Source organism: Saliphagus sp. LR7 (assembly GCF_003344565.1).
Taxonomy (GTDB): Archaea; Halobacteriota; Halobacteria; order Halobacteriales; family Natrialbaceae; genus Saliphagus; species Saliphagus infecundisoli.
Genome location: NZ_QPND01000020.1, coordinates 1 through 57,671, shown reverse-complemented (window position 1 = coordinate 57,671; position 57,671 = coordinate 1). Strand labels below are relative to the sequence as shown.

Below are 57,671 nucleotides of genomic sequence, written 5' to 3'. Positions count from 1 at the left end.
CGACGTCGGTCGGCCCCGAGGCCACCGACATTCACGGTGCCGACGAATTCGTCACTGTCGACTCCCTCCTAGAAACGTCCAAGACAATCGCGGACACGGTTATCGACTACTGCGGCGTCGCCGAGGAGCCATAAGAGAGGGGCTCCGCAGGTCCGTGAGGGTACTGGTGCCGGTCCCCCTCGATCAAAACTGCACTGTAACGTGGCTTTTGGAAAATGTCCTGCCCGGACCACAGCTATCGATATCTGTTTCTTCACCACTGGAACGAGAAGACCTCGATTGAAGAAACGTTCTCTGCGTTGAAAACAGCCGAAGACGACGTTAAGCCTGTCTGATATACACACGACTCTACGTGTCCGGGCTATAATTCGTTGGCGGCGTGTGAAGCACTCACTCGAGGGCGACCCATTCATCGGTTTCGGCCGATTCGTAGACGGCGTCCAGGAATCGAAGAACAGCCAGTGAATCGTGGATCGTCGCGTTGAGACTGGGATCCGAGTCTCGGCCCTCGACAGTGTTGAGGAAGTTCGCCATGTAATCGAGACCGATGGTTCCCCCGTACCCCATGGAGTCATCATAGTCGTAATCAATCGTCCGTCGGGGGGCGACTGGCCACTTGGTGTAGGAGTCGAGTTCGAGGACGTCTCGGTCGGCGGGCGTGTCGCTCCCTGACCACGCTGCCCGCCCCTCTGAACCGTGGATGCCGATATACGTGTCGTACTCCCGATCATAATAGCCGGCCTGGAGGGTGCCGAGCGCTCCCGACTCGGCCAGTTCGAACTGGACGGTCGCCCCGTCCTCAACCTCGACGCCATCGGCACCGTACTCCACCTGGGCGTTGACTCGCGCGGCCGGTTCGTCTAGCATGAACCGCAGCATATCGATCGTGTGACAACCTAGCCACTGAAGGATGCCGCCGCGACTCGAATCGACCCGATAGGAGTACTGCGAAGCATCTCGAAATCGGCCGAGCTGGGAGGTGATCATGCGGGCCTCGACCGCGCGGAGATCGCCGAAGAATCCCTCGATGACCCGGGAACGCATCTCGCGAGTGACAGCATTAGCGCGGTTCTGGTAGCCCGCGACGACGGTGATCCCGGCGGTCTCGGCCGCGTCTATCGCAGGCTCAAGTTCGGCTGCGGTCCGGGCCAGGGTCTTCTCGGCGTAAACGTCGACGCCGTACTCTGCGGCAAGTTCGATAGCTGGCGGCGTGTCCTGGTTCGGGAGTGACATCCACACTGCGTCGACGGCCTCACTAGTGAACAGTTCCTCGATGTCGTCGTAAATCGGCGCGCCGTCGAGCCCCGGGAAGTCCTCGGCGTTGACGCTCTCATTCAGTTCGCATGCGCAGGTGACCTCGGTGGGGAGTTCTTGGAGACTCTCAAGGTACATCATTGCGTGAGGGTTAGCCAGCCCGATGAATCCAACTGTCGTAGACATGGTCCGTTTAGCGGAGCGGTGGCCAGCGATTAAATCTTTACCCTCGACGGGGGGTCGTGTTTAGTTAAATGTGAAAAGTGTGGCGGACGGATTTCTTGGTGGCCATACCAGAAATCAGCCGTCTCAGTGGGAAGAGAAACTGGCTCGATTTGGGGTTTGAGGAGTGAGAGCGGACACCTAAGCCAGCGATGGCGTTGAGTTTTCAATCGGACGGTTCGGGGCTCTCGCTGTTGAATACTGCCGAATTACTCGAAGACTTGGGTGTTCAATGGTCGCGGAAAGCGATCCATGATTGGATCCAGAAAGCCGATCTACAGCCAGAATCCGGGAACACTCCAAATCAGATCTCGGTTGACGAAACAGTGATTCATATCAATGACCAGTAATTCTAGCTGTACGCCGCCGCTGACCCACAAACGAACCACCTGCTTCACGTTCGTCTCTTTTCGCCCACTACCACCGCTCTCACCGAAATAGTCCTTCGCGAACTGCGAGAAAAGCACGATGTCGAAAACCGCCGTATTTCTTGTTGATGGTGCTCAATACCTTCAATAGCGCTTCAACGAGCTGACTCCGATTTCAGAGACCTGGCCAAGGAAATCGAAACATTGACGAACACATTTTTCGAGAGCTAAAGAGACGAACGTCGTCGTATCGAACTGCTTCAGTCACGTCATCTCACGAACAGCCAAAAACTGGTCACAGGGCTTTGTTTACTGGCCAAACTTTCCAAAATAATCACTATCGACGGGGACGGGACAACGTTTATTACCTGTTTCGGCTGAACTACGAGCGCATGCGACCGATCACTCCGGACAAGACACCCGACATCGACGTACCGCTTTCCCACGGCATCGTCCACGAGGACCTCCTATTCATCTCCGGACAGGTCCCGTTCGACATGCAGACAGGGGATGTCGTCGGTGACGACATCGGCGAGCAGACAGACCAGACGCTTGATAACGTTACGGCAGTCCTCAACTCGGTCGGTGCCTCCCTGGACGACGTACTCAAGACCACTGTCTTCCTGGTCGACATCAATGATTTCGATCGGCTAAACGAGGTGTACCGTAAGCGCATGAGCGAACCGTATCCGGCCCGGAGCGTTATCGAGGTGTCGGACCTGGCGGCGGACATCCTCGTCGAGATTGAGGCAGTCGCCCAAGTGTAGGCGCCCCTTCCAACGCGATCGTTCTTTCTGGAGCCCAGTAGAAGCGTTGAGTCACGCAGGACCGTCTACAACCCCGAGGAGATCACGATGGGAGTACGTCCACGAAGATGCTGGCGAAATTACAGTGTATCATCACTAATTGTCCACTCTGGCTCAGAGCCTACTAACTGACGCGTAATAGCAAAGGAAGTGAATGAATCAGTCACTTGATCCATCCACCGTCCAGATACACATCTGATGAACCTTCCATAACTCAAATAAGTACTCACAGATTTGAACGAGTTCATTACGAACAGTCAACTCAAGATTCTTGCTCTGGAGGTATTTGAGTTGATTCCAATCGGATCTATTGAATCCACAGACTGCGTCGGGATAAGTCGATAGAACGACAGAGATGAAGCGGAAGAAGCCAGTTGTGCAAAAAGTCCTCTTCCGCTTCGTTAAACAGGCTGTCTCGATCGCACGAAAACTTACTGATGCTGCGGTGATGCAGGTCAGTCATCCTGCCGGCAACGGAGTTGTCGGCTGGAAGCACGCCGTCTTGCACTTTTTCCGTGTTCACATGGAAGCGACACATGTCGAGGTTATCGATTGGGCCGAAGAATTGGAGCGGGTACGATCCGCGCTCGAGGACGAGCGCGGCGAGTTCCCTGGCCCATCTGCGCTCTGCAAATCCTTCGACCGGGCGCCGATGTGCATCTGACGAGAGCTGCTCCGACTCTCGTCGGAACTGCTCGACCAGAACGGTCACGCTGCCATCGACGGCACCTACTTCGACCGCCAACAGGCCTCGAGCCACTATCTCAAACGATGTGGTCGGGACGTACAGACCGTACAAACGACATTTCTCCGTCGATACCGCGCAGGGCGCGGTTATCGATGTCCATTGTAGTGCGAAGTGGCTAAACGGTACGAACATCGGCCCGCAGGTCGCCTGCGTTCCGCAGGGCGACCTGCTCAGTCTCGCTGCCGACAAAGGCTACGACGACATGAGCTTCCGCGAAAAGCTACGGCTGAAGACGTCAGACCGCTCATCAAGCACCGCGTCTTCGCGCCGTACGATCACGCTTTCCTCAGTGAAGATTAGGAATGATGGTCAGCGTCTTCGAGAAGGAAGATGATCAGCCATCCCCAATTTTCTTCCCAGCTATCGCTGTAGTTAACCGACCGACATCGATCGCTCATGTACCTTCCGAACACCTGACTACTGGCGGCCCTCAGTCGCCGGGTGAAGCCCTCCGTAAGTGACTGTCCACCACCTCACCAGACAGCACCCCCCATGTAGTCACAAGGTTTAAGCACCCACAATAACATTATTTATCCAGTTATTATGGCAGTGGAATCCACCGGGCAATCTTCAACAAGCCAGGAAACTGACCACATTCTCGAAATTCGCAATGTAGATGTGAAGTTTGGTATGGAGAGAGGAACGTCGAAGGTGTTGGATAATGTGAGCGCCGATATTAACCGAGAAGAAATTTTAGGGGTCGTTGGCGAAAGCGGATCCGGAAAATCGATGTTTGCATCGGCGCTTCTTGACGCCGTCGTTCGGCCGGGGAGAACGTCCGGGGAGATCACGTATTTTTCTGAATCAGGTGATAAGATTGATGTACTCGGACTGGATGACAAAGATCTAAAGAAATTTAGATGGGAAGAAATTTCTATGGTGTTTCAGGGGGCGATGAATTCATTCAACCCGACGATAACTATTGAGAAACACTTCAAAGAAACGCTAAAAGCGCATGATTATAACGTTGAGGAAGGATTAGATCGAGCCCGTGAAATACTATCCGATCTTTATCTCGATCCCGATCGAATATTTCGCTCCTACACACACGAACTGAGCGGTGGCATGAAACAACGAACACTCATCGCTCTAAGCCTAGTTCTCGAACCCCCTGTTCTGGTGCTGGATGAACCGACGGCGGCACTTGATTTACTGATGCAACGATCGATTTTAACTCTTCTACGCGAGTTAAAGGAAAAGTATAACCTCACTCTAATCTTCATTACACACGATTTACCACTCATCGCGGAGCTATCAGATCGAATGGCGATAATGTACGCCTTTGAGTTTGTTGAGCTGGGGACAACCAAGGAAGTACTGGAAAACGCGTCACATCCATACACTCGGTCGTTGTTGAATTCGACACCTAATCTTGAGACGGAAGTTGAGGACATGGAACCGATCGAAGGGTCGAGTCCCGACCCGGTTAATATCCCATCGGGCTGTTCGTACCACCCCAGGTGCCCGTTAGCAGATGGTCTCTGTGAAAGCGAAGACCCGGGGTATGAAGAAATATCTCGATCCCATCGAGCCGCGTGTTTTCACTGGGAACAATCCGCAGATGCGGTACCCTTTAGCTTGCAGTCAGGTGAGAACAGCAATCGAGAACGCAACGGGATGGATGACGTATCCGAGGAAGGATACTCGGACGTCTCCCGAGAAGAGGATGACATCATCATGTCGCTGGACGATGTCGAAGTCCACTTCAAGGAGAGTTCCGGAATTATCGAGCGGATATTTTCAGACCCAAATATAGTGAGAGCTGTCGACGGTGTCGATCTGGAAATCTACGAAGACGAAGTTATCGCACTGGTCGGCGAAAGCGGATGTGGAAAGACAACGCTTGGCAAAACCGCTGTTGGATTACAACGTCCAACAGGTGGAACAGTCAAATACCGCGGAAAGGATATATGGGCGGACAAAGGAGACCTCATGGACGGAAACGTGCGAAAGGCATTACAGATCATACATCAGGATCCGGGCAGCTCATTGAATCCATATCGGAAAATCCAGTCGATCCTGAGTGAAGCACTAATCAAATGGTACCCAGATCTTGGGCCTGAAGATCGACGAGCAAGAATCCTCGCGATGCTTGAGAAAGTCGGAATGACACCGGTAAAAGATTATAGCCGGCGATATCCCCACCAGCTCAGTGGTGGCGAAAAACAGCGGGTCGCCCTAATACAGTCGTTATTGGTGAATCCGGACGTCATCCTCGCCGACGAAGCGGTGAGCGCGCTGGACGTCTCTCTACGGGTCGAGATGATGGACCTTATGCTCAATCTCCAATCAGAGATAAACACCTCATATATATTTATTTCACATGACCTGTCCAATGCCAGGTACATAACTGAAAAATCCAATGGCCGAATCGGGATTATGTACCTCGGAAAGCTGGTCGAAATCGGGTCTCCAGAGCAGATTATCAACAACCCACAACATCCATATACAAAGGCACTCTGCTGGGCTACTCCACAACTGAATTACACACCCCCTGAAGAAGAGCTACCGCTCCGGACGATTGACGTTCCCGACCCGATAAATCCGCCGTCGGGCTGTCAATTCCATACGCGGTGCCCGGAGGCGCGGGAAATATGCACGGAAGTTGAGCCGGATCTATATAGCGAGCATGGCGCACAGAAAGTTGCCTGTTTCAGGACGAAGGAAGATCACGAATACTGGGAGAGCAAGTCGATCGTTGAAACAGACTAAGAACACGATCTAAACGGACCTCTCATCGGAGTTGTTGACGAAAGTACCAATTATGGGTGTCCTCTATGCATCCATGATAGTTATGAAGTAGACGTGCTGCGAGCTTCTACTGACGATGCTATCCTATAGAGTCGGTAACCGCCCGTTTCGAACCAATCTATCGAAACGGGTGGCAACTACGTGTGGTTCACCCTACAATTGAGCGTTGGCCGTAGCCGTTCCAGCCACGGTGAGTATAGTGATTCGACGACAAGAACCAGCATAAATTGGGAGACAGTGAAGAGCACCGGGTCGGGAAAGCTACATCAAACGTCGACAGTGGTATCCTTCGTGAGCTCCGTATTGACTAGGTATCTAGGGGCCTCTCCTTGGAGTACTTTCACGATTTCTTCCGCAGCTTTCCGTTGTAACTCCTCCATCGACTGTTCCGAGTACCAGGCAGCGTGGGGAGTTATGATGATGTTTTGTTGGTCGACCAACGGAGATCCGTCGGGTGGCTCATTCTCCATTACGTCGACACCCGCACAGGCGATTTCATCCTCTTCGAGAGCTTTGTAGAGTGCAGATTCGTCGATAACTTGACCGCGTGACGTATTGACGAAAATAGCGTCATCCTTCATAGTTTTAAACGCATCGATATCAAACATATGGTACGATTCTTCGTTTAGCGGAACGTGCGACGTGATCAAATCAGATCGAGACAGGAGTTCATCGAAACAAACCTTTTCAACTCCGTACTCTGCCATCTTCGATTCGGAAACGTCGGGGTCGTACGAAACTACATCAAAGCTGAATCCGTCCAGTTTCTCTACGAGTCGTCTTGGGATTTTCCCGAAGGCGACGACGCCGAGTGTCTGTCCTCGAAGCCGTCGTAATGGACGTTGTGTTTCCCAGTCCCACCCGCCGTCACCCACTTGCTTGTCGTACTGACTCACTGAACGTGCACAATTCAGTAGTAACGAGATCGCATGGCTCGAAACCTCTTCAATACTGTAGTCGGGAACGTTCGTAACCGGTACACCGTACTTAGTAGCACTGTCAAGATCGATATGATCCACCCCAATTCCGTACGAGGAGACGACCTGAAGACCTTCGATTTGCTCGAACACTTCCTCAGATATTGAGATGTGGGTTGCTGTCAGAATTGCGTCCACGTCGGTCTTCTCAGCTGCGTCCAGGATCTCACCAGTAGAGCCAGCCCCCGTGGCGATCATCTCGATTCCCGCTTCGGCAAAGACCTTACGCTCGGGATTGAAGCTGGGGAATACGATCTCGGTAGCAAGAACTCTTCCTGACATTGTTGACTCCGATGAGTTTTACTACAGGAGCAGTCTTAAATCCCTCGAATTGGGTGTTCAAATAACGAACATTTTATGAAAGGACTGCTCACGGAGACCACGTGACCGGCCGGAATTGTCACAGCGAGGATCTCGATAGCGATCCACTTTGGCATGCGATCGACGAGCTCTCTCCCATCGGAGGTTTACTTGGGAACCATCGCACCGTGGAGTGAAAGCCTGACCCCCTCGACATCGGGCAGGATCTTCCGGATGCCATCAAAAATGGTGCCCACGTGGAACTCGTAGGTTTCCTCCTCGACCGGCCCACTTGACATGGCGGTCTCTGCGACGATGTGGTCGAGATCAATGTCGTCGCGGTCCGCGGCGTTGAGGGACCCCGTCGATCTGCTTCTCGGTGTCACGAGGTGTCATTCAAGGTCCGTCCCAAAGGGTTCCCACCGGTTTTGGAAGCCAGTTCGGTCCGCAACCTGCTCGACGAAGTTGTTCGTCTCGAACCCGAAGGCGTCACAGACGACTGTACCTACGCTCTCACCTCCACCACCTCCGCTCGCGATAATAAGACTTTGTCCAGCGAGACGGTGGAGGGTCGTCGCAGACCGAACCCCCCATGAAGGCAGGTCAGTCCAGCGACATCAACCAGATGTTTGGCGCCTCGTCCTCATCGTAGAACGTGACCAGGGTGTGTCGGCGGTCCTCGCCCGTTTTGGCAAAGGTGACGTAGCCGAAGTCGGCCTCGATATCGGACATCTGTACCGCAAGTTTGCTCACCGGTTCCTCCTCCAGCAACGCCGGATCCTGCCAGGCCATACGGGCACTGGCGTCGATGACGTGGACCGCGTCGTTGGTCCTGTCACCCCAGATAACCGTGAGTTCGTTTGCATTGGTGCGCTTGAACCACGCCGGCGTTGGATCCTCCATGTTGGTCGGGTTGAAGTATACGGGGTCGCCCCACGTCATCCCGCCGTCCTCGCTCTGGATCGCGAACATGTCGGCGGTCGTGTTGTCGCGGCCAAACGTCCAGAGCTTCTTGTCGGTGTATCTGGCCGGAACTGGCTCCGTCAGCACTCGTCCGTCGACATCGGTCGAATCGCCGACGAGGACGTTGTTTCCCCAAGTCTGTCCGCCGTCTGTGCTGAACAGCGCCTCGACGACACCGTAGTTCCCTTCCTCGTCGAAGCCGTACCACTGGGTCATCAGCCCGTTCGAGGTGTGAGTGTAACCCCCGAACGGCGCATTGATCGCTGGCGCCTCAGCGATGTACTCCAGATTGACCTCCATCGGGTCGGACCACCTGCGCCCGCTGTTTTCGCTCGTCCTGTAGAATTCGCCGTGTCCACCGCCGGTGTCGGCGTCGTACAGGCGATAATGGACGATCACGCGGCCACTTTCCTGATCGTAGATCACCGACTGGTTCCGCGTGTCGTAGTCTGCGTCGTCTGCGACGACGATCTCGTCTGACCAAGACTCGCCCCAGTCATTACTAATACGGGCTGCGATGTAGCCGTCGTTGTGCACGTGGCCACCACCGTCGGTCGGGGAACGTCGGTAAATTAACAGGAGTTTATTGTTCTTTAGGACAGTGATGTTGGGCTCATTGTCGTAGGTGTCGGTATCTTCTAGCCGCTGTGGCGGGAGCTGGTAACCCTGCTGTGGCCAGCCTTTTTCGCCCTTCTGTCCGGACTGCTGGCCGCCACTGTTCTGCGGTCCCGAGGTCTTGGCAGTTGCCGACCCGCTAGCGCCCAGTGCTGCTGCTGCACCGATGAACAACCGACGGTTCAGCGGGATCATCAGGTCGCCCTCCGATTTCGTACACCAATACTTGACAATTCGATGTATGGATCGTTGAGGTTGCGGGGTGATTCTTCCGGTTGCTTAGTGTCTAGTGGGCTTTCGCTCATATGACTCACTCGTCACAGTACCCGATTGTACCGTGGCACGTTATACGTTCACATTGGAGTTGAAATAACTATTGGTAGTTATCGAAAACATTGAGGGATAATTTTGGTGAATATCAGTATAATAATATTTTTGGTTTATAACATACATATGGATCGACATGTGGGCGTTGGATTATCCAATACATTCTCCGGCCTTGATGTCAACTATTGATTATCTTGAATTCCGGCGCATATATGATGTTTGTGCTGCGTTTCGGTTCAATCGATTAATCCTGCCTGGAGTTCATGTTGAACAAGTCTCCCCGACTATCGAGATTGAACAGTTACGTCTTCCAGGGGTCGATCAAGAGGAAGATCGATTGCGGAGCCCGTGTAGTTAGATATGAATAGGCCGACAATAATCTCGAGAACATGGGTAGCTGTACGGCCCGGTGAACGGTTTGGCTCGTCGTCGTTCAGAAGATCGACAATATGACTGCCGCCGCCACGGAACATGGCCTCGTAGTCGTTCAAGTCACCGTTCAAATCTGGCAAATCTGTTTCGACGTGTTCTGTCCCATAGCTCCCGTCGTCGCTATCGACTAGCGTCCAATAATCCAACTCGTTTCGTCCCTCGTTGAACTCAATTTTACCACGATCGCCAACGATGAGCCATCCTCCCGATGCAACGGATCTGGCAGTCGTAAAATCGGCGTTTACGTATGTTCCACTCTCAGTAACGATGATCCCACCACCCGCTCGATCATCCCACTCATCGAGGGACATACCACTTCCGGACTGCTCTTTCAGATGTCCGAACACCAGCTGGGCCCTCTCGTCAAGCAGCATTGTAAGCAAATCGATTGAGTGAGTCCCGTTCCGTAGCAACTCTTCAGGATTTTGTATATGGACAGACTGGACCTTGCCAATGAGTCCATCGTCGTTGATGAGTCGTTGAAGTTTCCGGTACGGTTTGTGGAAACGCCTCATGTGATCGATGACGAGTTCGACGCCGGCATCTTCACAGACGTCGACCATCTCATGCGCCTCAGTGACATTAACAGCGATCGGTTTTTCACTCCAGATCACGTCAGGATCGGCGTTCGACTCCACTGTGTCGAGCACGTGTCGGTGATGGAGGAAAGACGGAGTCGCGATAGAGACGACGTCCAAATCTTCCGAAGCGAGTAGTTCGCGATGTTTCTCGTACCGATGTACTTCCGCGATTCCCCACTCATCAGCCCTCGCCTCGAGGAGTCCCGTATCAATGTCAGCAATCGCTACCAGCTCGATCCCGTCGGTGTGTTTGAAAGCGTCATAATGGCGGGTGCCGATACCACTCAGTCCGATCAATCCGGCTGTATAGGCCATTGTCCCGGTAATGATAACCACCCCATGAATATGATTCTTTGGACTATAAACTCAGAGGTGTACTCATAGGAGTGTCGTCTGAAACCCTTCTCACCTGGGAAATGTGAAAGTAGTTCTAATTATTAGAACCTCTACTTCAGTAGATCATATGGATCGAAATATCGAGTAACATTACAAACATATGCTTGTAAAGCCTGCCTTGAGATCAAGGGCCGATCTATTCATATCTATATTCTCACAACGCCTCGAACGAAGGAGTTCTATTATATAGAACACTTCCCATTCATATCGTGAAAGACGAACCGTCCGCTCTCACTATTTCGACGAAGTGGCGAAAAGTGACCCCCAGGGCGCCATCCGTCTTTAGTTAGGAGACGAACCGCGAGACGGCGGCGTCTTATCAAGGGTACTTTCGAGAGAAGTGAAGAGGCAACCGCTGTGCGCACAGAAACCTCCCTGCCTCAGATAATGCATCGCCTCACAGGTCTTTCCCGAGCGGTTCGATCGCATTCAACGTCGGCGAGTATGGTGAGATGAAGACGAAGTCAATACCGAGTTCGTCGGTCCGATCCTGTGTGATAAAGATCATGTTGAGTGCTATAGTTATCCGCCATGAGCAGAGTCCACCCAACCGGATCCTGCTCGTGGATCTCTTCGAGTGCCTATACGGTCGTCTCTTTAACCACCTTCTTTTTGAACGTTGTCTCTCGTCAACACGTAGAAGCCGATCGACCGCCCCGGAACCGTCACTCCATGGTTTAGGATTTCGACCGTCCGGTCGAATGGCCACATCCGTTGGGAGTTCTCAAACGGCTGTGGCCACGCTTCATCGAAAGAATTCCTGCTCACCTCGATCCTCAGTCGTCTTTAATAGATGCAATCGCGGGTTTTGCGGCCTCGATCGTTCGTTCGACGTCTTCCGTCGTATGACGTTCGAGAAGATAATTTCGGCGAAGGGGTTTCGGTACCATGAGAATGCCCTCGTCGATCATCATCTGTCGATAAGCGTGATATTTTTCGTCGTCGTTGCGCAGCACGTCCTGATAAGTCTGAATCGGTGGTTCCATGAAATACGTAAGGAACACCGTTCCGTATCTTTTGACGGTGGCGACCACTCCGTAATCCTCGAAGAGGTCTTCGAACGCGTCGCAGATCCGATCACGCCGTTCAACCCCTACTTTGTGGAAATCACGCTCTTGGAGCGCTTGCATACTCGTCTTTGCGGCAGCCATGGATGCCGCATGTGAGTTGTACGTCCCGCCGAACGAAACGTCGCCACCGTCCTTCGTCTGGAAGCGGTCCATATACTTTTCCTTCCCACAAAGTACCGATAGCGGATACCCGTTCGCAATTCCCTTGCCAAGCGTAGTAAGATCCGGGATAACTCCCTCTAATTGTTGTACTCCCCCCATATCATGTCGAAATCCAGTGATAATCTCATCAAAAATAAGGAGAATTCCGTTCTCGTCGCAGATCCGCCTGAGTCCGTCAAGAAATCCATCGGCCGGGAGTACGCATCCCATATTGTGTGCCACCGGTTCGAGGATAATACCGGCGAGTTCATCACTGTGTTCTTTGACAGTTTCTTGAACTGCGTTGAGGTCGTTAAATGGAAGAATGATCGTCTCCGCTACGGTTTGTTCTAACAAACCCTCTGTAAATACATCGCGAGTACCTAATTTCTCTGGCTCCGATAAGTGATTCATCGCCACCGAATCATACCATCCGTGATACGTCCCTTGGAATTTGATTACCTTTTTTCCGCCCGTCACCGCGCGAGCCAGGGTGATAGCCCGAGCAACTACCTCTGAACCGGTGACGCCAAATAACACTTTTTCGGCAGAGGGAACGTGCTTCACGATTTCTTTGGCTACTTCTACCTCTAACTCCGTCGTTCCGTACCCGTAAAGGTCCTGCTCCGCTAGAGTAGTGGTAACCGCTTCGTTTACTTCCGAATCACAATGACCTAACAGAATCGCACCCCAAGCGTTAAGATAATCCACATATTCGTTGCCGTCCAAGTCGTATATTTTCGATCCTTGTCCGCGGTCGAAATTGATTTCCCTCTCGAATTTCCTCGCATAACTGTTTACACCCCCAGGGATGACGTCTTTTGCGCAGTTTGCCAGTTCGTTAGAGGAGATCCGTCTCTCATTCGGCATAATATATGGCACCTCGTCCTAGATACATAAGTCTATCGCAAAAAACACGTCGCCACCAAGCGAGCTAGTCAAAGTTTCAAATGTTGTCATTACTCGGAGCGGGCTAGGTTTGTTTGTCAAGCGTTTTGATCCCAGTCGCGGATATCTAGTCGCATTGTCTGCCGTTATCCGATCACGGTTATCCTGACAAGATTCGAATATCACGTAGTGGGCGATCCAGCGGGAGTGATACCCGCGATCCGGTGTAGTGTGACAGAAACATCGCAACGATAATTTCCAAAACGTGTGTCGCATCCTCACCCGAAGAAAGGTTCTCCATGTCTCCATCAATGAGGTTAACGATATGACGGGCACCATTGTCGAACTTCGCTTGTCCTGATGTTTTCGTTAACTCGGGAGGAATCGGTGTTTCGACGTGCGAGGTTCCATACGATCCTTCCTCATTCTCTTCCAAACGCCAGTAACTCCACTCGGAGTCACCAGGCATCATGAGCATGCCCTCGGAACCGACGAACTCTTTACGACCCTTAGACACTGGTCTTGGGGTCGTTTGATCGATCGTGACAAATTTTTGGTCTTCTGTCACAATTGTACCCCCTCCTCCAGCGTCGTCGAATGTCACCTCCTCGTCGGTCCCGGACTGACTTCCTAATCCCCGTTCCTCGGTAATATATCCCATTACTTCCGCACCCATCGAATCCAGCAAAAACATGAGTAAATCGACGGTGTGAGTCCCGTTTCGAAGGAGTTCGCGCGGTGAATGGGAGTGTACAGCTTCAATCTCTCCAAGCAGGTTCTCGTCGTGGATTTGTCGTCGAAGCGCTCGATACTCGTCGGCAAATCTGCGCTGGTGGTTGATCACCAGCTCGGTGTCCGTGTCATCGCAGGCGGCGATCATCTCCTCACCTTCAGTGACGCTCAACCCGATTGGTTTTTCACACCAGATAGCGTCTGGATCGGCAGCTGATTGGGTAGCATCGATAACGTGGCCGTGGTGGAGAAACGACGGGGTCGCTACTGATAGGATGTCGAGTGCCTCCTCAGCTAACAGCTCCTCGTGAGTCGAATACGTTCGAGATGACGGGATAGAATGTTTTTCGGCAAACTCGGCCAGTGAACTAGGATCGATATCTGCTACCGCAACCAGATCGATATCCTCCACGTTCTCGTAGGCCTGTGCGTGATTCTCGGCGATGAAGCTCGTTCCGATGACTCCTGTTGCGTATGACATTGGTGAATTTGAACCTCTAATGCTGAAATTATTCGTCAGATGACGGTCGTTCGACGTAGTGTTTAAGTCGTCCGATTCCGTCGATTTCGATTTCTACAGTGTCGCCATCACTCAATCTACCGATGCCATATGTGGTTCCCATCGCGACAACGTCTCCTTCCTCTAGCGTGATGAATTTCGTGATCTCTTCAATGGCCTCCCGCACGGAGAAGATCATCTCGTCATCGGTGGAGTCTTGGCGCTGTTCACCGTTTAACCACAGTCTGATCCGTGGGTCTTCCTCAACGTGCTCTGGCGTTGCAACAACCGGACCGATCGGTGTACTGTTGTCGAACGCCTTTCCCCGGATGTCTAAGCCGAAGACACTCTGATCATCCCGGTTCGAGATGTCGTTCAAACACGTGTAACCGTCGATGACGTTATCGACGCCGTCTTGAGAGACGTTCCGACACTGTTTCCCAATAACCACTCCTAGCTCCGCTTCGTAGTCGACCCGATCTCCGAGTTCGATTCCCCATTCATCTGGTAGATCTTCGGGAGCCGTTCGGGGCTCCGGTAGCGCCACCGTGTCTTCGTGTCCTGCGACCGCATTTGGCCCCTTCAGGAATACGGTGGGTGCGTCCGGAATGTTTACCTCTCCATCTCCCTCTTTCATGTGCTCAATGTAGTTCGCTGCCAGACACACGATTTTGGTCGGTTCGACCGGCGGTAGAACGTCTACTTCTTCCAGTTCGTACGTTCGGTCTCCAAATTCGATCCCGTCGTCTGTCCATTCACCGACTCTAACTGATCCTGCTCGATCCCGGAATCTAGCATATCGCATGGTTAGCTCTTTTCTTACACCCATATATAAATTTGGGTCAACTTTGCTGATCGACGGGATCTCTCTGACGACCCACTACCACTCGATTGCGTCGATGCGGCCGCGGATCCCCAACGACCTCTTCAATTGGTATCCTGGTGGGTGTTACTTCCATCTGGATCCGGTGCTATCCGAGGAGACGCCAATCGATCCGCTTCCCAATCCCATCAATAGGTTATCAGACCAACTCACGGCCGTTGTCTCACCTACCGCCGACCACGGTTTCGCGGTCAAGATCTGGACCTGCTGTTCCACAACTCTCTTCTCGGGGCCACAAAACCCTGCCTAATGTACGCAGGGCAGCTTCGACACACCTCATGAACGCGCATTCTGCCCGTCCCACGAGGCCGTTCAGGCGTACTTCGAGGGGGTGATGCGTAACGTGCCGAGTACGACATGGCCGAGATTGAACTCAAGTTAGTCGGATTTACGAGCTATTTACACCTCCACGACACCACTGCGGGACACTCCAAGCGACAAGTGCTCACGACGCCGACAGAGGAGGGGCTGTTCTCCCAGTGTTTCTGTGGGGTCTACGGAGATCGTGCGAATAGTGTCGACATGAATCACGCTGTATAACTTCAGATTATATCTGGTAGCGCCAAACATTCGGTGAATATATATTCCCAATACGTAGATGCCCAGGACTGGATATACACCCACCAACGGTTCCAGCTGCAGTATCAACCGTTCTCCCCCCGCGAATGCCTGTCCCCAGTAGTTCGAGCGAACCGGCCTCAACTCGGAGGTCAGGTAGCCCCATCCGGAATCGCCCCGACATCATGGAGGTGCGCAATCCGATTTTTATCATACCCCAGTTCGTGGAGGATGGGGAAGATGCTTCATCAAGCACTGATGACTGCGATCAAACCCTGTGACACAGTTGCCGTAGTGAAGTGTATGCTCGATTACGGGAATGTCACCGACAGCTGCATGCTCCACGGTTCCGACGACTCTGTGCGCGCGTCCACCTGCTCGTTGGATAAGCGCCTCCTAGATGTGCTCGTTGGATAAGCGCCTCCTAGATGTCGAAAATGGGTCCGACGGGAAGCCCATGTTCCTCGGTGAGCAGAGTCAACTATTCGTCAGTCGTCCGTTCCTCGAAGATCGGCCCGAGCACCGACTCGAGTTCGTCCATGTGCTCGGCGAGATCCTCATTGGTCTTGAACCGACCGTCGGTCGCGAGGCCAACCGATCGCCTTGTAGCGACCCTCCCAGAGCCACTGGTTGCCACAGGTGACATTGACGTGACCGTTGGCAGTGGATTGTAAAGAGCGACCAAGGCCTTCAGCCCCGGTCTGGTCAAGCGGATAGGGATCGGGTGACTAGTTCATATCTCTTGGACGCGTAGAGGGACTCATGACGACGTGGGGCGGAAAGTTGGATGGTGTTGATGATGAGCAGTTGCGCCAGCAACTGCGCACGGAGACGGATGCGAAAGCGGTCAAACGCCTCACGAGTGCTCTGCTGTATCGACAGGGAAAGTCACCGGCAGAGATCGAACAACCGCTCGGATTCCCCGAACAAACAGTGTACGATTGGCTCGACACCGTCGCCGAGCGCGGTTGTTTCGCGCTCGGCGACCTCCCTCGTCCCGGTCAATCCACTCGTCTCACCGACGACCAATGGACGGAACTGACGGCGACGCCGCCAGCGTCGCCGTCGGATGCTGGCTACGATCAACCGACGTGGACGCCAGCTCTCGTCCGCGAGTACATCGCTGAGACGTTCGGCCTCGAGTACTCGCTGGCACACATGTACCGTGTGATGAAGCGGGCGGGCCTGTCTCAGAGTGATCACTTTAACATCGGAATATCCGAGAGGGGCATGTCGATCTCGCTCACAACGTGGCTCACATGCTTGCTCACTCGACAAACCCTGCTATGAGAAGCGCTCTCTGAAACCCTTTGGAGCGTATTCATCCGTTGCGCTGATCACTCCCAGACAGCCCGCCTGCGTCACTACAAAGCAGATCCCGCTGAACAACGACGCTGGCATGAGGAGTTCAAAAAAAGTGGCCGACGCTGAAGGCAACAGGCCGCCGAATCGTCGTCATCGATCAGCATACGCAGGTGATCAAGACCACGTAAAAACGCGGATGGTTCCCGGTGAACTCCCGCCCGAGACCGGGAGTGGTCTGCGCAACGTTTGAACATCCTCTACGGAGACCGGGGCCCACGGGATGACGAGACGGAATTTGCAGATCTGGAACGGTCAAAGGTTACGCCAACCACTCGCAGTCTCGGGCGGTCAAGCGTCGATCAATCTGTTAGGCGCGGTCACCGACGACGGTGAACCCTTCATCTCATTCGTCGACGGCTCGTTCACTGGAAAAGTAGCCGCGCACTTTCTCCGAGCACTCCAAAAAGAGTTCGGAGAGAGGTTGGTGATCGTCCTAGACAACGCGCCGTATTTTATCGCAAAGTGCCTCAAGAAGCAGGCCGCGAATGCGGGCCTGCTTCTTGAATATCTCCCACCGTATGCACCGGAAATGAATCCACTCGAACAGTGCTGGCGTCAATTGAACAAGAAAAGTGCCAACAAACTCTATCGAACGCTTCCAGAGCTGAAAGCGTATCTCACGAGTCAACTTCCGACTCTCAGCTCACCGACAATCTATGAGTATCTCTGCTAATCCCTATGAGGGTGCTAGAGAAGGGGAACGGTGGTATAGGTGTTTAATTCGGTATTTGAAAATTCCGGCCAGACCTCATGATCGATCGATTTCCGCCATGTTTCACGCTCGTGTTCACAATCGAGCGATGCAAGCAGCCAATCGTACTAGGGACCGCGGTCGGCCCGCACGATCGATATGAAAAATTACATCTATTATAGGCGCGTACTCATCGTAATAAAGAACACATGTCTCATCCTGCGGCTCTTTTTCGTGACCAATCTTTATAAGGGCGATATGCGTATCAAGATCGGTCAACGCGTCGGGATCTCCCAATGGAAGAAATAGGAGATACTGCACCTCATTAACGAAGAATTCGACGTCCAGTCTAGTCTATCTTAGTGAGTTCTTTGAGAACCTGGCCCCCTTCGTGCGCGATTCCTCTCACTAAGCATCCCTCTAGACCTGATAACACCGAAGAAAGTCTCAACGGATGCGTCAGTAAGGTCTATCGCTAGTTCTTGACTATCGGTGCTCGATACATCTGTGAATAATTTACACGAATGTCCAACCATTTCTTTAAATATGTTAGCAATCACCACAAAATAAGGCGCTGACAGACATATGGTTGTAAATGAGTGCTAGTGGATATCAACCATGAACATCTGCCTGAGCGTCAAAAGCTTACACTAGGCCCTAGCAACGTGTTCGTCAAGGGAGATGACCACACCACAACAAAAGGGAGGATGACAACGAGGAAGGCTGGGTCGCCGACGACGAAATCTGTGCAGATGACGGTACTGTCCTCGACTTTTTCGATGAGTCGCATTCCCAACCATAGGACAACTCTCATCGAATATGTCATGTAAACGACCCCACATCACTTGATCGCTGGTTTGAACAGATGAATCAGCAGGCGGCTTCTACACGCTCAACTACGAAAACGTGGTGAGCTTCCGTGAAGATCAGACGAAAGAACGAATTTGCGAGTGTCTCGAACGGATCACGAGTAGAATCCCGCTTGAGTGGTCTACGAAACGCTTGTATACATCGTTGTTGAGACTGGGATCAACGAAACGAGGGAGTTCAGTTTGTAGATTTGATGGGTTCAAAAATTACGCCACTCACTCTTGCGGATTCTGTTCGTCTTAGATAATTGCTTCGCACACATACGAGTAGCAACGCGCAAGCGGGCCCATCAACCCGGCATTGATCTCATCTTCTTACCGGTTTACTCCCTGGATTTCAACCCAATCGAAGGGCTGTTCCATCTCAGATTGGATGCTGATTTCATCGTATCCGCGCCAACCATATGCATAATTATACATAATGGATGATAGAAAAGGCTAAGTATCTGCAGTGATTTTAACAATCATGGCGAATAAGAGCCATAAAAATGCGCTGAAGTACCAACAGTCGAAGCGGCGCGAAATACTCGCATCCATTGGGGCGCTCGGTGGAGTTTCACTGGCTGGGTGTATGGGCAATGATGATGATGGTGGGAACGGAAACGGAAACGGAAACGGAAACGGAAACGGCAACGGAAACGGAAACGGCAACGGAAACGGAAACGGCAACGGAAACGGAAACGGCAACGGAAACGGCAACGGCAACGGAAACGGCAACGGAAACGGCAACGGCAACGACAGCGGCAATGGCAACGGCGACGGGGAGCGAATTGATCGTATAGCCCCCCACTACACGAGCGTGATCATGAATAACCCTCCCCAGGGGCACTGGAACCACCTAGCGGCTGAACTGTCCTATCGGGACTGGTTTATTGGTCTTCCGCTCGCTGAATATGATTCAACCGCCGAGAAGTTTCAGCTCGGAGGGATCGAGGAGCTTGAGATTGGTGATGAAAGTGTCACACTTCACCTCTTCGATAACCACACGTGGCACCCGAGCGGTGAAGAATTCACTGCCGAGGACATCCGGTTGAATTACGAACTGGATCGCTACGTCTACGAAAGCTCGATGTACGAACAGATCGACACGTACAACGTCGTCGACGATAAGACGCTTGAGGTCGTCTTCAGCGATCCAAATATCAAAAAGGAACCCTTCCTGGCGGACTTCCTGACGCACCGTCACACCCTTCCCCGATTCTATGAATATGGAGAATTTCTGGAGCGGCTGGAGGACGCCGAAAACGAAGGCGAGAGGGAGAGCGTACTGGAAGAGCTCCTTACCTTCGAGTGGGATAACGAGAATCTCGAATCCTGCGGCATTTGGGAAGCCCCGGTTGACATCCGCGAGAATTCCATGGTGTATACCGTGCGGTCCGACGGAGGGTTCCCGTACGAGGACGAGTTCAACTACGAGAAGATGCAGGTGCACGTCATTCCGCAGGGCCAAGACGAATGGCAGCTGCTCCAAGACGACAGGTCCGTCTGGAGCTACGCCACCTCCTCAACGACGTCTGATGCGTTCCAAAACACTGCGGATCATATCGAGACAGAAGTTTACCCCCGCTTCACCAATTGGAGGCTCTCGTTCAACATCGGAAGTCAGGCTGCACCAGGTAACGAGTACCGCGAGTTCCGGCAGGCGATTGCCTATGCGATAGACAATAGGCGAGTGGCCGAGGTTAGCGACAGCAATATCCCGATTCCGTACCAGACAGGGACTCATGGTGCGATGGGCCCCGAGGAAAGCGGGGGCATCGGAACCTGGGGAGGCATGGATTACGAGCTATACCCGTTCAGCTACGAGGATCTTATTACGGATCTCTCCCTAGATTCGTTCACCGATTACGGTATCAGCGCGAAGCCCGACGAGGCCGAAGCGGTCCTCGAAAACGCGGACGGGTGGACGAAGGAGGACGGGTTCTGGCACACTCCCGACGGAGAGAGGGCCGAATTCAAACCGATGGCATCGTCGGCGGGGAATGTCTTCATCGAGCTCGCACAGGAGTGGACGAGTTCGGTCGATCAGATTGGCATCTACACCGAGGTCCACGGGGAACCGTACGACCGGTATCTCGAATTGCTTGCCGGGAATCCAGACTTCGATGCGGTTGCCGGCTGGACGGGGACGGGCGTCCCGTTCCAACAGTCGACACTGTCCGACAACTTTGAGCACGATAACCCGCTCCAGTACGACGGCGACATCCTCATGACAGCGGACCCGTACGTCGTCGAAGTTCCCGAGTACGGGGATCCAGACGGAAGCATGATCGAAGTCAACGTCACTGAAAAACTGGCCGAACTCGAAGTTGCGTCCGAGGAGGAAGAGGGCAGATTGATCAGCGAACTCGCCTGGGCGTACAACCAGTCGCTTCCGACGATCATGATCGCGGAAAACGACGCGGGAGTGGGTAAAAACACGCGAGGGTGGGACTGGCAGGCCGAAAGGGATGATCCGGCACACCCGCGAATCCGCTGGTACGAGGGCGTGAGTCCCCACCTTGGCGAACCGAAGGCAGTGGCCATGGACAACGGTCCCTGGCCGACCGCAGACGAGTGAGCTCATCAGTCCCCCCTGCTGGCTCCTGAGAGCTTCAATCGATCCGGTGACGTCGTTCTTCGACGCCCGCCTGGCATTCTCAGTTATTCAGCTGCGTAGAAAACCTGTCACGGCTACGGGATCGCATCCCAAGCGTCACGCGGATCGCTTCGTGGCGTGTTCGCTGGCGTGCCGTGGATTACCAGTCCGGATACGCTTCTTCGCTCATCACATCAAGTGGATACTTGGGTCGGGTGATCCGGCGATACTCGAGGTCTGGCGATTCATCGACGGAGATCAGTTCATCCGTGATTCGATGGTAATCCGCACGATAGTGGACGGCACTTTTGACCGCGATTACGTCCAAACGCTCCGGCTGGAGTCCGACATGCCGCCATATTTCGGCGTCCAATGGCTGTATCCGTTTTTCGGTGAGAATTACTGTCAAACCATCCTCCTGGCCGCACTGCAGGCGCACGGTGGTACCAAGGTTGTTCCTCGTACCAGTCTTCATCGGGCCGGTGTTCACGTACTGACCGTCGGTGAGAGCCTTGACATACCCATCGAGATCCTCAATCGTCGAGCCGTACACGTCGGGCTCTTCGGTTTTACCTCCGACGTCGATTGTAACGCGTTCACCCACACCAGCCTCCACGCACGCGGCTACGGCTTCCGGGTCGCGCAGTATCGCCAGGCCCGCATTTGAGACGTTCTGGTTCAACAGCGCGCGCAGAACCTTTGTACCATCGGCAGGTTTTCCCCCTCCGGGATTGTCGTGCATTTCTGCGATGACAACGGGAGCGGCGGGCTCAGTCCGATTTGCCACCGTATCTTTGGCCCGTCTGACGGCTTCCTCAGCGCTGATCGTTTCCTCGATGAACTCCTCCCGACGATCCCAGACGCGTCGACTGACGTCTCTGGCAGTTTCGCTGGCAGCAATTGGGTTCCCATCGGCTACGGTGACGATCGAGAACCCCATGTACGGAACATCCGCTGACCAGAAGCCCTGACAGACGTTCACCTTGAGGACGTCTGTCCGGTCTTCGAGGTCCCGTGCTCGGTCGGCGAGTTCTGACATCGGCGGCTCGAGCGTTGTGCTTCGAACAGCCGACGGAATTACCGGAGGTCGCTCAATTTGCATCACGGGGTCTATCTGCTCCCGTATGGCTCGTATCAGGAGACGCATCCCTCGCTTCCCCGTCTCTCTCGTGTCCACATGTGGGGTTGTCTCGTAGGCTATGATCGCGTCCGACTCGTTCACCATCTCATCGGAAACGTTGGCGTTCGGGTCAATCGTCACAACGATCGGTACGTCGGAACCGACGACAGACCGAACCCGGGCGATGAGCGGACCCTCCCCGTCGTCAGAATGCTCGGGGACCATCGCTCCGTGCAACGGTAAAATGACTCCGTCGATCGAGTCGACACATTCTTCGACTGACTCCACTATTTGATCGACGTAGTAGTGATATGCAGACTCGGTTACCGGACCACCAGGTTCGGCTTCCGCGACTATGGTGTGGTGGAGTTCGACGCCTATTTCGTCGGCTACTTCAATGATACCGCCAACCTCAGTATTGGTACCAGATAGAGCGGCAGGGATCTCGTCCCCATAGAGCCCGCCATGATCCTTGAAGTCGCTCCGGGTCGTTTTTCCGTTGACATACGTATTGGATTCGTGATATAATCTCGCCGATAGTACTGTTTCGGGCATCGTCTCACTAGTGAAGAGTATCTATTAAATATGTTTCCCCCAGTGATTATGGGTATCACCGAACAGGCGATGCTGTAGAGTAATTCAGGCTCGTTCGCCTCAGTTCCGGAAAGACCTCCAGGGAACCAGGGCACTAGCAGCCTCCAAGAGGCCCTAAACAGTGCCGTACTGATCATTGGAGTAGTACGATCTACCGGAAGATCGGCCGCTGGGACGCGTTCCCGGGACTTCCACGGCACCCTATTCCTGTCCAGTTTTATCTGTTCTATCCGAGGCGTTCCATTATCGAAGTACAGCAACTGATTTTACCGAAAGATCTTTAGGCTTGCGCAAATTCATCAACACTTGATGAACTGGTATGTAACTCGCCTCATCCAAGCGCTAATTACATTCATTGCGGTAATTCACATCACATTTTTCCTCATGCAATCTCTACCAGGAGGCCCAGCGGATTACCTGCGGACGCAGCTCCTCTCGCAGGGGATCGCAGAGGGAGACATGGATCTCCAGGAAGTCAATCAGCTGGTTGAGCTCTATATTGGAATCAATCCAGGGAAATCCACGTGGGAACAGTACGTGGACTACATGAGCAAGTTTTTCTTGGAGGGGGACATGGGGACGTCGCTGTGGTATGGAGAACCCGTCACTGAGATCTATGCCGAGGCGTTGCCGTGGACGATCTATTTGATGGGGTCGTCTACTCTCCTCAATTTCGCGATCGGAATATTTCTTGGCGCAGTTATGGCGTACAAGGAAGGGAGCCGCTTCGATATCTCGCTCACCAGTATCGGCATTGTCCTCACCTCCATCCCGTTCTACCTGTTCGCTATCCTTCTACTCTATGTCTTTGCGGTCCAATGGAACCTCTTCCCGCTCCAAGGGCGGTATCCGAGCGGCGCTGATCCCGAGTTCACATGGGAATTCTTCAAGGGCGTTATCCATCACAGCGTCCTCCCGATACTGTCCGTTGTCGTAACGTCGTGGGGACTTCTCGCACTCACTATGCGCGGGAACAGTATCCGAGTGCTTGGTGAGGATTATCTCAGGGTTGCACGCCTTCGAGGACTTTCCGACAACGTGATCTCTATACGATACGTTGGACGAAACGCCATACTCCCGCTTTACACGAGTTTGATGATCTCACTTGGATCACTGATCGGTGGATCGGTGATCCTCGAGCAGATCTTCCTCTACCGGGGAATGGGATTTTATCTTTACGATGCAACTGAGTCACGTGACTATCCGCTTGTGATGGGTGGCTTCATTCTCATCACGCTGACAGTTCTCATCGGGATTTACTTCGCGGAGTTGACGTACGGGATGATTGATCCGCGTGCGTCGGAAGGAGGCAGTCATGACTGATCAAGAAGCGAGCATCTTCCAGACGGAATCAGACGTCCAGTGGTCAAAGAAACAGAGACTCAAGTGGCGATTAGAAGCGTGGGTAATCGAACCGGGGCGAGTCCTAATCAAGGACTTCAGGGGCGTGGTCGGGATAGCCATCGTCGGACTGTTCTTGGCGATGGGGACGGTCGGTATCGCGTTGCTTCCGGAACCATCCCCGACTGGACCGATCCTCTTGGAACCGTTTCAACAGACCGAATACATATTGGGAACCGATAAACGCGGGTTCTCAATCTTGACGTCCATCGTTTATGCTACACCGAACATGTTCAAGATGATCTTCGCTGGAGCGATCTTCGCGACGGGAGTAGCAACGGCCGTAGGGACTCTCGCAGGATACAAGGGCGGCGTGTGGGATTCCGTTCTGTCCACGCTTTCAGATATTGCGTTGACCATTCCGGGACTACCTCTCGTGATCGTGATCGGATTCGTCTACCAGCCCACGAACCCGTACGTCGTAGGGATTCTCGTCACGGTCAACGCTTGGGGTGGTCTGGCGAGGGCTATCCGGTCGCAGGTGTTGACGATCCGAAATGAAGTCTACGTGGAACGGTCGCGCGCTCTGGGGCTATCGACTCCGAAGATAATTCGAAACGACGTTCTCCCGGGGATCCTTCCCTACGTGTCGGTGAATTTCGTCAACACCGCACGGGGAGTCATTTTCAACGCAGTGGCTCTGTACTTCCTCGGGATTCTGCCGTTTACCCACCTCAATTGGGGCGTCATGCTGAATCAGGCCTATCAGAACGGAGCTCTCTTCAACCCGGGCCAGATTCACTGGCTCATTATTCCAACCTTCACTATCGTGTTGCTCTCATTCGGGTTCCTCCTGCTGGCGCAGGCGTTTGACCGGGTTTTCAATCCACGCGCGCGGACTCGTCACGACGAAACCGAAGACACCGAGGAACCGACTAGTGGTCCCACCACTTCTATTCAGTAGACTTACAAACGCCCATTGATTTCAATCTCGAACCGATCGAGATACTCGCGTGCTTTCTCCGGTTGGAAGAACCGATAGAAGTCGGCCGGGTTGTGTGTGCTGAGATTGTCTAAGACAACCCGGATGCAGTCCGTATCCAGGTAGTCGTCAGCAATCGCTTGCATGCACTCGATCCACTCGCACGTCCGCCAACGTTCCGTCACATGAAAGCGGCACTGGCCGATCAACGGCTCCGTCGCCACGTGAAGCAATTGTTTCCCGCTCCGTTCGTAGTGATGGTCGGTTCGAGCGACCGCTCCCGGTGCCGCCGGGAGCGGGTTGCGAACGTGCTTACGGAGTTCTTTGCTGGACTCGTCGAAACAGATAACCGGACGGGTCTCGTCGAACGGTTCTTGATACAGTGAAAGGAGCGTTTCCATACGGTAGACGATCTCTGCGTTTTCTTTGGGTGGAATGAGCCAGTATTCAGAACGGTATGGCTTCAGGTCTTTTTTTAGCCGCTGTCGTATGTTTATTCGAGAATCGAGTCGAACTCGATTCCCTCAAGAGTAACAAGGCGGTCAGCGAGGAGTGCATACGTCCAACGATCTCGGCCTTCCGGTGGCTCTGAACACGCAAGAGCGACGAGGTGGGCTTCACCGCGGCCATCGAGTTTTGGTGTATAGTCTCGGTCGGATTTGCGGCGATGAATCGCCGTGAGTCCTCGCTCAGTGTAGCTTTGCGTGTGTTGAACACTGTTTTGGGGTGACAGCCGATGTACTCCTTGATTTCCGAATCAGTGAGTACGTCCTCAGTTTTAAGTAGAATCCGGGACCACCTGTTGTCCTCGGTCTTGTGCTCATCGGTTGAAATGAACCACTCAAGCGTGTGGCGGTCTTCCGTGGAGAGATCGATAATATATTTCTTCTCACTCATTCCAGTAGTTACGCGCCTAGAGGCGAGGTACTGTAGATTCAACCGAGAATGTACATATATCCATTCGAATTTGACATGTTATTCAGTACCAAGAATTCTGAATAATAGAAAGGGGGGATTACAGTCATACGGCTGTAATCATTACCCAACTCATTTATAGAATCTCGCCGATTTGTTAGTTAAAGATGGTTAATTACACACATTCAGTCATTTGTAGCTCTCCAAATTCGTAACTTAATGTGTTCTAATCTATAGAACATATCTCCTCAAGCACCGTATACCGTTTCTTCAAGGGGTTCAACTATTCCGCTGATCAATCGAGCGTCTCTCCTTCGGTTGGCTAGCGGAGGATGAATGACCAGTGTATCGAGTGAAGAGCGGCGAAGGCTGTCAGTCACGGTCTGGTCAAGTCGGGGGTGCTAAAAAGGGAAATCAGTGATAGAATCACCTAGTTATATATTTGATAATTTAGACCAGATTCAATGATCGATGGATTTCCCCATGTTTCACTTCCGGGTTCGTATTCGAACGATTCAAGCGGTTAATCGTACCAGGGACCGCGATCGATCCGCACCAGTGGGCGACCGCAGCACCGCTCAAGCACGATTTGAGAGACAAAATGTGTCGAGGCTTGACCGGCCGGGAAAGACCTTCACGGCAAGGGCCTGCAGCGTGTCACAATCGACTGCCGCCCAGACGTAGTACTCGGTACCGTCGGTTTCGGTCTTTGTCCCATCTACGGCCACCTCCTGATGAGCCCGGTAGTCCGGCCCGAACAGGTGCTCCAAAGATGAAACCACTATCCGATCACCTCGTACGACCGATCCACGAGCGGTTCGATCCGTCGGTACGAAAGGCCAGCATGGTACAGAACGTCGTGAAGACACGTCGACGGAGCGGCGTGTCCTCACGTGAAAATACGTCCTGCTGGCGAGCCTTCTCACCATGCGGTCAAGTATTGTTGAAGTCCCAATCCACCCTTGCTCGGCCGCTTCCTTCACACTAAGGTTGACACTCTTTGCGAGAGGACAGTAAAATGTGAAAACGGTATCCAGTTCGAATCAGTCGGCCTGTCGACCCTACGCTTCGGCCCAGATCGGGGAGGCCCAGGCGTACTGGCCGTCGATTTGCGAGGTACGGACGTAGTAATAGTCGTCGCCGGTCTGCGGGAGGTTGTCGAACGTGACTTCTGCTGTGCAGGCCCGGCGGGGGTACGCCGGGTGGATGTCTATCTTGGGTGCATTGTGGAAATAGGGGTCTCGGTTCTCGACGTCCTCCTCGTCAAGGCCGAAGTCAGCTTCGACCGTATCGATTATCCAGTCCTCGCGGACGATCAGATGCGACTGCTCGACGGCTTCGTCCACGGAGACAGACCATTCCTCTCCGTCGTCCAGTTCGAGTGTGAGCCAGGTGTCGGCGTCGGCATCGAACTCGACGATAAATCCTTCCTTCAGGTTATCGTTATGCTCGGTAGTCAGATCGAACTGACACTTGTCACCAGTCACACTGTAAGATTGCCCGAACCCGGTGAACCGGGGCTGGACCGATGCGAGCGACCCGTCCTCGACTTTGAAGACGCCGTTCCAGTGGAGCATGGGATCGTCAAAGTCGCCGTAGTCCAAGTCCGGCCCCCACCCCATCTCGACCAGGATCGAGTACCGCCCTTCAGTCAAGGACGATTGAGCTCGCCCGTCATGGTGCGAGTACGACTCGATCACGCTCCCGTTGTGAATCAGTTCGATCCGGTCAAGCGGGCGAAGACTTTCGACGTTGACCGTCGCCTCCAGATCGGAGGCGCCAATGAGTACCGATCCCAGCGGAGCGTCGTTCATCTCCCACCACAGCTTCATCCTGTCGCCAGTGACGCCGTACGTACGCCTATTCTCGATGGCCTCCCAGATGCCCTCGCGAGTCAGCTCAATCGCCCAGATCCCGGCGACGCCACTGTCCCACGATCCCGGAAGTCCACCACCGTCGTTCGATGCGATGGCCCCGACGCGGTGGCCGTGATTCAGCGCATCAATGAACGTTCCGCCGTTCGTCCGGGGCCCCATGTGTGAGTTCTGTTCCATCGACACCGGCGTGTCAACTCCCTCGCTCGAGCCGTGGACTGAGTACACCTCCGTGACCGGAGAGAGGTCGGGGTCGTAGGCGTCCCAATCCTGTCCACGGAACTCGACCTGGTAGCCGGTGTGGTGTGGGATCGCGAAGGCGCGCCGGTCCGCGAGGTTCTCGTACAGTTCCTCGATGGTCCACGCGTCATCGAGCGGGTACCCCTCCTCGAAGTAGATCACGTTTCTGTCGCCCCACCTCGTCCGATTCCCGTTCCACTCGAAGGCGGGGAACGTGACGAACTCACCGGGATCGTGGTGTCGTTCAGCCGTCGACTCGATTGTGTCCCACCAGTCTTCGTACTTCGGTCGGTTGCCGACGGTCTCCCCGATAATCCTGCTGTCAGTTCCCATATCGTGCCACTCAAAGGGGTAACAGAGGACCGGATAAACGTCGATGTGCTCCTTTGCGTCTTCGACAGTCTCGTCCATCCGATCGATATCGGTGCCCGGTCCGGTCGCGTGTTTGTGGAAATCACCCCAGTAGAGGTCATACGACTCTCTGTCCGACATGATAGTCGAAGTTCTCTCCAGAAGGGATAAAAACGGTTCGTATGACGGTGTGATTTGCAACTTATCTCCGGGGATCTGCGGCTATTCGCGGACCGAAACGGGTCCGGTCTAATTCGATACCAGCCACTTCGCATCGCGGTCACGCGAGGCCGCCTAGCACGGTTTGGACGGAATCCTGCTCCCCACCGGTCTGGCACTACTCGTCACAGTTCTCTCGTTCAGCTATCCAATCTCGATTTTTCGTGCTAACGGGACTGATTGCTCGGATTGGACTGATGGGAACGATTGAATACGGTCGGTGGGAATTGGCGAAGTGTATGAGCCAAGCCAGACAGGTAGAACCGACTGGACCCGACGTGCCCGACCGGACGGTGAAACGACAGGTGTGGCCTATTTCCGACCTCTAGTTGGGCGACTTCGACGAAGGGAGTCGCCATATGCGTACAGCCGTCGCCGACGTCGTCGAACTGGACCTCAGTTTCAATCAGATCTTGTATTTCGGTGACGCGATAAAATGTAGCGATCTGGAAACGACATAAGCGATAACGGACTTCCAAGTGGACCAACTGGAACAGATAGAGGCGCCGGTCCGATACGTGCTAGGGAATCACGACAGGGACCGTGACGGGAGACGTCATGGTCCCCTTTTACGAGGTCGTGCGCTCTCATTCGGACTGGCGGACGATCGTCGACCCCGGCGACTTCTACTTCGTCCGGAATGTTGCCGACCATCTCGTCCTATTCCTGGCTGACCATATCGACTTCGAGGAACGCTGACGGTGGCATTCGGGGAAAATCCAGCAGCTCGACCGGACGTACAAGGAGAAGTACCCGTACTATCCTCACTTGGAGGACAACTATCGCGCGGTCTCTGGGAGGCTCGCGGACAGTGACAAGCCGGTGATCACCGCCGGACACACGTCGGTCCTTGACGGAAACCGACCGGCCGAACTGTGAGATCGGTTCTTCCCGCTGCCCGACAATGTCCACGTCCACTTCTACGGCCACGCCCCCGTCGGCGACGACGGGTACGTCGCCTACGACGACCACAAGATCCGATTCCAGACGATTTCGCACGTCGACGAGTATCCCATCCCGCAGTAGACGTCATGTTAATCGAAGACATCCACGTCGACACAGTCAGATCCGTCGTCTTTCAGGCCCACGAATCTCGTGACTACGGCGCCTACTTCCGGAACCACAACGATAGAGGGTTACCTTTGCAGCCCGCCGCTCCTCGACAACTGAACGGCCGCTCAGTTGGGCTAGTTCCCTACGAGTCAGCGTCGGACGCCACAGGTCTAACAGGGGGGCAGACAGCGCACCACCAATTATATCACGTTTTACTCTGATGATAAGACATGGCAACCGATCCCGAAGCGGCACCGGTGTATCCCATGAATGCCTCGATAACGGCTGACCCGTCAATCGAGCCCCATCCGGACGTCACGAATCCGGTACTCTCGTTCGAGGACGTGACCGATTGCAAGCGCCCCACCGGCATCGCGGACCCATTTCTGGCGTACGAGAACGGGGTCTATCACCTGTTCTTCGAAGTTCTCGCAGACGACCTAAACGACCCTGCCATCGGCCATGCCGTCAGCGACGATGGGCTGGAGTGGCAGTACGACCAGATCGTCCTCGACAATCTGGGTCACGCCGCTTACCCCCATGTGTTCCAGTGGCGAGACACGTGGTACATGGCTCCTGACAGCGGCGCCGGATCGGGAATTCACTTTCACGGGGGTTTCGCCAGGCTGTATCGGGCGGACACCTTCCCGACGGAGTGGACGCTAGTCGCCCGCCCAGTCGCTCGGTTAGGGCTGGTTGACCCGACAATATTCTCGTACAAGGATACGTGGTACCTGATAGGCGGGCTGTTCGACGGTGACAGCTACTACCTAGGCAACTGCCTCTATTACGCCGACGCGCCCGTAAACTCTGAGTGGCACAGACACCCAGCGAGCCCGATCCACGACCCTTCATCTCCGGGCGACCGGATCAACCGGATCGCCCGTCCGGGTGGCAGACCGATCGTCGCCGATGACCACGTTGATGTCTTCTTTCAAGACTGCGTCCGACGCTATGGCGACAAGGTGCGAGCGGTCCGGATCACCGATCTCACCAGGGAGACCTATGCCGACTACGAACTGGACTGTTCGCCGATCGTTGAAGCGCAACTCAACGGTGGTTGGAACCACGAGACGATGCACCACGTCGACGCGGGGCTCGCGTACGCCGACGTGAAGAACGTCGTCGCCGTCGACGGGAGCCCGGAAGACCGCTCACCGGGCTCGATCAAGACGGGGATCGGTTTGTATCACCTTGCCTGACGCGGCGAATGTCGCAGTGAATTGAGTCCGAACTCGTGTCTGTTTCACCTCTGCTTGGTCAAAGGGAGCGCTGCATTGGATCACTAAACAGCGTCGAGGTGTTCCAGTAGATCAAAGGAGTTGAAACGGGATAGTGGTGATAGCCATGACCATCACTACCTGTTTCGGTGAGGAGTTAGTCTCGTTCACAAAAAAGTTATTCCGACGATGCTGGCGAACCTGTCGCTCCGGTAATGTCTAAGACTGCTGTGTTGAATTGGGGTACAGCACGGTGATCAGAGCGATTCACAGAGCTGCTCGATGTTCGAGACGACGAACTTCAGGACGATTTCACGGAACTCGCGATACCAGAAATGCGCTCGCTCGGCTCCGCCATGCGAGCGTTAATGCAACTCAGGTTCGACCCACTCGTTCGTTTTCGCCGATTCATAGGCCGCGTCTAGAAGCTGAAGTACGCGGAGTTCGTCACCGATAGTGGCGACTAGCTCGTTGTCGTTCCCCCGGCATACCTCGAAGAGCGCGTTGATGTAGTCGAGACCCGCTTGACCGCCGTATCCAGGAGTGGCGGGTTCCTCAAACAAGAGCGTTCGAGTGGGCGCACTGTCCCACTCGGGTACGTCCGCTCCCAGCCGTACGGTCGCTCCGTCGGACGCGACGACGGCCGAACCGTCCATACCGTATATATGCATGGGTTCGATGTCCGGTCCCGCCGCGGCGTCGCCGCGCAGTCCCGACGCCGCCCGAAGATAGTAACCGAGCTGAAGTGTTCCTTGTGCACCCGAGCAGGTCTCCATTTGAACAGTGGCCCCGTCTTCGATGTCGGTGGCAGTGTCGCCGTATGTCAGTTGAGCGTTCATCCGCTCGACTGGATCGTTGAGGATCCATTCGAAGAGGTCCAGATAATGACAACCAAGCCACTGGAGAATTCCACCACCAGCCTCCTCGAGATTGTAGAGGTAGTCGGGTTGTTGTGCAGACTGTAGTCTGGAAGTTAACTTGTTCGTGAACAGGTTTGCTCCGAACGCTCGGAGATCGCCGAAAAAACCGCTCGAACGTCGGTATCGGAGTTCACGGTGTACCGGGGAGGCTCTGTTGAAGTACGCGGTCCCGACAGTCGCATCCGCACGTTGAGCAGCTTCCGCGACCGGTGCTAGCTCCGTCGCAGTCCGGGCCAATGACTTCTCGGCGAAGACGTCGATCCCTCGCTTGACTGCAGTCTCGACGACTGGCGCTGTCGCCTTGTTCGAGAGCGTTACCCAGGCAAGGTCGATGTCTTCCTCGCCGAGAAGCGCGTCTGGATCGCGATAGAGTGAGATCCTGTCCAAGTTGAGGTTGTCGATTCGATCCAGATCGAACGACTTGTCGGGTTCACACGCGCAAGTAATTTCGACGGGGAGCTGTGCGAGGCTCTCGAGGTACAGGCTCCGGTGGCTATGGTTCAGGCCGATATAGCCAATTGTTTCGACCACTGTGGTTCACCGGCTGACTGGTCGAACTCCGTCGTGAAGTAGCTTTGGCAACCTGTAGGTCATCCCCTACCACAGTTCCGAGATCGACGTTTGCGATCACGTGGGTATCGACAGACGTTCTGCAAATTTTCATAGGTCCAATGAATATCTATTAATGGCTGGGCGCGCATCGATACCTATGGATGATTTGAGCCAGCCTATCGAGATTGGGTCCCGTCTAGAACTGTTCGTCGACGATTACATCGTCGATACGATGAATCAAGTCGAGCGACGACTGCAACGTCCAGATTTTCAGGAAGTCGCGATTCGTCACGACAAACCGTGGGAGGGCGGCGGCTCTAGTTACCACACGATTTTCAAAGATGGCGATGTCTACCGGATGTATTATCGAGCATCCCAGATTGGAGTAGGGATTCCCGAATCGAGTCATCGTTCCGTAACGGCGTACGCCGAGAGTGACGACGGTATTACCTGGCAGAAGCCTGATCTCGGCCTGTACGAGTGGGACGGGTCGACGAACAATAATATCATCCGTGACGGGCGGGAATCGCACAACTTCACCCCGTTCAAGGACGAGAACCCGAATTGCAGCGACGAGGCGAAGTACAAGGCGGTTGGTTTCGGTTCGGATCCGGACACGACCAACCTCGTAGCATTTAAATCAGCGGACGGGATTCGTTGGTCACGCCTTGGTGAGGACCCGATTTTGACCGAAGAACAAGGTGCTTACGACTCACAAAATCTGGCATTCTGGGACGGACAGACCGAGCAGTATCGTATCTACTTTCGGGACTTCACTCAAGAGGGCGCGCTGGAGGAAAGTGAAATTGACGACCGGAGGCGAATAATCAAGACTTCTACCTCGAATGATTTTCAGACCTGGTCAGACCCAGTCGAACTGACATATCCCGATGCTCCTCCGGAGCAGCTCTACACGAACGTGATCAAGCCCTACTACCGCGCCCCTCACATCTATCTCGGCTTCCCGGAGCGGTACGTCGAGCGCGATTGGGAATCGGATTCGATGCGCGAACTCCCAGGATTCGAGTTTCGGCAACAGCTGGCTGACGAACTCTTTCGGACGGGAGCGGCGGTCACGGACGCGCTTTTTATGAGTAGTCGCGACGGTTCCACCTTTTCCCGGTGGCCGAAAGCGTTCTTGCGTCCGGGGGCGTGGACCGATGATAGCCGCGCCAACTGGTTTTACGGCGACAATACGATCGCATGGCAACTCGTCGAAACGAAATCTGGTACTCCTGGCAAGCCCCCCGTTCTTTCCCTTTACGCGAAAGAGGATTATCGAACCGAAGCCTCCCGGCTGCGCCGGTACACCCTCCGGATTGACGGGTTCGTCTCCGTGGAGGCGCCACTCGACGGCGGCGAACTCGTTACAAAGCCAATAGTCTTCGACGGGGATGATCTCGTTCTCAATTTCTCGACATCAGCTGCCGGAAGAATGTCGATTGAACTTCAACGCCCAGATGGTGATCCATACCCCGGTTTCGAACTTGACGAATCGCCGGAACTTTTCGGTGATGATTACAAACGAGTCGTCACTTGGCCGAACGGAGCCGACATCGCTGATCTAGCTGGTCAACCAGTTCGGATCCGATTCGTAATGGCTGACTCGGACCTCTACTCGTTTCGATTTCGTCCAGCGTGATGCTTCCGTTCGGGATCGCTGCCACCGGGACAGGTATGAGACTATGTAGACGGACTTCTCAGTTCGCGCTGGATACGCCGTTTCTCAATTCAACGTCTACATTCAATCGTCGGCCGGTCATTATACGACACCACGTTCTTAAGAGATACTCACTCGACGTCCAAAACGTCTATGTGGTGATAGTGCCATCTGCAACCGATGAGTTCCAGTGAACCTTCTGATAAAACGTATCGGGATCTTTTTTGGGATAGCATCTGTTCATTTTATTACCAGATACTGTTCTTTTTCCTCCTCATTTGCGTTCTTATTATAATGTCTCTGCTGTCGTTCGTGGTTATCGATCCAGAATCGGATTCGTTCATAATGCTAACTATTAATTTTGTGATATTGGGCATCGCATTTCCGATGGCTGTAATCGCCCTGTACCAGTGTAAGAAACGACAGTGATCGTGTATCCGACCACGCGACCATGTTGACCGAACCGGTGATAAGTCGTCTTCTCGGACCCGGCAGGCCCGACGGATGTCGACGAATGTGGACATGAGCGCAAGACGATGTCGATAGATCTCACCACGTTCGACATTCACCTATGTTGAAGAACACCCCAATAGCTCCATCTCATCGGCAACTCCGGAAATCGACCCCGGACGAGCCGTCAGGTCGGGCCTTACAGTCAACTTCCGTGATCGTGCATCTGCAACCGTTCGAGTGAGGTCGTTCTCCGAGAGGTGCCGCACCAACAAACCACGCTGAGTGTCCTCCATTAGGATAGGTACGGGCCCAGAGAAGTCATCATTTTCATATATCTCCTAGGTTAGGCCGCTGGCCTGTCTCTCCCGAGTAGCAGCTCTCGCTTGAATAGGTCTGGAGAGCAGTCAAGACGACGCTTACGTGCGTGAGCGTCCATGTTTCATCCTCACCGAATTGCTCTCACCATCGAAGTAACCCTGAATCAGGCACTGATGGGATGAAAGCCTGCTAAGTCCCCAGAACACGGAGGAAGACTGGGGTGGCAAAGGCTGACAACTAGACAGCGCATCAAGCGCGCGGCACTGATTGGCCGATGTGCCAAGGAAGCACCATCGTGAGGCCAAGCCCGACTGCCTGGCGGGCAGTCGGGCGACGACCTCGAATAGGTGTGGCTCCCTCCGTGCATTTCCCATCCCAGAGGAAGCCATGTACTACCTCGGAATCGACGTCCATAAGCGTGACTCGTACATCGCTGTCCTGGACAACGACGGCAAGGTCGTCGAAGAGGTTCGCGTCGCAAACGCGAACCTCGACGACATCGCGAAGGAGTACGCCGGCTCCAAAGCAGCGATCGAAGCAACCAGCAACTACTACACGATCTACGACACGCTCGACAAGTATCTCGACGTTGTTGTCGCCGATCCGTACCAAACCAAAGCGATCGGCATCGCCGAAGTGAAAAACGATCGGCTCGATGCGAAGCTGCTCGCGCAGCTTCGCCGAGCCGGCATGATTGCTGAGAGTTACGTCCCACCTGAGGAGATCCGCGAGCGTCGCGCACTTGTGCGCGGACGCAAGCGCCTCGTCGAGAAGCGCACTGACTTCAAGAACGAGGTCCACGCTGTCCTCGACCACCACGGTGTGGAGTACTCGTGGGACCCGTTCAGTGAAGAGGGCCGAGAGATCCTCGCCGGCGAGGATCTCTCGCTTGGGCTCGTCGGACGGAGTCTGATTGAGTCGTTCCTCGCGGTGATCGACGAACTCACCGCTCAGATCGACGCGATTGAGGACGTGATCGAAGACTGCGCTGCGTCTCTCGAGGAGACGCAGCTGCTGATGACGATTCCTGGCGTGAGTTTCTACTCGTCGCTGCTGATCACAGCCGAACTCGGCGAGATCGATCGATTCGACCGCGATACACAGGTCGTGAGTTACGCCGGGTTGGATCCTGTCGTCCGCGAGTCAGGCGACTCGCGGACTGAAGGAGGGATCTCGAAGCGTGGAAGTCGTGATTTACGATGGATTCTCGTCCAATGTGCGAATGTCGCTGTTCACAGGTGTAACGATCCCTATCTTGGCCGGTTCTATGCTCGGTTGAAGCGGCGGAAGAACCACCAGATCGCCATCGTTGCAACCGCTCGGAAATTGCTCGTCTCGATCTATCACATGCTCACACGCGAGGAGGTATACGATCCGCCGGGGGTGAGCGCCTGAGGACCGCCGAATCGGCGGTCCTCCGCGCGGGGCTATCGCTGGCGTGAGCACCTGCGTTCGAATCAAGAAGTCTCCCGCCTGAGGGAAGACCGATCAGCCGACCATAGCCACTGCTTGCGATTTGCGTTCATTCATTGCGGAAACTGCAAAGGTTCACCCAAAACTATACGATGACAACCGTGGTTTGGGCAGGTAGCAGGCTTTCATAGGTGTCTAGTTGAGCACCTCCTCGGCGGGAGTTCGTCCATCTAACGCCTGATTCGGTCGATCGTGGTTGTAGTGGTGTCTGAACCGTCGTAGCCAGCGGCGAGCGCTGGCTGGACTGCCCCGCCAAAACGAGTGAAAGCGGTCGAGTCGCATGGAGACAGTCTGGAACCACTTTTCAACATGGTTCCGGTCGCTGTAGTCGAGGTGACCGCTCAATTCTCGACGTGCGAGGGCAGTCAGATACCCACCAGCGTCGACAAGAAACTCTGTCTCGTCGATTTCGTGTTTCTCGTCGAGCCGGTGCAAGAACGCCGCCGCGGGACCGATCCCGCGGCGGCTGAACACGTCGATTTCGAGCAGGAGCTTCGATTCCGTATCAATCGCGGCGTACAGCCACTTCTTGTCGCCGTCGACTTCGATCTGTTTCTCGCCGACCGCGACCCGCGACGGCGCCGCCGTCGGCGGGTCGCTCTGGGCGTCTGACAGCGTATGCGTCCAGCTCCAAATTGCACCGTGAGACCGGTCTACGCCGAGTAATTCGAGGACCGCAACGACCTCCCGAACCGACAATCCCATCGAATGCAGACGCACCCCGAACACCCTGACGGGTGTCGGGGTGCGCTCATTCTCCCAAACCTCATCACAATCCAAGTCTAAGTGCTCTCTGAGCAGGTCTCCGAGTGTCATAGACACCACTCACTACGACCTGCTCACCTCTCAAACTCCCGCAACTAGACAGTGCCAGCCTTGTTGAAACCTTTCGTCACTGACATTCAGGAAGGATGTTCTCATACCGTTCACGAGCAAAGCGGCTGGAACACATTACTATACAAAATTACAGGACATGAAAAGAAATTCAACAGAGCCACCGTTCCTTACTTCAGCCACACACTAAGCAATTTTGGGCGACAACAATCGGCTCGTCTTCGTTGGCGGCAAGCAGTGATCCGCCACTGATGCTGAGAGTGGCTTGGCCGGCCTACTTCCATCGTGACGGGGCCGCCACATGCCGGATAATCCATAGCTGTCTAGGCCGTTGCTTTCACAATATGGAGTTCGTGTAATTCAACCGCATGGTCGTTGAGGAGTGTCTGCCTGAGCGAGGCAGACAGACTCGAATGATGAAATTCTGGGGAGCTAGCAAACGTGGGGCGGTGCTTTCGGCGGACGAGAGGGGGATTTAATACCGGTCGGGCGAACGGACCAATCATGCGGCCCCCTTCCGACCTGAAACCGGACCTCTTCGAAACGACAGACGAGATTGAGACGCCGGCAATCCTTGTCGATCTCGACGCGATGGAGCGGAACATGGCCAAGTACGCGTCCTTTGCAAAGGAGCAGAGGGTCGCGCTCCGATCACACGTCAAAACGCACAAGATCCCCGACCTGGCACACCGGCAGGAGGAGTTGACCGGCGGCGACGGGATCGTCTGCCAGAAGCTATCGGAGGCCGAGGTGATGGCCCAGAACGGGATCGACGACATCTACCTGACGTACATGGTGGTCGGAGAGGAGAAGCTCAATCGGTTAGTGTGGCTGTCCGAACACGTCGATGAGTTCGCCACGACGGTAGACGGCGAGGGGAACATACTCCCGCTGCAGGAGGCCGCGGCCCGTCACGGCGTCACCGTCGACGTCGTGCTGGAACTCGACGTGGGACTCAACCGTGTCGGCGTCCAGCCCGGCGCCCCGGCCACGGAGGTCGCGGATCTAATCCTCGAGCAGCCGAACCTGAACCTCGCCGGAATCATGGCCTACGAGGCCCACGTGACTCAGGAGGCCGAGACGGCGTCGGAGTACGAGCGACTCTGCATGGCCGTCATGGACGAAGTCGAGGAGGCGGTCGATCGCATTGAGGACGTGACCGGGGCCGCGATCGACGAGGTCAAGGTCGGCGGCACCGCGACCTCGAAGTTCAGCGGCCGCCACCCCGTTGTCACGGAGATCAACCCGGGCATGTATCCATTCAACGACGTGGGCGAGCTCGGGCGGCGCCCCTTCGAGGTCGATAAGGAGGACTGCGCGCTGACCGTCCTGACGTCGGTCATCTCAACGGCCGCCGACGATCGGGTGATCGTGGACGGCGGTAGCAAGACGATGTCCATGGACCTCGCCGCGTACGACATCTACCCCCTGCCGAAGAACCGTGACGACATCGCGTACGAGCGGTACTCCGAGGAACATGGGTGGATCGACACCAGCGAAAGCAACGAGGAGTTCACAGTCGGCGACCGCCTTGAGTTCATTGCCCCCCACGTCTGCACGACGATCAATCTCCACGATACCATCGTCGGCGTTCGCGACGGCGTCGTCAAGGAAGTATGGGAAGTGCAGGCTCGTGGCAAGCTGAAGTAGCGAGCCGCGAGAGGGGATCACCTGTCGCGCCCGCTGGCGAGACACCATGACGAGGTCGCTCCCTGCATTCCTACGCGACATCGTTGGCTGCACCTGCAAATCTATAAGCGGCACGGAAGCGAACTGGCAGCGGTGAACGAATCGCTAACGGCTGACGTTGTCGTCGCGGGCGGCGGCATGGCCGGACTCGTCGCCGCGGTCGCGGCACTGGAGCGAACCGAAGACGTGATCGTACTCGAGAAGGGCCCCCGGACCGGGGGGTCAATGTATCTCTCTGGGGGCACGGTCTGGACCTTCGAGACTTTGAAAGATGTCCGCGAGGTCGCGCCCTATGGGGACCCCGAGCTCCAGTCGATCGTCGTCGAGTCGCTGGAGACGGACCTCAAATGGCTTGAGACGATAGGAGTCGAGACGGTCCCAATCCTGACCGACATCGACGAGCGGTGGGGGCGGGAAATAGATCCCGAGGAGTCGACGGCGATCCTCACGGAAACGATCGAGGCCGACGACCGGGTGCGACGCCGAACGCCGATGGAGACCGTCCGAACAGACGAACGCGGCCGGGCGACGCAGGTGGTGGCGAACGCGGCCAACGGGGGATACCTCCTGATCGAGGCGGGGGCCGTCGTCCTCGCTACCGGCGGCTTCCAGGGCAACGAGGAACTCGTACAGCGGCACATCACAGACCACACCAAGAACCTGTGGCTCCGCTCGAATCCCTGGAGCACCGGGGACGGGCTGCTCGCGGCACGCTCGGTCGGCGGAAAGGCGACCACCGGACTGGGGTCGTTCTATGGGCACAACATGGCTGCCCCACCGGCCGAGATCTCGCCGCGGGAGTTCGTCGACGTCACCCAGTACTATGGGCCACAGGGGCTAGCCCTCGACAAGAGCGGTCAACGGTTCGTCGACGAGTCGTCCCACTACGGAGAAGAGGGGATCGCGGTCGCGACCGCGAAGGACGCCGGCGGCCGCGCCTACTACCTCCTTGACGTCGAACTGTTCGAGTCCGAGTTCACCAACGAACTACGGGTCGGGAGAATGGTTGAGCGCGTCGCCGAACACGGCGGACGGACGGCGAGCGCCCCCTCGCTCGGGAAACTCGCCGACGCAGTAGAGAACTGGGATCTGGACGGCGACGCCATGGTCCGGACAGTGACCGAGTACAACCGGGCGATCCGCAACGATAGCGCCGGGACGCTCGACCCACCCCGACGGGCTAACCGTAGCCCTTTCGACACTCCGCCGTTCCATGTCGTCGAACTTCAGCCGGGGATCACTTTCACGACCGGCGGTATCGCGGTCGACGCCGAGATGCGCGTTCTCAGTCGGGCGCGAAGCAGTTCAACGCTACTGCACGGTCCGGCCGAGGAGGCGGACCTCGTGCGCGAGCCCATCGAGGGGCTGTACGCGGCCGGAGTAGACATCGGGAACGTTCACGAAGGGGGGTACATCGGGGGCCTGGCAACTGCCCTGACGACAGGTCGAGTGGCCGGACAGCGCGCGGCCCGTTACGCCGACCAGAGCTAACGCCGCTGCCATAAACCGCCTACTTCGTCGGGTTTAGTAGTGATTTCGAGGACGAATTATGAAGCGAGATGTACCACCTCCGTCCACCGTTTGCTCTGTGTATTGGAACACTATGATCGAAGCGGAAGGCGAGCGTGGGCCGTGCGCCGCTGGAGCGCCGCGAACTATACTATAGGAGCTGCCGGCAGGAGGTCCCTTGGTTGGAGCGTCACCGGATCCACATCGGCGGTAGAGATCCATCGTTTGGAAAAGTAGAAGAGATATTTTACATGATCAAGGAGAGGCGATCTGTGCCGACCGCACAGATCGCGTCGGAGCTTGAGCGGGACCACGAGTCAGTGTTGAACTTCCGTCATGATCTCCAAGAGCTATGCGGTGAGCTGGACGATCTTGTGCTTTTAGACGTGTTCGAAGCCGATGGTATTTAAGTCACAGCGGTGAGAAGGGTGTAGAAAAGAGGAGGAGAATCCGCGCAAGCGCGAACTCAAAAGAGAGACGAGGAAGCTTCGAATCAGACAAATCGCCAGTCGTAACACTCGTCCGTCGCTACGACGGGCGAGTTGAATTTCTGGTTCGAAAGAATTACCAAGACATGGATGAGGAGATTGCTGACCGGGGCGACGAGACAGTGGTCCTATATACCAACGACTGTACCATCTTACAGTACCCGGCTCGACAAATAGTTAACTCAAGCAATACCGTACTCGGGATCAATGCCAGATTCACAGACGATGATCATCCTGATTTCCGTGTTCGGCGCTGTCGGCCAGGCTGCCGTCACTCTCCGCTGGTATGAACCGCCGCCCCGCGAGGATCAGCCTCCCATTCCGGTATTTGAGGGGGTGCTCTTTTTGGTGGGGTTCACCGTGCTATTCGTGGGCCTCGGCTTCGTACTCTCCTTTATCCGGGGTATCTATCAGCCGTACGGTGAGTTGTTAACCCTGCTTCTCACCCCGATCGGATTCTATTCCGCATACGGTACATTCACCAGGCGGTTGAATGAAGACAAAGATAAGGCGACGCGTATGATGAATGTCGTCGGTGCACTCGTAGTAGGGATCTATCCTATGGTCCTGTTCCTCGTCTAGTGCGCTTGCAAGTCTACTTAGCCTAGTCAATCGTTTTGGAGAATCAAATGGAGTGATCTGTGTAAGCTATGCACCTTTTAACTGAACGGTGAACCCGTCTATTCAGTCCAACCCCATCTATCGATTCAGCAGTCCCTCACACTTGTTCAAGAAGGGTTCAACCATTGCGCAAACCACTCAGGTGCCAGCAGGGACGTAATCGCCACGAGGAACTCAAGCGAGTTGGCCGTGGCGTTCGATGATCTCATGAACTCAGGCTACGTCGGCTGTTGAGCCCGCAGTGTAAACACGTACAAATAGAATAGATAGAGTGTCACCTGCAGAGACTCACCTCAAAGATGTCGATTCTATAAACCAGAACAATATTTAAGTAGATGGAAAAGCCAATCCGTGGTATGTCCGAACAGGCCAAATATCCTGTCAAGACCGTTAAAAAATCTCTCGATATTATTGAATTATTGATGGAAAAGGATACGGCTGGGATAACGGAAATAGCCGGTGACCTCAGTATGAGCAAGAGTATTGTGCACAATCATCTGAATACACTTGAGGAGCGAGGCTACGTGCTGAGCAGCGACGGAAGATACAAGTTGAGTTTTAAATTCTTAGAGATTGGAGGATTCAAACGACATCGACTACGATTGTACCACGCTGGTCGTTCGGAACTGGTGGAACTCGCGGATTCAACCGGTCAAATGGCAAACTTAGCCACACTAGAACAGGGACAGTGCGTGTATCTATATCAAGCAAAAGGGGCAGACGCTATAGAATTCGAGGCGAACTATGAGGGGCAGTACGAATACATGCACAGCACTGCCATCGGAAAAGCGATGATGGCGTTCCTCCCTCAATCGAAAGTCGACGCAATAATCGAGACACACGGGCTCCCACAGTCGACATCAAATACCCTCAACGATTACGATACGTTATGTGAGCGGTTACGATCGATTAAAGAGCGTGGATACGCCAGAGACGATGAGGAATCGGTTCCAGGTCTACGGTGCGTCGCCGCTCCAATCAAAACAAGAGATGGAGACGTGTTCGGTGCGATAAGTGTGTCAGGGCCGGTCAGTGGGCTCAAAGGAGAGTTCTGGAAAGAAACCCTTCCCGAAGAGGTTCAGAACTGTGCAAACATCATCGAGATTAATTCGCAATTCTCCGATCCGAACGAAGATGCAATATATGAAAACCGAGGGGAGCAACGATAATCTAGCGCCCCCGGTTGTGGGGCATAGTTAAGTTGAGATTGAACTAAACGGAGTCTTCGATAAAGGTGGGAGATGCTCCTCAAAGAACTTCAAGTGGACATCACGTGTTCTTCTGATATGGAGTTTTTGGATAATGACCGGACGCGCATGCCAGCCTGGCTGATCAGGCTGGCGTGCGCTGCCCATACCGGAGCAGCGTCATTGGCTGAGTGTCGGGACCTCTGTAAGTGGTTCGGCAGCAAGAGACGCCGAGCCACGATTCACCAGTGGTATCAGGCGTACGCCGACTACTACGAGCAAGAGTTCACCGCCGAACCAGACCGCGTCGCCGCGATGAAAAGAAGATCCAGCTCGAAAACGAACAGGAGGCGTAGCTCTACGCGGCGATTGGTGTTGATACGAAAGTCGTGCTCGAGTGATTACTCTAACACCTGAATATCCGAGAGGGGCGTGTCGATCTCGCTCACAACGTGGCTCACATGCTTGCTTACTCGACGAACCCTCGCTGTGAGAAGCGCTCGACGGAGCCCTTTGGAGCGTATTCATCCGTTGCGCTGATCACTCACGCACGACTTTCGAAACACCGGGGACGAGATCTGGCCGAACGCTTCCTTACCGACCTCAAAGAGAATCACCGCGTCGGAGATGCGAAGTTTCTCATCGATGGGATGGGCTATCTGACTGCTCTCGCCCGAACTGATCTCAGTGGTAATCTCAATTACACCGACCGAAACATCGTTGAGATGGTCTTTCAGACCTATACCATGTGAATCGAGCGGCTCTATAAAACCTGGAACGGCTGCCAAACCAACGCCGAGCGCTGGCTGACTACCTACTACAACCATCATCGCAGCCACCAAGCCCTCGACAATAAATCACCGATTGAAGCACTCAAGCCTGAGGGCTCAATATAGCAGTGCCGGATAACGTGCTCCATTGAAAATGCAGGACGGGAGCCGGATCATAGCGTTTTGGCGAGTTTCTTGAGGTTGTTGAGTGCGAACAAGAGGACGATTTCACGGAACTGGCGATACCAGAACCGCGAACGCAGGGCGGACTCCTACGTTCGCTTGACTGTTGAGTAGGACGTTTCTGCCATCCATCGCTGTGTGTAGTCCTTCGTCCGGATAAGTGCGTTATTCGCGGTTGCCTTCGGTGTTGAGCCGCGGTAGTGAACGAGGTAGTCGACGTCCAGTGAGGTGATCTCGTATTCGGTGTACCAATCCTGGAAGCCGTTGTCGGCGGCCACGGCCCGCAGGTCGTCCGCGTTCCGGCGGACGACCCGCGGGCCAGCCTTCGTGCCGTGTTCGCGCTCGATACAGCAGTGTACGTCCAGCACCGCCAGGGACTCTGTATCGGTCAGCGTCGTAGCCTTAACTGTATTGACGCTTCGGCCACACCGCTGGAGATAGTACTGCGAGGCTTGGTTGCGTTCGAAAAACGTGCTGTCGAGTGCGACGTGCCCAGACTGCAGGTGTTGCTGCGCGGAGATGCGCAGCAACGCCCGCCAGATGTACATCGCGTAGCGGTCGAATGAATGGTAGAACGTGGTTGGGTCAGGGGGCGCGTCCGGGTGGAAGCCGAGACGGTCGCACACCGACGGCATGAGACTGACTCGGTCAACCAGTTCGGCGTAGCTGTGGCCTTCCTCTTTGCGAATACAGTGTGCGACGATATGGGCCTCGCGGGCAAGCCCGCCCGAGTCGGGCTTGCCCGCTCGGTTTCCCAACGCTTGTTTGGCTACACGTAGTGCTGTCTCAACGAGGTCGAGGAGAGCGACGCCCATAATCGCCTTCTCGGCCTCGTCTTCCCAAACTCATTACGGAGTAACCCCGTCGCAGTCGCCCATTTTCAATAGAGGAGGATAACGGACTACCGACCCAGTACTTCTATCTTTGAACGAGAAGTGCAAGTTTGTACTGTCGTGAAATTCCTGATTTCAGTGGTTCCCCCGAACAGTTATCCCGTCATGAATTACGGATCCGAGTTCAACCCACGGCTACATACTCAAGCTTCAGGTTCGACACATCCGGACAGCCCCAGCCGCATTCGACGGGTCGCAGTTTTCGGTGGTAGTCCAGTGAGCCCGACCGGATCCCCGTCGACACAGATCAAGAGCGAATAAGTATGTGGCTGCCAGAATTTCCCGGTCGGCATCTCTCCCGATGTCTCTCTGTACAGGTCCCAAACGGTCCTTATTCTCCAGTCAGAAATCGGTCAAGGACGTTCTCCGTGATAGTCGCCGTATGGTCGTCAACCAGCAGCGCGGCCGGATAAGTTATTGAACCCACCGAGAACACCGCTCCGTCGCTGTCGGTTTCGTAGTACACCATCTCGGCACCCCCGTCGTTGGGATTGGCCCCCTTGGCAAGCAGTTGCACCGACTCGGGAGCGTACCGGCTAAGCTTATCCGTCTCCTGTCCCGACGCACCGCCGCTGATTCGTTCCTGGAGGGTTTCGGTACCGAACCGTTCATGCGATTCGAGGCCTGTACCATCGAATACCCAGTGTTCAGGTGTGACCACCTCGTACGGTGCCGCCGTCATCAGACCGGACAGGGTCGTCACCACACCAAGCAGGCGACCAGCGGACTCGTGCGTTCGATCGAACCGGGTTTCGTACTCATCTCCCCGGGACCGTGGCGTATCACCTTCGTACTTGCCGGATTCACTGATCGATATTGGACGACTCTTGTTCAGATAGCGGACCCGGGTTTCGTCCACGACGTCGACCTCGCAGTCGATGCCGTTACCGCCGAGATACGCGAGTTGCCCGCCGCGTTCGAAGACCCAATCCTTGACGCGGTCATACATAGTCCGCGACCAGTACTCCGGATGCGTGTGGATTACCAGGACGTCGTACGCGTCGAGGTCGAGTGTACCGTCGTGAAGCTGGTTGTCCGCGTACAGGTCGTAGTCGTAACCTCTCGTTTCGAGCCAGCCGAGGAAGCGCCACTCCGCCGGGGCAAAATAGGTGTCGAACCGACCACGAATCGGGTCATGGAGGTCGGTGTCACGGTCGACCGCGTTGTATGGAGCGGGTCGTTCGAACGACAGCGGCGCGTATTCGTGGTTTTCAGCGCCATAAAGCCCTTCACGAATCGATGGGTCGTCGTCGTATCGGTCCAGGTCTAAGTGGGAATCGACCACCGGCCGATCGGGAAGAGACGCCGGATTGACGTAATTCGACCGCCCTCCGAAGTTATTGTAGGCATTCCACGTCATCGTCGCGGCAACTACTGCAACATCGGCGTCAGGTTCGGCAGGTGCAACGACCCATGGGAACGAGAAGAATTCACCGGACTCCTTCTCTTCGAGATGAACGTAGTAGAGCCCGGTTCGATCCCGTGCTTCGACGGTCTGAGTGGCGAACGCCCCCGGATGTGGTGGGTGCCACTTGACGCCGCTCTGCGTTAGATCACCGTCGGGCAGGAGCTGTTTTCCGGCCTGCGGCCCGTGTTCACCGTGCCAGTCCAGTGGCCGGATACGTTCCCTGTGTTCACCGTACCGCCACAGTGTCACTCGGACTTCTTCCGTCGCGTGAACACGAAATCGGGCCAGGTCGCCAGCCGTCGAGCAGATCGGAGTCATATATCCGTACAACCGATCAGAGAGGAGTCGGAACTGGTAAGGGTGAGTGTCATCGTCGACATCGACCATCACGTGTTTCGAACCGTATCCGTCCTTTGCGAGCGTGACATCGTACGTTCCAGGTCCAACGTCCGCGTATACCGCACCTCTCGGAGTCGACCGGACGACATCGTATCGATTCCCGTCCCGTCGAAACTCGAGTTGAACGTCGTTCAACGCCACGTACCATTCGTCGCTCACGTAACCGATAAGGGTTGAACCCATGAGCTCAGTTGAAGCGCTCGGGTGCAGTCCATTTAATAGTGCCGCGAACGCGACGATTTTCGCTCTTGGACAGTCCATCGCGGAATACAACGAGATCGTCTACGCAGGGGTCCAGACCACGACTCGTGAGAACACTTAAGACAGACCTCTCGTCATATTAGCCAGATCATGGAACACGAGGAGCTGAAACGCCAGGTTAACGAACGGATCGAGGAACGAACTGAGGGGATGGTCAAGCTGCTCGGGAGCCTGGTGGATAAGGAGACGGTGATCGGGAACGAGGGGCCGGGCCAGGAAGTCGTCATCGACAAATTCGAGAAAATGAGTCTGGAGCCGGACGTCTGGATACCAGACGTCGACGATCTCCGAGAGCACGAAGGCTTCTTCGAGACACAGCCCTACCAGGAAGTTGGATACGAGGATCGACCGAACGTGGTCGCAACGATCAAAGGGGAAGGCGACGGCCCAACACTGGCCCTCAGTGGTCACATGGACGTAGTACCCGTAACCGACTCGGAGTGGGACTACGATCCGTTTTCGATGACCCAGAAGGGCGATCGGCTGTACGGACGCGGGACGGGTGACATGAAGGGCGGGCTCACAGCCTGTATCCACGCCATCGATTGCCTTCGTGATCTTGGGATCGAACTTCAGGGTGACATCTATCTGCAGTCCACACTAGAGGAAGAAGACGGGGGCGTCGGAGGGATCCTCTCGGTGTTGATGCGTGGATACCTTCCCGACGGTGCAATCATCGCAGAACCGAAGGGTGTGCCGAACATGGGAATGGCGAGTGCAGGTGTCAGATATTTCAAACTCACCGTCCACGGGAAAAGCGCCCACGTCGGATACGGATTCGAGGGTATCAATGCCTTGGACAAGGCAATGAGGTTGTACGAGGCGTTGCGTGAACTCGATGCTGAGCGCAAGGCACGTATCGACTACGAACCAGCGTACCGGAAGGATCCGCGGATGCGGGGGCACGAAACCAACCTCAACATTGGGATGATCGAGGCCGCCGAGTGGCCGGCTATCATTCCCGGAGAAGTTGAGTTAACTGGTCGATTGGGATGGCCTCCCGGCGAAGAACCTGAAGATGTAATGGCGGAACTTGAGGCGACGATCGCGGGCGTGACCGAATCCGACGAGTGGCTCAGTGACCATCCGCCGGAATTGGAGTTCTTCGGACTTCAGGCGGATCCTCACGAGACCGACCCGAACGAGGAACTCCTCCAGGTAGCGATGCGTAACGCGGAGTGGATAACTGGCCACGAGGGCGTCTTCTATGGCGGAAGCGGGGGGAACGACACACGATACTACAAACGGTACTACGACATTCCAGCAATGTCGTTGGGTCCGGAGCCGAACAACATCCATGGAGCAAACGAGTACGTTACCCTACCGTCACTTATTGAAACTGCACAATCGATCGCGTGTACAGCGATCGATTACTGTGGCGTCGCCGAAACCTGACCTGACTCCCAGGAGTCACAGTACGATTTGCGGTAGGACCGCAACGAAACAGATCGGCACAGGTCGGACGACTGTATTGCCGGGAATGGAGACGAGGTCGGCGAACATCTCGAATACGTCGCGTTCCTCGATGGGTCGGCTCCCGATGCCACTCAACAGACGGTTCGCCACCAGTTGGGCGAGGAGTTCCTCGATACCTTCGACGACGACCCAAACGAGGAGACCATCGAATGGGCGCTCAGATCGGAATTCCTGGAACTGGAAGCGGAAATGGCCTACAGAGAGTCGTATGCCGTCGTTGGAGCCGACATACGACACGTCGTCTTTGCGACGAACCATCCAGATCTGGACGTTTTGGACGGTGATACGGATGAAGCCCCGGTCGTACACCAGATCGCGCGTTTCACGCACTAGTATGCCAATCGGTGGGGAATCGAGAACGGGTACAGGAGATAAAGTCGTTTATGACGGAAACCACCAGCAAGGACCACAGTTACCGGTTTTTCATCTCATCTTCGGGTGCTTGCTGTACCCGATATGGCGACTCGTGGACACACTAGTAAAATGCTTGCTCGGCGACGAACGAACTGAGACTCGCGTCCGTGCGTCGACGTTCCTTACCATCGCCAAAGAGATACGGACTCGGATCGCCAAGATAATCGCCTGACTTGAGTCGGGTTCGCCCGGCGGGCCAGCAGCAGCGTACGGCAGCATCAAGCAATTTGCCCCGTGGATAAGCTCAAGAGAGTACGCAGTGCGGTTCTGCCACTTCGGGTTCGCGATTCTGTTGTACGATATGTGGCTACTCGTTGATCTCCTCGTCCAACGCCCGTTCGGGGTCGTCGAGCTTCGCATGAAACCTCGGGTCATCGCCCCGCGGTTTGGTGGCTTCCTGAGACGGAGCGCGGTCACATTGCTGTAGTAAACCACGCCGTGCTCGCCCGTCTAGAGGAGCATCGCTATCGAGGCGGTCGAACTTCACGCCCGAGTCGCGGCAAACTGCCACTCAGCTCGGTGAGTGGCAGTTTGCAGCCGTTCAATCGTACCTCAATCGAGTTGGGATACCGCGCTAAGTGGGAATTCGATGCATAGATATATCGGCATTCGTAACTCCAGACTAGGCAGTTGGTATATCATTATATGATTTACTGTTTCGGGATGGTAATCTGGCCTATTCTGTGTTGTTGTGGTTTTCTGGACCGGAAAACCACACCACACAAAGTATAAGTAGATCAAGAATAACGCCCTAACCACCGAAACCAACTGGCTTAGAATCGCAGGTGCACATAGCGAATCGCCTTCCGTAACGCGATTTCACCTGCCACTTGCAAGCTCGAAAACAAGAGAACTCAGCTTCACACCACCACATCATCAATGTCCACCGACACGACCACCGACTCACCACGCTATAGCACGATGGACCTCGAGGACTGCGAAGCCTTCTATCACGAGGAAATCACCCGAGAGATGCAGGCTGATGGCCTCGATCCCGACCACGAGACACCGACCTATGCCTGGCTGAGTGACCGCTATCGAGGCTTTATCGCACATCTCTCCCGGACCTTCGACCTCTCACCCGGAGACTTCTACGACGAGATCGGCGTTCCACCACACGACGGAACCGAAGAAAGCGCGTTCGCGTTTGTTGATGATCAAGACACCCGTCAGGCCCTCGAATCCTACCTGCATGAGCTCAGGGACCGACAGGGGCGGGCTGAATCGACAATCGCAACTCGGCGCTCGGTACTTCGCCGCTATGTCGAAACTTACCAGCAGGTGAACGACACTGATGACCTGCTCTCTTCCCTCCAGTCTGAGCAGGGAAGTTCCGAGAAGAAAACCCGTGTCGCGGATACATTCGACGTTCTGCGACGACTCGACGAGACGCTGAATACGCACGCATCACGGCTCAAGTACGTCCAGGAGGTCAGGCAATTCTACCAACACCGCGTCGACTTCGGGAAAGCCGATTACGATCCGACGACACGGCTCGAGCGGAGATTTGGATGGGATTCGACGCCTGACTGGGATAATCCCGCACTCAAGGCAGATCAGATTCAGTCGCTCTACCAGACCGCTGAGACGCCAGCGGACCGCCTTCTCGTCAGTGGAGTCTGTGGATGGGGACTACGGCCGAGTGAGGTCTGTGCTCTCCATACGCGCCAGCTCACGCTCACTCCCGACGAGGATGATCCCGAGGGGCCGGATCCGTACATCGACTTTGGCGAGAATGAACGCAAGAACGGGCCGGGGACTGTTGCGTTGCTAGTCGGTGTCGAGGAGCTCGAATCGCGAATCAATACCCTCGACGACGAGCACAGCGACGAATGGAACGGCTACCTGTTGCCATCATCCTCCTCGAAATCGGGCCATATCTCGACTGAGACCGCCCGCCGGCACTTTCGAAAACTCGCTGAGGAGGCAGGGGTGACCGTTGACGGGTCGACGCCAACCCCGAAAATGGGGCGCCGATACTGGTATACGGCGTATGGGGCAGCGGTCAAACGGGTGGGTGAGCGGTTCGAGGATATCGCGGAAGAGCAGGGCTCGAAATCAGCCGATGTCGTCCTCGATAACTACCTCTCGAAGCCCGAACGCCGTCGCCATCGCCGGGATGAGATGCGTGATGACTTGGTGGGGCTGTTTGGTTCGTGACCCTTAGACACTGTATCATCGGATTTCGGCCACTAGTGGGGTTAACACGGACCAACAACAACAAGGTCCTTTGACGACTGTTGGGAGGCTACCCATCTCCGATGTCACAGAGCCGGTGTCTCAATTGAGATTCGGGGTGCATGTTTTTCAATCCGTTGATGAGATTATCCGGAATGTAGATCGTTCGGCCGTTCCATTTGTGTTGAATTCGTTTCGTTCGTTTCGTTCATTACAATCATAGAACTCGTTATGTTAGTTTCAATAGATGAATTAGTTGTGTTCATCCTATTCACTTCGATCGTCTCGTTCGTTCCTCTTCTTCCTCATGGACCCCGTAGTCGGCTTCGATACCTGAGACACCTCCCCAATTGTTGATCCTGTGTCCACCTCCATCTGCAGGACATTCTCAAAGGTATCCTCAAGCCGGTTGACGATGTCGTTGAACAGAGTCTTCGTATGGATATAACATCAGTCGTCTTTCCTGCGCCCCCTTTCTGATTCGCCACGGTGATTTGTGAAGTGTTGGTTTTGACCATAGCAATCGTTAGTTTAGTGAAATCGTTTTGTTCGTTTCGTTCGTTTTGATCGGTGCGCTCGGTGCGAGTATTTCACTCGATGAAAGGAATATCACCCTGATAAATCCCACTGTTCGTTATCCTCACTGAACGAAACGCATTCATTACCCTTACTGAATGAAACGCGTTCGTTATCACCCACTCATTCGTTCCGTTCGTTTCTAATTGGCAAGTCTACGTTCCGATACATCAAGGGCGTCGGCCCCCGAGTCCCTCACCTGAACGCTTAACCCTATCTACCGCCCGCGTTCCCGACCGGGTGGATCACTTGCCGTGTCCAGGTGGGTCTCCACCGTGACCGGGCGGGTTCGGTTTTCGCAGGTCATCGAGGGCGTTACGCGTGAACTGCTGGAGACGCTCGTCGGGTTCGAGCACGGCGGGTTTGTACTCCTGAACCCGGTTGTAGGGCCAGACATCGTTCCATGCGGGATCAGGATCGATGCGCCACGTGTATCCCATCGTGCCCGTACTGAAAACCTGCGCGCCCGACGGAGCCTTGTAGGCGACCGAATCCGCGTCCTGATCATTGGTGACCCAGAGATCGCTCGATCCCTCCTCGTAGTGGAAGAAGTTCGTGAGTTCGCCGGGGACCTCGCAGTCCTCGCGGATCCAGTCCCACTCGTGACCAATGCAGCCGACGATCGTATCGCCCGCCTCGAAGCCGGTGTCTTCCATCCATGGATGGTCGATCGCCTCCTCTTGGACGGTGTAATCAGGGAAGTTATAGAGGCCAGCCCCTACACTCATCACGCCGAGTAGTTCACATTCCGGACGCGGGTCCGGCAAGCTCCGGAACAGATCGGTCTCGTTTTGCGTCCCGGCGAGCGGATCGTCCTCGACGTTTTCCTTGTAACCGATCATCGTCCGACCGTCGTCTTCGTAGCGGACCTGCCAAAACGCGCTGTTCGCCCCGAAAAAGCCGAGATTCGTTCCCTCATCTCGCGCGTCCTCAAAGGCGTTGCGCTGTTCCATACTCCAGTACTCGTCGTGGCCGGCGCTGATGACCATTTCGTGGTTCTGGAGCATCTCGGGGTTCTGGTGGACGTCATCGTCCATGACGTACGAGACGTCGTAGCCCTCCCGTTCAAGGAACCGAACGGCGTGGATCGCATACCGCATGTGGTTGGTGGGTGCTCCCCCAATGGGCCGGTCGTGGGAAACGATGTTTGCGGTCCACCCTCCCGTCTCTTCCTTCGCGTGGCTCGCCGCGCTCGTAAAATTATAGAGGCTCTTACCGCCCCAGCCGTTGTACGCCTGAGAGGTCGCATTGGGCAACTGGACGAGCATTTTCGCATTGCGGCCCCGATCCTCGCGTTCGCGCACGGCGAAGACATAGCCCGTCGATTCGCCTGCGTATTCGCCGCTGGTTGCCACGAACTTAGCCATGTACGCCCCCGAGGTCCAGTCCTTGTCAACGTTGAGCGTGTCGGTGACCGGCCAGTCACACTCGATGAGGCCCGTCTCAGCGTCCCAGTCGGGAATCGACTGTTGCTCGCCCTCCTTCTCGGCGAGCGAGGCAACCCGTCGCCCACCGGCCCCGCCGTACCACCCGAGTCGGTAGACATCGATACGGTAGTCTGCAGCAGGTGCAGTACTTACATGGAAATCGAGACTCTCGGCGGGCGCGACGCTCGTTTGTGATGGATATCCCTCGACGTGATGATTGATATCCTCGGGATGTGTGCCTGCTGGGCGCGCCCCACCTGGCGCGGTCGGCAACCAGTCGTCGTCGCCCGACCGCTGGTTCTCCGCTCTCGTCGGGTTCGCCGCCGCCCGATCGGACAGCGCCGCCAGCCCCAACGTGGTAACCGCGCCCGCACCCGCGCTCGTCTTCAGGTAGCGCCGGCGTGAAACGCTCCCGTCTTGCCTGTCATCGGCCGTGCAATCTGTTGTGTCATTTGTTCTCGATTGTCTAGGCATTCACCATACACGATTATACTCTCTATAATAAATATTTCGTTATTATTTATGGGTGGTGTAGTATCTAAAGGTGGAACCCGTGCTCTCCCTATTTCTGACCGCGTCAAGAGGCTACTCTGCTGCTTTCGGAAGCCTCTAGTCAATGTTCTAACTGATCGGTGACGCCGGCACTGTCTAGTTAAGCGCCTCGTCAGCTGGCGTTCGTCCATCAAGCGATTGATGCGGTCTCTGATGGTTGTGATAATGCACGAATTGTTCAATCCAACTTCGGGCACTCCGCCGACTGCCCACCCACGAGTTATGGAAACGGTCGACTCGCATTTTGAACGTGTGAAACCACTTTTCGATGAGGTTTCGCTCAGTATAGTCGACCCGACCGTTAAACCCTAACCGAGCAAGGGCAGTCCGATAGCCGAACTGATCGACGAGAAACACCGCTTCGGAGAGATCGTGTTTCTCGCGAAGTTCCCAGAGAAACTGCTGCGTTACTGCTGCCGTAGTCGTCGTAAACAGCCGTGCGTGAAGGAATCGGTTCGTATTCGGTCGACGGCGGCGTACAGCCAGTACTGTTGGCCATTAATCCGGATCACTGTCTCGTCGAGCGTAATATGATCCGAGCTCGCGTCGTTTGCAGGCTGTAGATCGGCTTTCTGCACCCAATCGTGGACGGCCTTCCGCGATCGTTCGACACCGAACTACTCGAGTTATCGAATTGTATTCGAAAGCTATAATACAGCAAGATGTAGTCGAATACCGAGAGCCATCAGTTGACGCGGTGTCTGCTCCCCCTCCACAAAACCCAAGTGGATCCAGTCGCTACGGCCGCTGAGGCGTGCGATTTCTGTCATAGACACTCAGAAAATCGATACGCCTCATTCTCCAATCTTAATTAAACACGACCGCTACAGATGAGCGATAGTCATTATCTCAAACGCTCATACGGGTTTCCGACTTTGCCGTATGGGCGGTGTATGTCAGCCTGAGACCACAGCCCCGGAAATAGTGACAAGTCAACTGGGGCCATGTAATCATATGATATGTGCTTGTACACATAAATGTGGCGATAGGTATCAATAAGCATACCATTCTATGTAATGTGTTACATCTAATTACCCCTTAGGATTACTAGACGGAGTTCCCTTTTAACAAATTCACTCAGAATCGAACGACTGGGACATCTTTCCTAGAAATAAGTTGAGTGAGAGGTCAGAGATGATTGGCGGAACCTTTGAACGTCCCAGGTCTACAAAAGGTCTCTGAGTATCATAGACCCCACTCACTGCGATCTGTCTCTTAAATTCCCTCAACTATACCGTACCTATCCACTGAAACCCGAGTTTCGAACAAAAACTGCGGACCGGTGTGCCCCATCCGAAAGAGTTGCTCGTTCAGTTGTCGATAATCCCGTCTGGCGCGGCAGGATGGTAGATGTTGTCAAGGGTGACGACGTAGCCGATGGCTCCATCGCCGAACCAGGGCACGTTGATGTCGCCACCCTTGGCGAAGACTGTCGCACCGGCTTGATACTGGCTGAGGACGCCCCGATTGCCGTTCCAGTCGGTTTCGCCCTCGGGTGGGTCCACTGTGCAGCTGTTGAGGCCCACCACCGCGCCCGCGCTGTTTGACGTCACGACTGGAGCGGTAATCTCACATCGGGTAGCGAATGTGTTACCAGCGTAGCCAGCGAACAGTTGGCCCGTCCGTGGACTGCCCTTCAATACGCAGTCGATCGCGCCGAACACGCCGCCGTAGTTCTCTATCCCGCCATCTATCGTCAGGTCCTTGAATCCGACATTGAGCACGGAATTGCCGACAAAGTAAAACGAGAGATAGTAATCCGCACCGAGGATCGTATCTTCGGGATTGCCTGATTCGCTACGGATCGCGACGTTCATTCCGGTTGCGCCCTCGAAGTAGGTGTCCCCCTCCTCGTAGGCGTGGTAGATCGACATGTGCATCCCGCTCATCACGCCGACGCCCGTATCGTGCACGGTCGGATCGTCCACAGTTCCCGAGGTCAGGACGATATCGACTGGGTGTGTAAGGATATACGGCAATCTGTTGAGCGCCTCCTGAAGAGAAGCGACAGGATCGTCTTCGGTGCCACCACCATCGTCGTCGCCGTTGGGATCAACCCATATCTGGATCGGGCGCCCGCTCACGATGTCCCGATCTGAGATCCCGCTTTTTTCTTCTTTCTGGATGTATGGCACGTCGTGGAAAGTGTGGGCAGTCACTGACTCGACAGGTGCGGCCTGGCCCAGTTGGTTTGGGGTGCCGTACTCACCGCTGTGATCGTGCTCGTCGGGTGCCCATGGAGGATTACCACTGTCCTCGTCATTGACGCCTTCCCGAGCGCTGGTGGAGCCAGCCGTGCCGAGTAATGCGCCGCCTCCGAGTACGCCCAACGCACTTCGGCGTGTCATCCTCGCGGATCTGGATTCGCTTCGTAGCTCCTCTTCGATCACCTTGTTTCGCTCCTCAAGGTTGGAGATTCGTTGTTTAAGGGCAGTAATCTCTGAGCGGTCGTCTGTCGTTTCTTCTGGAGCGGCATTACCGTTGGTATCCCGTACCATGGCCCACGATATCTTTTGTGATATATAAGTATTCTCATTTACCAGTTGGGTGATGCAGTATCCAGTGGTGGAGCGGGTACTTCCCTTGTTTCTGATTATTTCGCGAGGCTACACTGCTCGACGCGGCGGCGACGCGGCTGGGCGGCGAGAGCGTCATCGTGAACCTTCGAACGAAAGCGCTGTGGACCTGCTCGCCGACCGCGAGCCCGCTCCCCAGCGACGTCGGTCATGGCCGCTACCGGGCTCAAACTCGGATAAGACACGTGATTAGTTTGACCGAACGTAGCGACGGTGGACGATTCTCGCCGTTTGTTCAGTCTCGGTTCTCCTCGTGAATCCGTTCGAGGAGAACCGCGAGTTCGTCGGTGATGGCGTCGAAGAGGCGTTCGCCCTTCGTCGCGCTCGCGAGTTCGGGATCGCCGACCGCACCCGTTTCTGAGTACTGCTCGAAGTGCAGGTAAACCGACAGCGGGCCGCCATCGAAGAAGTCGGCGGGCCGCAGGTCGTACGGCGTGTTAAGGAGTTCGCCCTCCGCAGCGTCCTCATCGACGAGTTCGGCGAATAGTTCCAACGCGAGCGAGGTTTCGAACTCCGCGGCATGAAACATTCCTCCAATGTCACTCTCCCGAACTTCGTTGACGACCGGCCGTGCGAGTTGCGCGTACGGAATTCCCATCACTTCCTCGTCGGGGTGTTCCCGACCGAGCGACGTGATGGCGTTGCCCACGACCGATTCGTTGCCGACGTGGCCGTCGAGAAACAGGATGGCGTCGAACCCGCAGTCGAGGACCGACCCCCCCACGTCCTCCAACACCGCAGCCATCGTTTGAACGCTCAGCGAGATGCCGCCGCCGAACCCCCGATGCATGTCTGAGAGACCGCACCAAATCGTCGGCGTGAAGAGGACCGGGAGTCCCTCGCGTGCCTGTTCGCAGCCGATCTTCGCGACCGCCGACACCAGCAGCGTGTCCGTTCCAACGGGCAAATGCTTGCCGTGCTGTTCGACAGCGCCAACCGGTACGACGGCGACGGAACCGGCCTCCGTGGCGATTTCGTTCACTTCGTCGTACGTTTGACTCGTCCACGCCCGTTTCGAGGCGACCGTCGGGTCCAATACCATAGGCGCATACTTGGGGAAGCAGACAAAAACGTTCGCCGGGTAGCGGCAACCCCACCACGCCAAGAGGTTGCCTTGTTTTGCCACCGATTGACGGCAGCTTCAGACGCTCTCACACGAAGATTCCGACAAAGTAACCAGGGATTGGACGCCGTCTGGAGATATGGCATCGCTCAGACGGCAGGTGCGGATGTGTCGAGACCGTGCCAAACAGCACCTTGACGATCCGGATGTACCCGCCGCACCGGAGGGCGCGTCGAGTGGGTACGGATTGCGTTGATTCTCTTCCGCGTTGAACTGGAGAAGAGCCACCGTGAGACCGATGATTACCTTAATGAGCATCCGTCTTTAGCTAATACTCTCAGTAATATTCGATCTAGCCGTTCATCGTAAAATCGGAGTTCTGAGCGCGTTTATTCGACGAACTCAATTCACGTAGACCTCGATACTTGCCGAATCCACCCCGGCTGATGCTGCTGCATGGTGAGAATGAGGAATAATACTCTGGTGCATAACCTCACCCCGAGTATGAGTGATCACCTTAACACCTGAATATCCGGGAGGAAAGTCTCAATCCAGTCACTAGCGAAACTTATGCGACGGCTTAATTGGAGAAACGTCTCGGTGAGAAATTCGCGGAAGTGCTCTTTGTCCGCGAAAATCTCCGGTGAGATTTCGCGTTTGAGGTCTTTCCAGAGCGGCTCGATCGCGTTCAGCGTCGGCGAGTACGGCGGGATGAAGACGAACTCGATGCCGAGTTCGTCAGCCCGATCCTGGGTGAGATGAGCATGATGGGAGCCGTAGTTATCGGCCACGAGCAGAATCCGCCCGACCGGATTCTGCTCGCGGATCTCTTCGAGAGCCTCGACGATCGTCTCTTTGACCATCCGCT

At 55.1% G+C, this 57,671-nt stretch carries 41 protein-coding genes and 7 pseudogenes (1 of these 48 running past the window's edge); 23 read left to right on the top strand and 25 right to left on the bottom strand.

Annotated elements, in window-relative coordinates:
* Positions 1 to 134 carry the final stretch of an ArgE/DapE family deacylase gene (locus tag DVH23_RS19220; RefSeq protein WP_114579023.1) on the top strand. It extends 1,174 nt beyond the left edge of the window, so only the last 134 of its 1,308 coding nucleotides appear in the window; the start codon falls outside the window, past its left edge; it ends in the stop codon at positions 132 to 134.
* Positions 135 to 390: 256 nt separating this feature from the next.
* Here DVH23_RS19220 and DVH23_RS19215 read toward each other — a convergent pair whose 3' ends face one another.
* Positions 391 to 1,440, bottom strand: coding sequence for a Gfo/Idh/MocA family protein (locus DVH23_RS19215; protein WP_114579019.1), 1,050 nt, complete (start codon positions 1,438 to 1,440; stop codon positions 391 to 393).
* 104 nt (positions 1,441 to 1,544) lie between these two features.
* On the opposite strand from DVH23_RS19215, the pseudogene DVH23_RS19210 reads away from it, so the two are divergent.
* From DVH23_RS19210 to DVH23_RS19190, 4 genes and pseudogenes are all read left to right on the top strand, one after another.
* Positions 1,545 to 2,178, top strand: a pseudogene (locus DVH23_RS19210) (IS6 family transposase).
* A gap of 58 nt (positions 2,179 to 2,236) precedes the next feature.
* Positions 2,237 to 2,611 carry a RidA family protein gene (locus DVH23_RS19205; protein WP_114579018.1) on the top strand — a complete coding sequence of 125 codons (375 nt, stop codon included), beginning with the start codon at positions 2,237 to 2,239 and terminating at the stop codon, positions 2,609 to 2,611.
* Between the two features lie 394 nt (positions 2,612 to 3,005).
* Positions 3,006 to 3,680 (top strand): annotated as a pseudogene (locus DVH23_RS19195) (IS5/IS1182 family transposase); the annotation flags it as partial.
* Positions 3,681 to 3,941: 261 nt separating this feature from the next.
* Entirely contained in the window at positions 3,942 to 6,110 is a 2,169-nt protein-coding gene (locus DVH23_RS19190) for an ABC transporter ATP-binding protein (protein ID WP_114579017.1), read from the top strand.
* Positions 6,111 to 6,415: 305 nt separating this feature from the next.
* On the opposite strand, the gene DVH23_RS19185 is transcribed toward DVH23_RS19190, so the two are convergent.
* The 8 genes from DVH23_RS19185 to DVH23_RS23805 form a co-directional block, all read right to left on the bottom strand.
* Positions 6,416 to 7,408: a C-terminal binding protein gene (locus tag DVH23_RS19185; RefSeq protein ID WP_114579016.1), complete on the bottom strand. Its 993-nt coding sequence runs from the start codon at positions 7,406 to 7,408 to the stop codon at positions 6,416 to 6,418.
* A gap of 185 nt (positions 7,409 to 7,593) precedes the next feature.
* Positions 7,594 to 7,812 (bottom strand): M81 family metallopeptidase, encoded by a 219-nt coding sequence (locus DVH23_RS19180; protein ID WP_114579015.1) that lies wholly within the window; start codon positions 7,810 to 7,812, stop codon positions 7,594 to 7,596.
* A gap of 217 nt (positions 7,813 to 8,029) precedes the next feature.
* Positions 8,030 to 9,199, bottom strand: a complete 1,170-nt coding sequence (locus DVH23_RS19175; protein ID WP_114579014.1) for a sialidase family protein — start codon at positions 9,197 to 9,199, stop codon at positions 8,030 to 8,032.
* 416 nt (positions 9,200 to 9,615) lie between these two features.
* The gene (locus DVH23_RS19170; protein ID WP_157972504.1) at positions 9,616 to 10,659 is read right to left on the bottom strand and encodes a Gfo/Idh/MocA family protein; all 1,044 of its coding nucleotides are present in this window, start codon (positions 10,657 to 10,659) and stop codon (positions 9,616 to 9,618) included.
* Positions 10,660 to 11,516: 857 nt separating this feature from the next.
* Positions 11,517 to 12,821 (bottom strand): aspartate aminotransferase family protein, encoded by a 1,305-nt coding sequence (locus DVH23_RS19165; protein WP_114579012.1) that lies wholly within the window; start codon positions 12,819 to 12,821, stop codon positions 11,517 to 11,519.
* Between the two features lie 178 nt (positions 12,822 to 12,999).
* Complete coding sequence (locus DVH23_RS19160; RefSeq protein ID WP_114579011.1) at positions 13,000 to 14,052, bottom strand: Gfo/Idh/MocA family protein; 1,053 nt, start codon at positions 14,050 to 14,052, stop codon at positions 13,000 to 13,002.
* Between the two features lie 28 nt (positions 14,053 to 14,080).
* Complete coding sequence (locus DVH23_RS19155) at positions 14,081 to 14,875, bottom strand: fumarylacetoacetate hydrolase family protein (protein ID WP_114579010.1); 795 nt, start codon at positions 14,873 to 14,875, stop codon at positions 14,081 to 14,083.
* A gap of 1,117 nt (positions 14,876 to 15,992) precedes the next feature.
* Positions 15,993 to 16,157, bottom strand: a complete 165-nt coding sequence (locus DVH23_RS23805; RefSeq protein WP_157972503.1) for a hypothetical protein — start codon at positions 16,155 to 16,157, stop codon at positions 15,993 to 15,995.
* 116 nt (positions 16,158 to 16,273) lie between these two features.
* Here DVH23_RS23805 and DVH23_RS19145 point away from each other — a divergent pair, with 116 nt between their 5' ends.
* From DVH23_RS19145 to DVH23_RS19120, 4 genes and pseudogenes are all read left to right on the top strand, one after another.
* Positions 16,274 to 16,801 (top strand): winged helix-turn-helix domain-containing protein, encoded by a 528-nt coding sequence (locus tag DVH23_RS19145; protein WP_114579008.1) that lies wholly within the window; start codon positions 16,274 to 16,276, stop codon positions 16,799 to 16,801.
* Positions 16,802 to 17,096: 295 nt separating this feature from the next.
* The gene (locus DVH23_RS25310; protein ID WP_114579007.1) at positions 17,097 to 17,549 is read left to right on the top strand and encodes a transposase; all 453 of its coding nucleotides are present in this window, start codon (positions 17,097 to 17,099) and stop codon (positions 17,547 to 17,549) included.
* A 1,107-nt stretch (positions 17,550 to 18,656) separates the two neighbouring features.
* A pseudogene (locus DVH23_RS19130) lies at positions 18,657 to 18,787 on the top strand (IS630 family transposase); the annotation flags it as partial.
* Between the two features lie 115 nt (positions 18,788 to 18,902).
* On the top strand, positions 18,903 to 20,996 hold the full coding sequence (locus tag DVH23_RS19120; RefSeq protein WP_157972502.1) for an ABC transporter substrate-binding protein: 2,094 nt from the start codon (positions 18,903 to 18,905) through the stop codon (positions 20,994 to 20,996).
* A gap of 178 nt (positions 20,997 to 21,174) precedes the next feature.
* Here DVH23_RS19120 and DVH23_RS19115 read toward each other — a convergent pair whose 3' ends face one another.
* Positions 21,175 to 22,689: a M81 family metallopeptidase gene (locus DVH23_RS19115; protein ID WP_114579004.1), complete on the bottom strand. Its 1,515-nt coding sequence runs from the start codon at positions 22,687 to 22,689 to the stop codon at positions 21,175 to 21,177.
* Between the two features lie 348 nt (positions 22,690 to 23,037).
* Between DVH23_RS19115 and DVH23_RS19110 the strand changes: the two genes are divergently transcribed.
* Positions 23,038 to 24,051, top strand: a complete 1,014-nt coding sequence (locus tag DVH23_RS19110; RefSeq protein WP_114579003.1) for an ABC transporter permease — start codon at positions 23,038 to 23,040, stop codon at positions 24,049 to 24,051.
* On the top strand, positions 24,044 to 25,033 hold the full coding sequence (locus DVH23_RS19105; protein WP_114579002.1) for an ABC transporter permease: 990 nt from the start codon (positions 24,044 to 24,046) through the stop codon (positions 25,031 to 25,033). Before DVH23_RS19110 ends, DVH23_RS19105 begins: the two co-directional genes overlap by 8 nt.
* A gap of 2 nt (positions 25,034 to 25,035) precedes the next feature.
* Here the strand turns inward: DVH23_RS19105 and DVH23_RS19100 are convergent, their stop codons facing one another.
* From DVH23_RS19100 to DVH23_RS19090, 3 genes are all read right to left on the bottom strand, one after another.
* A complete protein-coding gene (locus DVH23_RS19100) occupies positions 25,036 to 25,452 on the bottom strand; it encodes a transposase (protein ID WP_114579001.1) in 417 nt (138 codons plus the stop codon).
* A gap of 92 nt (positions 25,453 to 25,544) precedes the next feature.
* Complete coding sequence (locus DVH23_RS25305; protein WP_394342644.1) at positions 25,545 to 25,724, bottom strand: hypothetical protein; 180 nt, start codon at positions 25,722 to 25,724, stop codon at positions 25,545 to 25,547.
* Positions 25,725 to 27,027: 1,303 nt separating this feature from the next.
* A complete protein-coding gene (locus tag DVH23_RS19090) occupies positions 27,028 to 28,572 on the bottom strand; it encodes a DUF3604 domain-containing protein (RefSeq protein ID WP_114578999.1) in 1,545 nt (514 codons plus the stop codon).
* Between the two features lie 621 nt (positions 28,573 to 29,193).
* Between DVH23_RS19090 and DVH23_RS23800 the strand changes: the two genes are divergently transcribed.
* Both DVH23_RS23800 and DVH23_RS19085 read left to right on the top strand, forming a co-directional pair.
* Entirely contained in the window at positions 29,194 to 29,349 is a 156-nt protein-coding gene (locus tag DVH23_RS23800) for a hypothetical protein (RefSeq protein ID WP_157972501.1), read from the top strand.
* A 584-nt stretch (positions 29,350 to 29,933) separates the two neighbouring features.
* Complete coding sequence (locus DVH23_RS19085; RefSeq protein WP_114578998.1) at positions 29,934 to 30,905, top strand: hypothetical protein; 972 nt, start codon at positions 29,934 to 29,936, stop codon at positions 30,903 to 30,905.
* A gap of 275 nt (positions 30,906 to 31,180) precedes the next feature.
* Here DVH23_RS19085 and DVH23_RS19080 read toward each other — a convergent pair.
* Both DVH23_RS19080 and DVH23_RS19075 read right to left on the bottom strand, forming a co-directional pair.
* Positions 31,181 to 31,288, bottom strand: a pseudogene (locus DVH23_RS19080) (IS5/IS1182 family transposase); the annotation flags it as partial.
* On the bottom strand, positions 31,289 to 32,374 hold the full coding sequence (locus DVH23_RS19075) for a Gfo/Idh/MocA family protein (RefSeq protein ID WP_114578997.1): 1,086 nt from the start codon (positions 32,372 to 32,374) through the stop codon (positions 31,289 to 31,291).
* Between the two features lie 178 nt (positions 32,375 to 32,552).
* Here DVH23_RS19075 and DVH23_RS19070 point away from each other — a divergent pair, with 178 nt between their 5' ends.
* Both DVH23_RS19070 and DVH23_RS19065 read left to right on the top strand, forming a co-directional pair.
* Positions 32,553 to 34,037, top strand: coding sequence for a hypothetical protein (locus DVH23_RS19070; protein WP_198668012.1), 1,485 nt, complete (start codon positions 32,553 to 32,555; stop codon positions 34,035 to 34,037).
* Between the two features lie 1,176 nt (positions 34,038 to 35,213).
* Positions 35,214 to 36,221, top strand: coding sequence for an IS110 family transposase (locus DVH23_RS19065; protein ID WP_114578995.1), 1,008 nt, complete (start codon positions 35,214 to 35,216; stop codon positions 36,219 to 36,221).
* Positions 36,222 to 36,434: 213 nt separating this feature from the next.
* Here the strand turns inward: DVH23_RS19065 and DVH23_RS19060 are convergent, their stop codons facing one another.
* Positions 36,435 to 37,115, bottom strand: coding sequence for an IS6 family transposase (locus tag DVH23_RS19060; protein ID WP_114578994.1), 681 nt, complete (start codon positions 37,113 to 37,115; stop codon positions 36,435 to 36,437).
* A gap of 522 nt (positions 37,116 to 37,637) precedes the next feature.
* Here DVH23_RS19060 and DVH23_RS19055 point away from each other — a divergent pair.
* The 5 genes from DVH23_RS19055 (at position 37,638) to DVH23_RS19040 (ending at position 42,609) form a co-directional block, all read left to right on the top strand.
* Positions 37,638 to 38,783 carry an alanine racemase gene (locus DVH23_RS19055; RefSeq protein ID WP_232833829.1) on the top strand — a complete coding sequence of 382 codons (1,146 nt, stop codon included), beginning with the start codon at positions 37,638 to 37,640 and terminating at the stop codon, positions 38,781 to 38,783.
* 132 nt (positions 38,784 to 38,915) lie between these two features.
* Positions 38,916 to 40,313 (top strand): FAD-dependent oxidoreductase, encoded by a 1,398-nt coding sequence (locus DVH23_RS19050; RefSeq protein ID WP_114578993.1) that lies wholly within the window; start codon positions 38,916 to 38,918, stop codon positions 40,311 to 40,313.
* A 134-nt stretch (positions 40,314 to 40,447) separates the two neighbouring features.
* Entirely contained in the window at positions 40,448 to 40,741 is a 294-nt protein-coding gene (locus DVH23_RS23795; RefSeq protein ID WP_157972500.1) for a hypothetical protein, read from the top strand.
* A 285-nt stretch (positions 40,742 to 41,026) separates the two neighbouring features.
* Positions 41,027 to 41,401, top strand: coding sequence for a hypothetical protein (locus tag DVH23_RS19045; protein ID WP_157972499.1), 375 nt, complete (start codon positions 41,027 to 41,029; stop codon positions 41,399 to 41,401).
* A gap of 395 nt (positions 41,402 to 41,796) precedes the next feature.
* Positions 41,797 to 42,609, top strand: coding sequence for an IclR family transcriptional regulator (locus DVH23_RS19040; RefSeq protein ID WP_198668011.1), 813 nt, complete (start codon positions 41,797 to 41,799; stop codon positions 42,607 to 42,609).
* 542 nt (positions 42,610 to 43,151) lie between these two features.
* Here the strand turns inward: DVH23_RS19040 and DVH23_RS23790 are convergent.
* The 3 genes and pseudogenes from DVH23_RS23790 to DVH23_RS19020 form a co-directional block, all read right to left on the bottom strand.
* Positions 43,152 to 43,466: a hypothetical protein gene (locus DVH23_RS23790; RefSeq protein ID WP_157972498.1), complete on the bottom strand. Its 315-nt coding sequence runs from the start codon at positions 43,464 to 43,466 to the stop codon at positions 43,152 to 43,154.
* Between the two features lie 104 nt (positions 43,467 to 43,570).
* Positions 43,571 to 44,395: pseudogene (locus DVH23_RS19025) on the bottom strand (transposase).
* Between the two features lie 409 nt (positions 44,396 to 44,804).
* Entirely contained in the window at positions 44,805 to 46,421 is a 1,617-nt protein-coding gene (locus tag DVH23_RS19020) for a N,N-dimethylformamidase beta subunit family domain-containing protein (protein WP_198668010.1), read from the bottom strand.
* 210 nt (positions 46,422 to 46,631) lie between these two features.
* On the opposite strand from DVH23_RS19020, the gene DVH23_RS19015 reads away from it, so the two are divergent.
* Entirely contained in the window at positions 46,632 to 47,936 is a 1,305-nt protein-coding gene (locus tag DVH23_RS19015; protein ID WP_114578989.1) for an ArgE/DapE family deacylase, read from the top strand.
* 15 nt (positions 47,937 to 47,951) lie between these two features.
* On the opposite strand, the gene DVH23_RS19010 is transcribed toward DVH23_RS19015, so the two are convergent.
* Positions 47,952 to 48,347, bottom strand: coding sequence for a hypothetical protein (locus tag DVH23_RS19010; protein WP_114578988.1), 396 nt, complete (start codon positions 48,345 to 48,347; stop codon positions 47,952 to 47,954).
* A gap of 1,005 nt (positions 48,348 to 49,352) precedes the next feature.
* Between DVH23_RS19010 and DVH23_RS19000 the strand changes: the two genes are divergently transcribed.
* Positions 49,353 to 50,591: a tyrosine-type recombinase/integrase gene (locus tag DVH23_RS19000; protein WP_114579021.1), complete on the top strand. Its 1,239-nt coding sequence runs from the start codon at positions 49,353 to 49,355 to the stop codon at positions 50,589 to 50,591.
* 839 nt (positions 50,592 to 51,430) lie between these two features.
* Here DVH23_RS19000 and DVH23_RS18990 read toward each other — a convergent pair.
* The 4 genes and pseudogenes from DVH23_RS18990 to DVH23_RS18975 all read right to left on the bottom strand — a co-directional run bounded on the left by DVH23_RS18990 (position 51,431) and on the right by DVH23_RS18975 (position 56,782).
* Entirely contained in the window at positions 51,431 to 53,086 is a 1,656-nt protein-coding gene (locus tag DVH23_RS18990; RefSeq protein WP_157972497.1) for a twin-arginine translocation signal domain-containing protein, read from the bottom strand.
* 174 nt (positions 53,087 to 53,260) lie between these two features.
* A pseudogene (locus DVH23_RS18985) lies at positions 53,261 to 53,934 on the bottom strand (IS6 family transposase).
* A gap of 540 nt (positions 53,935 to 54,474) precedes the next feature.
* Complete coding sequence (locus DVH23_RS18980) at positions 54,475 to 55,662, bottom strand: hypothetical protein (protein WP_114578985.1); 1,188 nt, start codon at positions 55,660 to 55,662, stop codon at positions 54,475 to 54,477.
* Between the two features lie 313 nt (positions 55,663 to 55,975).
* Complete coding sequence (locus DVH23_RS18975) at positions 55,976 to 56,782, bottom strand: creatininase family protein (RefSeq protein ID WP_114578984.1); 807 nt, start codon at positions 56,780 to 56,782, stop codon at positions 55,976 to 55,978.
* A 160-nt stretch (positions 56,783 to 56,942) separates the two neighbouring features.
* Here DVH23_RS18975 and DVH23_RS18970 point away from each other — a divergent pair.
* Positions 56,943 to 57,130 (top strand): annotated as a pseudogene (locus DVH23_RS18970) (IS5/IS1182 family transposase); the annotation flags it as partial.
* 185 nt (positions 57,131 to 57,315) lie between these two features.
* Here the strand turns inward: DVH23_RS18970 and DVH23_RS18965 are convergent.
* Positions 57,316 to 57,671: transposase (locus DVH23_RS18965; RefSeq protein WP_198668009.1), on the bottom strand; the 356-nt coding region annotated here is incomplete at its 5' end.

Coding starts and splice junctions, on each gene's coding strand:
- DVH23_RS19215 (WP_114579019.1), bottom strand. CDS start 1,440: ATGTCTACGACAGTTGGATTCATCGGGCTGGCTAACCCTCACGCAATG.
- DVH23_RS19205 (WP_114579018.1), top strand. CDS start 2,237: ATGCGACCGATCACTCCGGACAAGACACCCGACATCGACGTACCGCTT.
- DVH23_RS19190 (WP_114579017.1), top strand. CDS start 3,942: ATGGCAGTGGAATCCACCGGGCAATCTTCAACAAGCCAGGAAACTGAC.
- DVH23_RS19185 (WP_114579016.1), bottom strand. CDS start 7,408: ATGTCAGGAAGAGTTCTTGCTACCGAGATCGTATTCCCCAGCTTCAAT.
- DVH23_RS19175 (WP_114579014.1), bottom strand. CDS start 9,199: ATGATCCCGCTGAACCGTCGGTTGTTCATCGGTGCAGCAGCAGCACTG.
- DVH23_RS19170 (WP_157972504.1), bottom strand. CDS start 10,659: ATGGCCTATACAGCCGGATTGATCGGACTGAGTGGTATCGGCACCCGC.
- DVH23_RS19165 (WP_114579012.1), bottom strand. CDS start 12,821: ATGCCGAATGAGAGACGGATCTCCTCTAACGAACTGGCAAACTGCGCA.
- DVH23_RS19160 (WP_114579011.1), bottom strand. CDS start 14,052: ATGTCATACGCAACAGGAGTCATCGGAACGAGCTTCATCGCCGAGAAT.
- DVH23_RS19155 (WP_114579010.1), bottom strand. CDS start 14,875: ATGCGATATGCTAGATTCCGGGATCGAGCAGGATCAGTTAGAGTCGGT.
- DVH23_RS23805 (WP_157972503.1), bottom strand. CDS start 16,157: ATGTCACCTGTGGCAACCAGTGGCTCTGGGAGGGTCGCTACAAGGCGA.
- DVH23_RS19145 (WP_114579008.1), top strand. CDS start 16,274: ATGACGACGTGGGGCGGAAAGTTGGATGGTGTTGATGATGAGCAGTTG.
- DVH23_RS25310 (WP_114579007.1), top strand. CDS start 17,097: ATGACGAGACGGAATTTGCAGATCTGGAACGGTCAAAGGTTACGCCAA.
- DVH23_RS19120 (WP_157972502.1), top strand. CDS start 18,903: ATGGCGAATAAGAGCCATAAAAATGCGCTGAAGTACCAACAGTCGAAG.
- DVH23_RS19115 (WP_114579004.1), bottom strand. CDS start 22,689: ATGCCCGAAACAGTACTATCGGCGAGATTATATCACGAATCCAATACG.
- DVH23_RS19110 (WP_114579003.1), top strand. CDS start 23,038: ATGAACTGGTATGTAACTCGCCTCATCCAAGCGCTAATTACATTCATT.
- DVH23_RS19105 (WP_114579002.1), top strand. CDS start 24,044: ATGACTGATCAAGAAGCGAGCATCTTCCAGACGGAATCAGACGTCCAG.
- DVH23_RS19100 (WP_114579001.1), bottom strand. CDS start 25,452: ATGGAAACGCTCCTTTCACTGTATCAAGAACCGTTCGACGAGACCCGT.
- DVH23_RS19090 (WP_114578999.1), bottom strand. CDS start 28,572: ATGTCGGACAGAGAGTCGTATGACCTCTACTGGGGTGATTTCCACAAA.
- DVH23_RS19085 (WP_114578998.1), top strand. CDS start 29,934: ATGGCAACCGATCCCGAAGCGGCACCGGTGTATCCCATGAATGCCTCG.
- DVH23_RS19070 (WP_198668012.1), top strand. CDS start 32,553: ATGGATGATTTGAGCCAGCCTATCGAGATTGGGTCCCGTCTAGAACTG.
- DVH23_RS19065 (WP_114578995.1), top strand. CDS start 35,214: ATGTACTACCTCGGAATCGACGTCCATAAGCGTGACTCGTACATCGCT.
- DVH23_RS19060 (WP_114578994.1), bottom strand. CDS start 37,115: ATGACACTCGGAGACCTGCTCAGAGAGCACTTAGACTTGGATTGTGAT.
- DVH23_RS19055 (WP_232833829.1), top strand. CDS start 37,638: ATGCGGCCCCCTTCCGACCTGAAACCGGACCTCTTCGAAACGACAGAC.
- DVH23_RS19045 (WP_157972499.1), top strand. CDS start 41,027: ATGCCAGATTCACAGACGATGATCATCCTGATTTCCGTGTTCGGCGCT.
- DVH23_RS19040 (WP_198668011.1), top strand. CDS start 41,797: ATGTCCGAACAGGCCAAATATCCTGTCAAGACCGTTAAAAAATCTCTC.
- DVH23_RS19015 (WP_114578989.1), top strand. CDS start 46,632: ATGGAACACGAGGAGCTGAAACGCCAGGTTAACGAACGGATCGAGGAA.
- DVH23_RS19000 (WP_114579021.1), top strand. CDS start 49,353: ATGGACCTCGAGGACTGCGAAGCCTTCTATCACGAGGAAATCACCCGA.
- DVH23_RS18990 (WP_157972497.1), bottom strand. CDS start 53,086: ATGCCTAGACAATCGAGAACAAATGACACAACAGATTGCACGGCCGAT.
- DVH23_RS18980 (WP_114578985.1), bottom strand. CDS start 55,662: ATGGTACGGGATACCAACGGTAATGCCGCTCCAGAAGAAACGACAGAC.
- DVH23_RS18975 (WP_114578984.1), bottom strand. CDS start 56,782: ATGGTATTGGACCCGACGGTCGCCTCGAAACGGGCGTGGACGAGTCAA.